We start from the raw sequence: 57,671 nt of genomic DNA on the forward strand, positions 1-57,671 counted from the left end.
TCGTGCAGGAAGACGAAAGCGTGGATGATGCAGCCAAACGAGTCCTGAATGAACTAACCGGACTGGAAGATGTATATATGGAACAAGTCCAAGCTTTCGGAGCCATAGATCGTGACCCAGGAGAACGCGTAGTCTCCATTGTTTACTATGCGCTCATCAACATCAACGAATACGACAAAGAATCCGTACAGCAACACAATGCTTTCTGGGTAAATATCAATGAACTGCCAGCGCTAATCTTTGATCATCCGCAAATGGTGGAGAAAGCTCGGAAGTTGATGCAACAAAAAGCGTCCACCGAACCAATCGGCTTTAATCTACTACCTAAACTGTTCACGCTGTCACAACTGCAAAGCTTATACGAAGCTATATACGGCGAGAGCATTGACAAACGGAACTTCCGAAAACGCATAGCAGAAATGGACTATATAGAAAAAACTGACAAAATAGACAAAACGGGGTCCAAACGTGGAGCTGCTTTATATCAGTTTAATGAGAAGGCATACCGCAAAGCTCCGAAATTTAAGCTCTGAGAACCTAATATTCAACAACTTGTAATTAGTAATTTAAATAATATGCTGGAAGCACTGAAAGACAAAGTATTCCATGCTAACCTTGAACTGGTGAAGCACGGATTGGTTATCTTCACATGGGGCAATGTATCGGGCATTGACCGCGAATCTGGTCTGGTAGTCATCAAGCCCAGTGGGGTGAGTTACGATGAAATGAAAGCAGAGGATATGGTGGTAGTGAATCTTGACGGCAAGGTCGTGGAAGGACGGTTAAAGCCCTCTTCAGACACGCCGACCCACCTGGTTCTCTATAAAGCATTCCCCGAAATCGGCGGTGTGGTGCACACGCACTCTACTTACGCCACAGCCTGGGCACAAGCCGGATGTGACATACCGAATATCGGGACAACACATGCCGATTACTTCCACGACGCCATACCCTGCACAGCAGACATGACGAAGGAGGAAGTGGAAGGAGCGTATGAACTGGAAACGGGAAATGTCATCGTAAAACGCTTTGAGGGGCTGAACCCGGTACATACTCCCGGAGTATTGGTAAAGAACCACGGTCCTTTCTCGTGGGGAAAAGACGCACACGAAGCGGTACATAATGCCGTAGTGATGGAGCAGGTGGCAAAAATGGCAAGTATAGCCTATGCCGTGAACCCCAATCTGACCATGAATCCGTTACTGATAGAAAAGCATTTCAGCCGCAAGCACGGTCCTAACGCTTATTATGGACAGAAATAACTATCATTCTTTAAATATAAACTATAAAAATAAATTGTATGAACGCATTTGAACAATATGAAGTATGGTTCGTAACCGGAGCACAGCTCTTGTACGGAGGTGACGCAGTTATCGCGGTAGACGCACATAGCAATGAAATGGTGAAAGGTCTGAATGATTCCGGGAAACTGCCCGTAAAGGTAGTATATAAAGGTACGGTCAATTCATCCAAAGAAGTAACTGCTGCCTTCAAGGCCGCCAACAACGACGAAAAGTGTATCGGGGTCATCACCTGGATGCACACCTTCTCTCCTGCCAAAATGTGGATTCACGGTTTGCAGGAACTGAAGAAGCCATTACTACACTTCCATACACAGTTCAACAAGGAAATTCCCTGGGAGACGATGGACATGGATTTTATGAACCTAAACCAATCGGCTCACGGCGACCGCGAGTTCGGACACATTGTGACACGTATGCGAAAGAACCGCAAAGTGGTAGTAGGCCACTGGCAGGACGAAAAAGCCCAAAACCAGATTGCCGCATGGATGCGCGTAGCTGCCGCATGGGCTGATGCGCAGGATATGCTCATCATCCGCTTCGGCGACCAGATGAACAACGTGGCTGTGACAGACGGTGACAAGGTCAGCGCCGAACAGGTATTGGGCTATCATGTGGACTACTATCCCATCAATGATGTGATGACATACTACAATGCTGTCAGCGACGAGGACGTGAAGGCACTCGTAGCAGAATACTTCAAGCTCTACGACCACGCTCCCGAACTGGAAGACGCACGTACGGAAGCCTACACCAAAGTATGGAACTCCGCCAAGGCCGAAATCGCCATTCGCCGCGTGCTGAAAGACACGGGTGCCAAAGGCTTCACCACCAACTTCAACGATTTGGGCGACTTTGACCAAATCCCCGGACTGGCCTCACAGCGACTGATGGCAGAAGGTTACGGCTTCGGTGCCGAAGGCGACTGGAAAACTGCAGCACTGTACCGTACCACTTGGGTGATGAGTCAAGGTATGCCGAAGGGGTGCTCCTTCCTTGAAGACTATACGCTGAACTTCGACGGAGAAAAGAGCGCCATCCTGCAAGCACATATGTTGGAAGTCTGTCCACTGATTGCCGAACAGAAGCCGAAACTGGAAGTGCACCGTCTGAGCATCGGTATCGACAGCGAAACAGCCCGCCTGGTATTTACCAGCAAGCAAGGTGAAGGTGTAGCCGCTACCATCGTAGACCTGGGCAACCGCTTCCGCCTCATTGTGAACAAAGTAGAATGCATCAAGAGCAAGCCTCTGCCCAAGTTGCCCGTTGCCAGTGCACTGTGGATTCCAATGCCCAACCTCGAGGTGGGCGCTGCAGCCTGGATTCTGGCCGGAGGTACACATCATACCAGCTTCTCCTACGACTTGACGGTGGAATATTGGGAAGACTTTGCCGAAATGGCCGGCATCGAAATGGTGGTTATCGATGAAAATACCACCATTAGCGAGTTCAAAAAAGAATTGCGTATGAATGAAGTCTACTATATGCTGAACAAGGCACTTTGCTGATAATCATTACAGATTACCGATTGCGGACTACTAATTACACGTACCACAAACGTAACTAGTAGTTTGCAATCAGTAATCCGTAGTTTATAATCGTACTATAAATCCGTAATTTATCATTAATACCATGAAATTAGATGCAAAATCAACCATTGAGGCAGGTAAGGCCATCCTTGGTATAGAACTCGGTTCCACACGAATCAAGGCGGTTTTGATTGACCAGGAAAACAAACCCATCGCCCAGGGAAGCCATACTTGGGAGAATCAGTTAGTCGACGGACTGTGGACATATAGCGTCGAGGCTGTCTGGTATGGGTTGCAGGATTGCTACGCAGACCTTCGTACCAATGTAAAGAGCCTCTACGATACAGAGATAGAAACCCTGGCAGCCATCGGTGTCAGTGCCATGATGCACGGCTATATGGCATTCAATGAAAAAGAAGAAATCCTTGTACCCTTCCGTACCTGGAGAAATACTAATACCAGCCAGGCTGCCGCAGCCCTATCCGAACTATTTGTCTACAACATCCCTCTGCGTTGGAGCATCTCCCACCTCTACCAAGCCATCCTGGATAATGAAGAGCACGTTCCATCCATCAATTACCTGACCACCCTTGCAGGTTTTGTCCACTGGCAAATAACCGGCCAAAAGGTACTGGGCATAGGAGATGCCTCCGGTATGCTCCCCATCGATCCCATCACCAAAAACTATTCTTCTGAAATGGTGGATAAGTTCGACAAACTTATTGCTCCGAAAGGATACGACTGGAAACTTCGGGATATTCTGCCGAAGGTATTGTCGGCCGGTGAAAACGCAGGCTTCCTTACTCCCGAAGGAGCCAGTCGCCTCGACGTATCGGGACATCTGAAAGCAGGAATTCCCGTCTGTCCACCCGAAGGTGACGCTGGAACCGGCATGGTTGCCACCAACGCCGTAAAGCAGCGCACTGGAAACGTATCGGCAGGCACCTCCTCTTTCTCAATGATTGTATTGGAAAAAGAATTGTCCAAGCCCTACGAAATGATTGACATGGTAACCACCCCCGACGGAAGCCTCGTAGCTATGGTGCATTGCAACAACTGCACTTCCGACCTCAATGCCTGGATCAATATTTTCAAAGAATACCAGGAACTGATGGGTATCCCCGTAGATATGGACGAAATCTACGGAAAACTCTATAACCACGCCCTGACAGGCAATGCAGATTGCGGAGGCCTCATCTCTTACAACTACATATCAGGCGAGCCTATAACGGGACTGGCAGCCGGACGTCCACTGTTTGTACGTTCGGCAAACGACAAGTTCAACCTTGCCAACTTCATGCGCACCCATCTGTATGCTTCAGTGGGAGTTCTCAAAATCGGCAACGACATCCTTTTCAATGAAGAGAAAATCAGAGTAGACAGAATCACCGGTCACGGAGGACTCTTCAAAACCAAAGGAGTAGGCCAGAGAATACTGGCAGCTGCCATCAATTCACCCATTTCCGTTATGGAAACAGCCGGCGAAGGTGGTGCCTGGGGTATTGCCCTCCTCGCTTCCTACCTTGCAAACAACGGAAACGACCAATCCCTTGCCGACTTCCTGGACAAGCATGTATTCACCGGAAATGCCGGTATTGAAATCTCACCGACAGCCGAAGATGTAAGCGGATTCAACACCTACATCGAAAGCTATAAAGCTGGTTTGCCCATCGAAGAAGCAGCAGTAAGATTCAAGAACTAAGTATTTAATAACACTAAAAAACTATGAACACAAAGTTATTTATCAGTAGCATATTTCTCTCCACCTCGTTGTCACTCTTCGCACAGAAAAGTGCCACTATCACTTTACACACAGACCAGAGCGGGCAAATCATTCCCAAAGAAATCTACGGCCAATTTGCAGAGCATTTGGGAACTTGTATCTATGGTGGACTTTGGGTAGGTGAAAACTCCGATATTCCCAACATCAACGGTTATCGCACCGACGTATTCAATGCACTGAAGGAGCTCCGTGTACCCGTCCTTCGCTGGCCGGGAGGCTGCTTTGCCGATGAATACCACTGGATGGACGGTATCGGCCCTAAAGAAAACCGCCCCAAAATGGTGAACAACAACTGGGGAGGCACTATCGAAGACAACAGTTTCGGAACCCATGAGTTCCTCAATCTCTGCGAAATGCTGGGATGTGAACCCTATATCAGTGGAAACGTAGGCAGTGGTACCGTAGAAGAACTTGCCAAATGGGTGGAATACATGACCTCCGAAGGAGACTCCCCCATGGCACGCCTGCGCCGCCAGAACGGTCGCGACAAAGCCTGGAAAGTAAAATACCTCGGCGTGGGTAACGAAAGCTGGGGTTGCGGTGGAAGCATGCGTCCCGAATATTATGCCGACCTCTACCGCCGCTATTCCACCTACTGCCGCAACTATGACGGCAATAGTCTTTTCAAGATAGCCAGCGGTGCCAGCGACTACGACTATAACTGGACCAAAGTGCTGATGGACCGCGTAGGCGGCCGTATGCACGGTCTTTCCTTGCACTACTATACCGTCAGCGGATGGAACGGCAGTAAAGGCGCCGCCACCCAATTCAGTAAAGACGACTATTACTGGACACTGGGCAAATGCCGCGAAATAGAAGATGTCATCAAGAAGCATTGCACCATTATGGATGAATACGACCCTCAAAAGAACGTGGCTCTTATGCTTGACGAATGGGGAACCTGGTGGGACACTGAACCGGGTACCAATCCCGGACATCTGTACCAACAGAATACATTGCGTGATGCTTTTGTCGCTTCCCTCAGCTTCGACATCTTCCATAAATATACCGACCGTCTGAAAATGGCAAACATTGCCCAAATCGTCAATGTATTGCAATCCATGATTCTGACCAGCGGAAAAAACATGGTACTCACCCCCACTTATTATGTATTCAAAATGTACAATGTACACCAGGATGCCACCTACATTCCTCTTGAGCTGAACTGCGACATGATGGATGTACGCGACAACCGCAGAATACCAATGGTCAGCGCTACCGCCTCCAAAGACCCAAACGGCAAGATACACATTTCCATGTCCAACGTAGATGCAGACAATGCACAGGAAGTGACCATCAATCTGTCTGGAACGAAAGCCAAGAAAGCAGTTGGTGAAATATTGACTTCCACCAATCTGACGGACTACAATTCATTTGAAAATCCCGACAATGTGAAACCCGTTCCGTTCAAAGAGGTAAAAATCAATAAAGATATTCTCAAGATTAAACTTCCGGCCAAATCAATCGTTACTATTGAGTTACAGTAAAACTACCGTGCACCGCACAAAATCAGCTAAATACGTTTAGTATCATTTTAGCAGCAAAAAGGCAGTAATACTGATAAAAAAGACACTCTTCGAGTGTTGTGAATTACGCATAAAGAGTTATCTTTGCCCTTGGAAAACCTACAAGGACCAAATAACCTATTGATAATATTCAAAATTAATTAGATTCAATATGAACGACAACAAACTTATGAACCGTGCGGCGGACAATATCCGTATCCTTGCTGCATCCATGGTTGAGAAAGCCAACTCCGGGCATCCGGGCGGTGCCATGGGTGGTGCTGACTTTGTAAATGTACTCTTCTCAGAGTTCCTGGTATATGACCCTGAAAATCCGGCTTGGGAAGGTCGTGACCGTTTCTTCCTCGACCCGGGACACATGTCACCGATGCTTTACTCTACATTGGCCCTGACCGGCAAGTTCACGCTGGACGAACTGAAAGAGTTCCGCCAATGGGGAAGCCCTACTCCGGGACATCCCGAACGTGACATCATGCGCGGCATCGAAAACACTTCCGGACCGCTCGGCCAGGGACACACATTTGCAGTCGGTGCAGCCATCGCAGCCAAGTTCATGAAGGCACGTTTCGAAGAAGTAATGCCACAGACCATCTACGCTTATATTTCTGACGGTGGCATCCAGGAAGAAATCTCCCAAGGCTCAGGCCGTATCGCCGGAGCATTAGGGTTGGATAATCTCATCATGTTCTATGATGCCAACGACATTCAGCTTTCTACCGAGACAAAGGATGTGACCATCGAAGATACCGGCAAGAAATACGAAGCTTGGGGCTGGAAAGTCATTAAAATCAATGGTAACGATCCCGATGCCATCCGCGGTGCACTGAACGAAGCCAAAGCTGAGAAAGAGTGTCCGACGCTGATTATCGGCCATACCGTAATGGGTAAAGGTGCCCGCAAGGCAGACGGCAGCAGCTACGAAGCTGATTGTGCCACGCACGGTGCTCCTCTGGGCGGCGACGCTTATATAAACACTATCAAGAATTTGGGTGGTGACCCGACAAATCCGTTTGTCATCTTCCCCGAAGTGGCCGAACTATATGCCAAGCGTGCAACTGAGCTGAAGAAAATCATGGCTGAAAAGTATGCAGCCAAAGCCGTATGGGCAAAAGCCAATCCGGAAAAGGCTGCCAAACTGGAAATGTTCTTCTCCGGCAAGGCTCCCGAAGTGAATTGGGCCGCCATCGAACAGAAAGCAGGCGTTGCCACCCGCGCAGCATCTGCCACTGTGCTCAGTGCTCTCGCCACTCAAGTAGAAAATATGATTGTTGCTTCTGCCGACCTTTCCAATTCCGACAAGACAGACGGATTCCTCAAGAAAACACATGCCTTCAAGAAAGGTGACTTCAGCGGTGCATTCTTCCAGGCCGGTGTTGCCGAGCTGACTATGGCATGTTGCTGTATCGGTATGGCACTGCATGGCGGTGTAATCCCCGCTTGCGGAACTTTCTTCGTATTCTCCGACTACATGAAACCTGCCGTACGTATGGCAGCCCTGATGGAAGTTCCCGTGAAGTTCATCTGGACACACGATGCCTTCCGTGTAGGTGAAGACGGTCCTACCCATGAACCGGTAGAGCAGGAAGCCCAAATCCGCCTGATGGAAAAACTGAAAAACCACAAGGGACATAATTCCATGTTGGTACTCCGCCCGGCAGATGCAGAAGAAACAACTGTGGCATGGAAACTGGCAATGGAAAATACCACAACCCCAACCGGTTTGATTTTCTCCCGCCAGAACATCGCCAACCTGCCCGAAGGCAACGATTACGAACAAGCTGCCAAAGGCGCTTATATTGTAGCCGGCTCCGATGAAAATCCAAATATAATCCTCGTTGCTTCAGGCTCGGAAGTTGCCACATTGGTAGCCGGTACTGAATTGCTGCGCAAGGATGGCATCAAGGTGCGTATCGTGTCCGTTCCTTCCGAAGGTCTGTTCCGTAGCCAAGCTCCGGGATATCAAGAAGGCATTATCCCGTGTGGTGCCAAGGTATTCGGCCTGACAGCCGGTCTGCCCGTCACACTGCAAGGGCTGGTAGGTCCCCGCGGTAAAGTATGGGGATTGGAATCATTCGGATTCTCGGCACCTTATAAAGTGCTGGACGAAAAGCTCGGTTTCACCGCAGAGAACGTTTACAAACAAGTAAAAGCAATGTTATAATCATTATCCAATGTGCTGATGTGCTGATTGCCCGCGCCCTACAAGCTGCAGGCATCAGCACATTGGCACATTGGTATATTAACTGACCATCATGAAAACAATAGGAATCTGTTCCGACCATGCAGGCTTCGAATTGAAGGAATATGTTCGCGGCTGGTTGGAAGCCAAAGGCTGGGCTTACAAGGACTTCGGGACCTACTCAACCGAGAGTTGCGACTATCCCGACTTTGCACATCCTTTGGCACTGGCCGTTGAAGCCGGAGAGTGCTATCCGGGAATTGCCATCTGCGGAAGCGGTGAAGGTATCAGCATAACGCTGAACAAGCATCAGGGTATCCGCGCAGCCCTCTGCTGGACGGCAGAAATAGCCCATTTGGCACGCCAGCACAATGATGCCAATGTGCTTGTCATGCCAGGGCGATTCATCAGTACCGAAGAAGCCGACATGATTATGAGGGAATTCTTCAGTACACCATTCGAAGGCGGACGCCACCAACGAAGAGTGGACAAGATACCGGTACACTTGTAAAGCAATAGAATCACCTTCTTTATGATATCCGCCCGAAGCTCTGACATTCTGATAGAATCGTGAGAAACTTCGGGCTTTTTATTTGCCCCTTTTTCTTATTTTTCACAGTGAAGATGCTCATTGTCTTCAAATAAAAACTATCTTTGTGGTTCGATAACCCGGATATTTTTTAGATATGGAACGACTGAATACCATAAAAGAGCTTATCAACCAGGGAAATGTAGAGCAAGCCATCCAGCAGCTTGACGAAATACTGCAAACAGACTTTCCCGGCAAAGACGAAGCTTACTACCTGCGGGGAAATGCCTATCGGAAACAAGGCAACTGGCAACAAGCACTGAACAACTATCAGTATGCCATCGACCTGAACCCCGAAAGCCCGGCACAACATGCCTATCAAATGGCTATGGACATCCTGAACTTCTACAACAAGGATATGTACAATCAATAAATAAAGAACGTAAATTATGGCAAAAATCAAAGGAGCAATCGTAGTAGACACCGAACGTTGCAAAGGCTGCAACTTGTGTGTGGTAGCGTGTCCGCTCAACGTAATAGCCCTCACCAAGGAGGTGAATGTGAAAGGGTATAACTATGCCCACCAAATATTGGAAGATACTTGTAACGGCTGCGCCTCGTGCGCCACAGTATGTCCGGACGGATGTATCTCAGTATATAAAATAAAAGTAGAATAAATCTGTAAATCAGTAGAATATGGCAGAAGAAGTTGTATTAATGAAAGGAAACGAAGCCATCGCCCACGCAGCCATCCGTTGCGGTGCAGACGGTTACTTCGGATATCCCATTACTCCGCAATCGGAGGTATTGGAAACTCTTGCCGAACTGAAACCCTGGGAGACGACCGGCATGGTGGTTCTTCAGGCAGAAAGTGAAGTGGCAGCTATCAATATGGTGTACGGCGGTGCCGGAAGTGGTAAAATGGTCATGACCTCCTCCTCCAGCCCCGGTGTCAGCCTAAAGCAGGAAGGTATCTCTTATCTGGCAGGTGCCGAGCTGCCTTGCTTGATTGTAAACGTTATGCGCGGCGGTCCCGGTCTGGGAACCATCCAACCGAGCCAGGCCGACTATTTCCAGACAGTAAAAGGAGGCGGCCACGGTGACTATCGTCTGATTGCCCTTGCTCCGGCTTCCGTACAAGAAATGGCAGATTTCGTAGGACTGGCATTCGAACTTGCCTTCAAATACCGTAATCCGGCAATCATCCTTGCCGACGGTGTCATCGGCCAGATGATGGAAAAAGTGGTGCTCCCGGTACAAAAGCCACGCCGCACCGATGCGGAAGTCATCGAACAATGCCCATGGGCCACTACCGGCAGAACCAATGGCCGCAAACCCAACGTCATCACCTCATTGGAACTGAAACCGGAAGAAATGGAAAAGAACAACATCCGTTTCCAGGCCAAATACAAGCAGATAGAAGAGAATGAGGTTCGCTTCGAGGAAATTCATTGCGATGATGCCGACTACCTGATTGTAGCCTTCGGCTCTATGGCACGCATCGGACAGAAAGCAATGGAGCTGGCACGCGAAGAAGGAATAAAGGTAGGTATGCTCCGCCCCATCACGTTGTGGCCGTTCCCGACCAAAGTCATTGCCGCGTATGCCGACAAGGTGAAAGGTATGCTCGTTACAGAATTGAATGCCGGACAGATGGTGGAAGATGTCCGCCTTGCCGTGAACGGTAAAGTGAAAGTGGAACATTTCGGACGCCTCGGCGGCATTGTTCCCGATCCGGATGAGATAGTAGATGCATTGAAAGAAAAACTGATTAAGAAATGAATCCTGATAAAATAAGAAACGTACTGAACATTCTCTTCATGGTACTTGCCCTGGCAGCTATCATTATATATTTTGCTGCAAAAGATGACTTCAAGCTGTTCATCTACGTCTGCGGCGCGGCGATATTCGTCAAGTTGATGGAGTTTTTCATACGGTTCACCAACAGATAGGAGAAGTGATTATGACAAAAGAAGATATTATAAAGCCCGAGAATCTGGTTGCCAAGAAACCGACTCTGATGAACGACAATCCCATGCACTACTGCCCGGGATGCAGTCACGGCGTAGTTCATAAACTCGTAGCCGAAGTTATCGAAGAAATGGGACTGGAAGACAAAGCAATAGGCATCTCCCCCGTGGGATGTGCCGTGTTCATCTATAATTATATAGACATCGACTGGCAGGAAGCCGCCCATGGACGTGCGCCCGCACTTGCCACTGCCATCAAGCGCCTTTGGCCAGACCGCCTGGTGTTCACTTACCAAGGAGACGGCGACCTGGCTTGTATCGGTACTGCCGAAACCATCCACGCCTTGAACCGCGGCGAAAACATCACCATCATCTTCATCAACAATGCCATCTATGGTATGACCGGGGGACAAATGGCTCCCACTACCCTTGTAGGCATGAAGACATCGACCAGCCCTTACGGACGTGACGTGCATCTGCACGGCTATCCGCTGAAGATGGCCGATATTGCTGCACAATTGGAAGGAACCGCTTACGTGACACGCCAAAGCGTACAGTCCGTTCCCGCCATCCGCAAAGCGAAAAAGGCTATCCGCAAAGCATTCGAGAACTCTATGGCAGGCAAAGGTTCCAACCTTGTGGAAATCGTTTCCACCTGTAACTCCGGCTGGAAGATGTCTCCTGCGAAATCCAATGAATGGATGGTAGAGAACATGTTCCCCTTCTATCCGCTGGGCGACCTGAAAGATAAATAATCATGCTAAAGACAGAAGAACAATGAAAGAAGAAATCATTATAGCAGGCTTCGGTGGACAAGGTGTATTGTCCATGGGAAAGATTTTGGCATATTCCGGATTGATGGAAGGCAAAGAGGTGACTTGGATGCCGGCTTACGGACCGGAACAACGTGGTGGTACAGCCAACGTAACAGTCATCGTAAGTGACGAGAAAATATCCTCACCCATCTTAAGCAAGTACGATGCCGCCATCATCCTGAACCAGCCGTCATTGGAGAAATTCGAAAGCAAGGTAAAACCCGGAGGCGTACTTATCTACGACGGTTACGGCATCATCAACTCGCCGACGCGTAAGGACATCCACGTTTACCGCATCAACGCCATGGATGCCGCCAATGAAATGAACAATGCCAAGGCGTTCAACATGATTGTATTGGGTGGATTATTGAAAATCAAGCCGATGGTTACACTGGACAGTGTACTCAGAGGATTGAAGAAGACACTGCCCGAACGCCACCATCACTTGATACCGATGAACGAAGAAGCTATCAAGAAAGGAATGGAACTTATTCAGGAAATGAAATGAAAGGCTGTGTAAAGCCACTCCCCCATAAGAGGAGAAACTTTACGCCAGAATAAGAGATAAAGGAAAGCGGATAAGCCCTTGTGATATTGATTTATTGCAAGGGCTTATTTCATTTCAAGCCCCCAAAGCATGGATTCAAGGGCAGAGAACCGGAAGCAGTATAGGGCAAAACAGAAAACAAGACATTTTAAAAGAAGCAAAAAAGGCTGAATTCAGTAAGCAAATAATTTTTTATTGTATCTTTGCGCCTAATTATGAGACGAATTGTACTGACATATATATTTCTGTCCGTTATAGGGATATGGGGGGCTATGGCGCAAAACACCTTAAACCCAATGAACAATCGCGACCGGTTCGGTAACCAGATTGACCCGAATACCCAGCCGGACAATCTGGAAGACAGTACCAATACTGAGATTCAAAGTCTTCCGCCAAAGCTTTACATGTGGAAACTAAGTGAGACACTAGGCAACCGTACCATCATACCTGCCGATACAGCCAGCCTCAACTTCCAGAGCACCAATCTGGTGGAAGGAATGTTCGGCCACTACAATTACTTGGGGAATTTAGGTTCTCCACGCCTCTCACGTCTGTTCTTCGAACGAGAGGAAAGCGAACCCACCATCTTCATGGCTCCCTTTTCGAGTTTTTTCATACGTCCCGACCAGGTGCTTTTCACTAACAGCAACGTGCCTTACACCAATCTTACCTACTACAAGGCCGGCAACAAAGTGAACGGTGAAGAACGCTTCAAGTCCTACTTCTCCGTCAACGTCAACAAACAGCTGGCATTTGGCTTTAACATCGACTATCTGTACGGGCGCGGTTATTACCAGAACCAGTCCACCTCGCACTTCAATGCAGGTCTGTTCGGTAGCTATATCGGTGAAAAATATCAGGTACAAGCAGTCTACAACAATTTCTTCCTGAAAATGAACGAAAACGGCGGTATTGCAGACGACCAATATATCACCCGTCCCGAAAACATGTCTGGAGGAAAGAAAGAGTATGAATCCACCACTATACCGGTCAAATTGGAACGGAGTTCCAACCGCAACAAGGATTTTTATATCTATCTGACACAGCGCTATCGTCTTGGTTTTACGCGGAAAGTACGGAGCACACAGGAAGGCAAACCGACGGAATCCGCACCCCAAGCTTCTTCCTCCCCGTCCTCCGAAGCCAAAATATCCGCTTCGAACAACGACATAGCATTGCCAAACGACAGCATAGCATCAAAATCGGTCGGCACACTTGCAGCCGTCAATGACAGCTTGCCGTCTGTTTCTACCGCAGACAACGACTCACTTTTCGAAGAAGAGTTCGTCCCCGTCACCAGCTTTATCCATACCCTGAAAGTAGAACGGTCGCGGCACCAATTCCGTTCGGGAAGCGAGCCCGAAGGATTCTTCCCGGAAGACTACAAACTTTACAAGAATTACAGTAACGACTCTACCACTGCATTCAGTGTAAAGAACGTGTTCGGAATAGCCTTGCTGGAGGGCTTCAACAAATATGCCAAAGCCGGACTTACGGCTTATATCTCCCACAAGTTTAGCCGGTACGACCTGATGAACACGGACACGCTTACCAACATGCGCCGCATCCGCTACACCGAGCAGGAAATCTTTCTGGGTGGCGAACTCGCCAAGCGCGAAGGCAAACTGCTACACTACAACGTAAACGGTGAAGTGGGCTTGGTAGACAAAGCCATCGGGCAGTTCCGTGTCAACGCCAATCTGGACCTGAACTTCCGTCTATGGAAAGATACGGTGAACTTCTACGCCCGCGGTTATGTGAGCAACACGCTTCCTTCCTTCTATATGCGCCATTATCACTCCAACCACTACAACTGGGACAATGACAACATGGACAAAGAATTCCGCACGCGTGTGGAAGGCGAACTGAACATTTCTCGTTGGGGAACCAATCTCCGTGCCGGTGTAGAGAATATCAAGAACTACACCTACTTCAACCAAAGCGCCCTGCCCGAACAGAACGGAGGCAACATACAAGTGCTGTCTGCCACGCTGAAACAAGACTTCCGCCTCGGTATCTTCCACCTGGACAACGAAGTGACCTGGCAGAAGACGAGCAATGAAACAGTACTTCCATTGCCCCAACTCTCGCTCTACCATAACTTCTACATACTGGCCAAACTCGCCAAGAAGGTGCTGACCGTTCAGTTGGGTGCCGATGTCCGTTACTTCACCAAGTACAACGCACCCGCCTATGCACCCGGCGTCCAGCAATTCCATCTGCAACCTACGGACGACTTGGTGGAAATAGGCGGTTACCCCATCGTAAACGTATATGCCAACCTGCACTTGAAGCGGACGCGTATCTTTGCCATGATGTATCATGTCAACGCAGGTATGGGAAGTGCCAATTCCTTCCTGGTGCCGCACTACCCCATCAATCCGCGCCTGTTCAAGATTGGTGTCTCATGGAACTTCTATGACTAACAGATGGGCGTATGACGAAAAGCAGACTGCTCAAATACGCATTTCTGGGGATTACAGCGGCTCTCATAGCCCACTATCTCATCAAGAAAGAAGAAAAGCCGAAAGGTCATCCGCGCGACTATGCTGAAATAGCTGCCGAAGGCATCATACATGCTTCGACGGAATACAACTCCATCAGCTTCTATGTGGATGATGACACCTTGTCCGGTTTCCACTACGAGCTGATAGAAGCTTTTGCACGCGACCACGGACTGCAGGCTGCCATATCACCGGAAATGAGCTTCAACAAGCGGCTAGAAGGCCTGGCCGATGGGAAATATGACGTGATTGCCTACGGCATCCTTGCCACCAGCGAGCTGAAAGACTCCTTACTGCTTACCACCCCCATCGTATTGAACAAGCAAGTGCTGGTGCAGCGCAAGCTCGAGAATGTTCCCGACTCATCACTGTTCATCAAAAGCCAACTGGACCTGGCGGGCAAGACACTGCACATAGTGAAAGGCTCCCCTTCCATACTACGCATCCGCAACCTGGGAAATGAGATAGGCGACACCATCTACGTTGAGGAGATAGAGAAGTACGGTCCCGAACAACTGATTGCCTTGGTAGCCCACGGAGACATCGACTATGCCGTATGCGACGAAAGCATTGCCCGTACCGCAGCCGACAGTATTCCTCAAATAGACATCAATACCGCCATCAGCTTCACGCAATTCTATTCCTGGGGGGTAAACAAACAGTCCCCTATCCTGCTGGACAGCCTCAACACATGGCTGGATAGTTTCAAAAAGGGAAAGGAATACAAGAAAATCTACAAACGATACTACGGGAAACGAAACTAAGCTGCACTTTTCCATACACGCAGCATACCCCTACTTTTACAACTACTTATTAATCAACAGCTTATTACTGCAAAATCCTGCATACATTTTGCAGTGCCACTGCAAAGCCGTTGCAGTGGCGCTGCACACCGATATGCAGTACGACTGCAACAGTTATGCAGTGATACTGCAACACGTTTGCAGTCGCACTGCAAAACACATGCAGCAAGAATGCAAACAAGATGCAGTCATCAAATACCCATATCGATATTACGGCATACCCGAAGTAAAGAATTAGAGTCCTTCCACCTCCCTTAGCCACATCTCCGACGAAGCATCGCTCGGCATTCTCCAATCGCCGCGCGGGCTCAGAGAGATACTGCCCACCTTCGGACCATCCGGCAAGCAGGAGCGCTTGAACTGCTGGTTGAAGAAACGACGGCAGAAAGTCTGCAACCATTTTTTGATGGTTTCTTCATCATACATCCCCTTGAATGTGCGTGCTGCCAGGAAAAATATCTTGGAAGGACGGAAACCGCAACGCAGGAAGTAATAAAGGAAGAAGTCGTGAAGCTCATACGGACCCACCAAGTCCTCGGTAATCTGCTGGATATTACCGTTCTCATCTGCCGGAATCAGTTCCGGGCTGATGGGAGTATCCACAATGTCGAGTAAGGTAGCACGTGAAGCATCGTCCATATCATGCTCCGCCACCCATTTCACCAAGTGCTTCACCAGAGTCTTGGGGACGCTGGCATTCACACCGTACATCGACATGTGATCGCCGTTGTAAGTGGCCCATCCTAAAGCAAGTTCCGAAAGGTCGCCCGTACCGACAACCATTCCCCAGGTCTGGTTGGCAATATCCATCAGGATTTGGGTACGCTCCCGTGCCTGCGCGTTCTCGTAAACCACGTCGTGCACATGGATGTCATGGTCTATATCCTTGAAATGCTGTACGCAGGCCTCCTTGATACTGACTTCGCGGACGGTCACACCGAGGGAATTCATCAAGTCAATGGCATTCGTATGAGTGCGGTCGGTCGTCCCGAAGCCCGGCATAGTGATGCCGATGATGCCCTGGCGGGACCATCCCAACTTATCGAAAGTCTTTACGCAAACCAGCAACGCCAGCGTAGAGTCCAGTCCGCCCGAGATGCCGATAACGGCACTCTTCGCCTTGGTATGCACCAGCCGCTGCGCCAGTCCGGACACCTGAATGGAAAATATCTCTTCACAACGCTCGTCCAGCGCCGCCCCCTGTGGGACAAACGGATGCGGTTCAAAAGTACGCGTCAGATTCAAATCCTTGCTGTTGACATACTCCGTAGAGATTCGTACCGGAAGCTCCGAAGCACAATTTGCATGGCAGGCGGCAAAAGTCGTATTCACCCGGCGCTCCATGCGCAAGTGTTCCACGTCAATTTCGCTGACAACCACCTGCCCGTCGAAAGAAAAACGTTCGTTTGCCGCCAGCAGAGTCCCGTTCTCATAAATCAACCCGTTACCGGCAAACACCACATCCGTAGTGGATTCTCCGAAACCGCATGAGCTGAACACATAACCGGCAATGCAACGTGCTGACTGCTGGCTGATGAGCGAGCGCAAATAATTGTGCTTGCCAATGCCTTCATTGTCAGCCGAAAGATTGAACAAGATTTCCGCACCTTGCAGCGCCAGCGTGGAGCTGGGCGGTATGGGTGCCCACAAGTCCTCGCATATCTCCACTCCGAAAGTGGTATCCGCCGTTTCGAACAGCAGGTCTCTCCCCATCGGAATAATCTGCCCGCAAAGGCGCACACTGTTTTCTGCCACATCACATGCGGAAGTAAACCAGCGCTTCTCATAAAACTCCTTATAATTGGGAAGATAAGTCTTCGGGACAACGCCCAGCACTCTCCCCTTCTGAATGACAACCGCCGCATTCAGCAACACGCCGTTCAGTGCGACGGGCATGCCCAATATCGAGATAATATCCATCTGGCGCGTATTGTTCAGAATCTGTATCAATCCCATTTCTGCCTCTTCGAGCAGAAGTTGTTGGGCAAAGAGGTCGCCACAGGTATATCCGGTAATGCACAACTCGGGGAAAGCAATGATTTGCACACCTTTCCCGTCGGCTATAATAATCTCTTTTTCAATCTCTGAGGCATTGAACTTACAGTCAGCCACCTTGACACGGGGCACAGCCGCCGCTACTTTTACATATCCGTAATTCATAAGGATGCTATATTATTTATTCGGTGCAAAGATACGGCAAAATTCTGATTAAGAGAGATAAGAGAAAAACGTTTTCTCTATATCGGCACGAGAAACCGACTGAAGCCGGGTGCATCCTGCCTTCGCTTTTATGGCAAAAATACGGCAACCTGCCTACAAGAAGAGGAACATATATAAACAATTTTAATGACCGCAACTAAAAATTTTCCAAAAATCTTTTGGAGAATTATAGGAACTTCCTATCTTTGCAAGTGAATTAAAAATGTAATAATTACAAGTTTGAAACTTTAGATTATATGGATGTAGTAAAACGATTGCAGAATCATAATATCAAGCCTTCAGTACAGCGCATAGCCATCATGAATTACTTGATAGAGCATCGTACGCATCCCACGGTGGATGAAATCTATACGGCACTGTCTCCCTCCATACCGACACTGTCTAAAACAACGGTATACAATACCTTGAAACTACTGAGCGAGCAAGGTGCCGCACAAACCCTGACTATCGACGAGCGTAACACATGTTATGATGCCGATACCAGCCCGCACGGCCATTTCTTGTGCAAGCGTTGCGGAAAGATTTATGACTTGATGTGCAATAACAACGTCAAGAAGGTGGTCGACATGGATATGGACGGGCACGATGTGCAGGAAATCCACTACTATTATAAAGGAATCTGTAAACATTGCATAGAAGAAGAACGTTTAAGAACAACAAAGAATAACTAATTCAACTAATTAAAATCTGAGAGAAAATGAAAAAATTTAGATGTACTGTATGCGGTTACGTATACGAAGGAGATGCAGCTCCCGAAAAGTGCCCATTGTGTAAAGCTCCCGCAAGCAAGTTCGTAGAAGTTGAAGAAGCAACAGCTGACGGCCCGCTGGTATTTGCCGACGAACACGTAATCGGCGTAGCCAAAGGTTGCGACGACGAAATGATTAAAGACCTGAACAACCACTTCATGGGCGAATGTACAGAAGTTGGTATGTACTTGGCAATGAGCCGCCAGGCAGACCGTGAAGGCTATCCTGAAGTTGCAGAAGCTTTCAAGCGTTACGCTTGGGAAGAAGCAGAACACGCTGCTAAATTCGCTGAACTGCTGGGTGACTGCGTATGGGACACCAAGACAAACCTCGAAAAGAGAATGAACGCAGAATCAGGTGCATGCGAAGACAAGAAGCGTATCGCTACCCGTGCCAAAGCATTGAACCTCGACGCTATCCATGATACCGTTCACGAAATGGCTAAGGACGAAGCCCGTCACGGTAAAGGTTTCGAAGGTCTGTACAACCGCTATTTCAAGAAATAATCCTATACTTTTATAGTAATGTGAAGAAAAGGGACTGCTAATGTTAGTAAGTCCCTTTTTTTATTCCAACTTTTTTCACTTTACAATGTCACGTTTGTATTTCCCATTCGTCTTATCTGTGTAAATGGAACTCAAAGAATTCAAAATAACCGTTCTTCCACTCCGTGCCAAGCTGTTGAACTATGCACGGAAGTTGACCGACGAACCGGAGGATGCAGAAGATGCCGTCCAGGAGGTACTGCTCAAGCTATGGAACAAAAGGCTTGAACTGGAGCAATACCGGAGCATCGAAGCATTTGCCATGACGTTGACGCACAACATCTGTATAGATATGTGGCGCTGCAAACGCAACGACACCCTATCTCTCGACATAGTGCAGGCGGCATCCCCCACCGGAACACCGGAACGGCTGTTGGAAATCAAAGATGAAATCCGTCTGATGCACGAAATCATCGACTCGCTGCCCAATCTTCAACGCACCATCATGCGGATGAAGGACATCGAAGGATACGAAACGGACGAAATCGCCGAAATCACGGGATGCGGACCGGAAGCCATCCGCAGCAATCTGTCAAGAGCCCGGAAGAAAGTGAGAGACGTTTACCTGCGAACCATACAAGAAAGAAAAGAAAGGAGAAATGAGCCATGAAGATAGATGAACTGCTGGATAAATATTTCGAAGGGGAAACTTCCTGCGAAGAAGAGCGTGAACTGCGCCGTTTCTTTACCGAAGAGGAAGTGCCGGAGCACCTGCAAACGTACCGCCCGCTATTCGCTTATCTGAACCGGGAAGCAACTTCAATGGCAGAACCGACAGAGGAAAAATCCGTAACAACAGAATCGGCAAAGGAAGTACCCACACAGCGAAAGCCTTCCCGCCTCTATCGCACATTCTATGCTGTCAGCGGCATTGCCGCCGGATTGCTCCTGCTTCTCGGGGTAGCTAAGATTATATTTCCGCTTTCCGGTGTTCCCGAAAATTATGTCGTCATCGACGGCCAGCGGTATACAGACGAGAAACTGGTGGAAGCCAAAGCACTAGAAGCCCTGCAGAACGCCAGCTTCACGGATGAAGATTTAAGCAACTTACTGTTTCAACACTAATATAACAAGGTTATGAAAACATCTATACTGATTTGCATACGTAGTCTGTGCCTCTTTTCCCTGCTGATTTGCCTGCCAGCCTTTGTACATGCACAAGAGAGACTGCAAATAGCCGACCTATTCAGCAAGTATGGCGAGCAAAAGGACGTGACCAGGGTAGAACTGAACGGCAGTATCCTGAAATCTTACCGCATGACTACCTACAAGAGCCTTGTGTTCAAGAATGTATCCCCCTATCGCCGGGAAATTCAGCAGGCCATTGTACACGACAAGCAAGATAACGCAAAGAAGGCGCAGGAGGTAATGGAAAGCGGTGTGCTGCGCAGCGCTTATTACCAACTGAAAGAGGTGGAACGCAATGGAAAGAAGCTGAACCGCTACATCATTTTCAAGATAGGAAAAGACTCCATGGGCACTTTGATTTACATAGAGGGTCTGCTCAGTGAAAAGGAAATGATGGATATGCTTTACAAATCGGAATAACACTAAAAACAATATACGATATGAAAACCAGAATTATGATTTTGGCCTGCCTGCTTGCTGTGCCGGCCGGCCGCATGGCAGCACAACAACAGACTGACCCTGAACAGAAAGCTACAGTACAGACACAAGGCGACTCCATCATCATCCGGAAAGGAAAAGGAGACATGCGCATCAAGGTGTACGAAGAGCAGTTGGAAGACGGAGAAAAGAAAGAAGTACAAATTTATGAAGGAGTCTATCTCGAGAAAGTGGATGCAGACAAGCGCACTTTCCTCGACGCCCTGCCATTCATCCCCAAAAAGAGAAGATACAATGCTTACGAACCGCACTGTTCCGGTCTGTATATTGGCTACAGCCGGCTGGCTAACGACTTCCTTTCCTTCGGAGCAAGCGACAAGATGGGACTCGACTTATCCAAGTCATGGGAATTCGGCTTCAACATCCTCTCCGTATATCACAACTTCAAGAAGAACCCGCATTGGGGAATCAACCTGGGAGTCAGCTGGGGATACCGTTCTTTCAATATCGACGGTAACTATGCCTTGCTGAAGGAAAACGGAACCAGCATCTTCACCGCAGGCAACGAAGACACCAGTTACAATAAAAGCCGTCTGCGCCATTTCTTCTTCCGTGTACCCGTATTGATGGAATGGCAGCAAAGAGTGGGAAGAAACAAAGTGTTCTTCAATGCCGGTCCCGAATTTGAGATACGTCACAGCGTGAAGTCATTCTCACACATCAACGGAGGCAAGAAGAAAACCGTAGGCAAAGGTATGTATGTGCAGCCCGTCGGCATAAACCTGCTGGCACAAGCCGGTTATGGTAATATCGGCATTTACCTGCGCTACTCCACATACGGATTATTCCAGAAAGACAAGGGACCGGAAGTATCTCCCTATTCATTTGGCGTGGCATGGTATCTGTAATCCCTCCCCTATAACACAAGACTCCCCGAAATGTATTTGTACATTCCGGGGAGTTCTTTTATACCCTAAGGTATTGACAATGAAAGGTTATCTGCAATGAAAATTGTTCTTCTAAAAACGCATGCCCAATGTAAATAGCACTTTACTGCGAGTGTTGGTAACTTCCGTTGTTGGCGGTGTTACCAAGCCATTTATATCATTATAAAACGGATAGAAATCAGATTTATAAGTATCGAATTTATAAGCCAAATCCGCATAAAACGAAGAAAAGCGATAACCGATACCTAAAGTGAAAGTATTCATCGATTTGCTATTGGCAAAATCCGTATCTGTATTTATAGAATTGGAAGGCAATGCCTTAATAGCATCCTTTTTATAGGCTGCAGTACTGTAATTGTAACCGGCACGCAGAGAGAAAGCAGGTATCGGCTTGTATTCTGCTCCTAAACGAAGCGTACTTACCCCCTTCATACAGAGGTCAGCCTCACCCGTTTCCCATGCCATCTCGTCACCTTCAGGATATTTGAACTTCATGCTTGAGTAGTCCTCATATTCATATTCAGCTCCCAAAGCCAGATTATTACCGACTGTATAGCCCAAACTTGCATTAAATACCCACGGGGTTTGCAGCTTAAAATCACGGTCCATATCTCTACCGCCTAATGCAGAATAAGTATCCACAGTGGTACGAGTAAGAGTTTCATCCCCAGCCTCATTCGGTAAAAACAAATCCGAAGTCAGCAACGCTCCCGTAGTATAAGTCAGTTTGTAATAAGTAGGAGTATGCACAGCCAAACCTATACGAAGCGGAGAATCCTCAATCGGCCGGAAGATGGCACCGAATTTGAAGTCGAAACCCGAACCGTGTATACGGTTAAAGCTCTCCAAAGAGTAGCCTTCCTCATAAATCTGCCCGTCGCCCTCCCATTTGTAGGCATACATTTCATCATAGAGAGAATATTTGTTGTAATCCACATCGTAAGCACCCAGAGTAACACCAAAGTAAAAACGGTCATTTATATTGAAGGAAATATTGAAATCATATTGGTCAATACCGCCACGCTCACGCGACAAGAAATAAGCATCCGCTTCGGAAGGAATATAAGGAAGATAAGTATTATAGTCCTCACTTTCTATATCCTCAAGAACAAGTGCACCTTGATACCCCATAGTCCCCAGCCATCCAGCATAATTATGTTGATAAATATCCTTGCGACCATAGTCCAAATAAGCTCCTTGATCCGGGTAATCATATTGAGGACGATGATAGAACGCATAAGCTGCATCCGTAGCCTGCTGCGCCATACTCCGCACTTGAGATACATATTGATTATCTATGCTTCCCATCAACCCCTGCATCGTCATATTCTTATAGAATGACTTTGATTTGTGGTAATTAAAACCAAAATTCACATACCGCAAAGGAGTATGATTGCCTATCTTCGAAGCTATCACAAAACCGGCATTATCAAAACTCCAGCGGTTCTTGTTCGTTTCAAATTTATTACCAACATAATTGCTTTCTGTGCCCGTCATTGAATAGCCAAAGGTAAGCATAGCATCATTGCTACGATAAATACCGATACCGGCAGGATTGGTTCCTATGGTAGAAATATCACCACCCAATGCTCCCATAGCTCCGCCCATTCCGACAAAACGGGCGGTTCCATTCAATTCCTTCTGTGCAATATTCGTTGCATCATATATTGTCTGTGCCCCTGCGCCTACAGCTGTAAACATAGCAAGGGCTATCATGGTTATCTTCTTCATAATTCTTAGTCTTGTTAGATTAAAACATACTTATACTTACCGTCTTCTGGAACCACCGCCGCCACTGGAACGACTGGCACCACCGCCACCACCACTGGAGTAACTGGAACGTGAGCTACTGCCTGAAGAGAAGCTGGAAGAAGAACGGGTGCTACTGGATGAACGTACTGGAGCAGAATATGAACGACTGCTACTACGATTGTTGTCATTGGAGTAGCTGCGTGCCGGTGCGGCGCTTGAACCTCTGTTATAAGTCGATGAAGTCCTGCTACGAGTGGAAGTTCCAACAGAAGAGCGTACACCGGAAGAACGACTGCTACGAACTCCTTCTACGCTACTATTATATGAGCTACTACGCGTACTGCTTGGACGGGTGTAAGTGGAACGGCGGGTAGAAGCCGCACTCGAACGGTTTACACTTGAGCGAGTTGCAGAAGAACTTGAACGAACTGTAGACGAACTTCTTGTACCTACCACCCGACGGGTTGACGTACCGGTACTGCTACGTCTCACTTGACCGGAAGTAGTACTGCTACGACGTACTGTCTGCCCTCCATTTACAGTAGAAGAACGGCGGGAAGTAGAGGACGATACTCTGTTTCCGGCATAAGAAGAACGGCTCGGACCATAAGAACGTCTATTGGTATATGCATTTCCCCAATGGCCACCTCCCCAATGACCACCGCCACCGGGATAATATCCGGGATGATAGTGATGGTGATGATGATGTCCCCACCAGCCACCGCCGTACCAGCCGCCCCAGCCAAAGCTCCAGCTCGGACCGTACCAGCTGTTCCATCCCCAGCCATAGTAAGGATAGCCGCCCCAACCATAAGAGTTATAGCGCCAATCCCACCACAAGCGGTTGGTGAATGTAGGGAAAGCATATGCATATAATCCGTCGGTATACACGTTCCAATCCCAGGAATTCAAGCCATAGACCACATCCCAATATAGCGGGCTGCTGATGCTGATGGCATAACGGGGATTACGGAAACGGATGATACGGGTAGCATACTCGTAATCATCCTGCGAACCTTCAAATTCACCGTTCACCCATTCGCCGTCCAGGCCGTCATCTTCTTTTTCATTGATGTAAAGGGTATCGTTCTCCATCACGAAATCATTGTCGCGGGAGTCATAACGGCGGTTATATTCGTCCACATCGCGGGTGTTTCCCTTACGGTCTTTTACTACAACAGTAGTGCTTCCCGGCGATGAATAGACAGTGGTCGGTACATTCGACTTTACTACAATCTCTTCTACGGGAGCAGCGACTTTCTTCTCCTGCTTCACCTCTTCTTTTTTCTCTTCCTTATTCTTGGAAGGAGTGTAGTAAAGGTCGTCATCTATACTTTGTGCCACCAGTGTCCATGGGAGGCACAAGGCAAAAAGCGATAAAAAAACAATCTTTTTCATATTAGTTTGGTTTATGGATTTTACGTTTATCTATTTCTTCACGTCACAAAGATAACGCCGGATTTTATCCCATGCAGCAGATTTTCCCCAAAGATTTATAGGGAATTCCCTAAATACCCCGCCTTTTGACGAGGCAAGCGGCACTTCCGCATAAAAAATGAACAAGTTCATTTTATTCTGCCCTCGGTTTACATTACCTTTGCAGTGTGAAAACAAAGATACGCAGAAATAGATTTGTTCTTTAAAATCTTCTTCTGCATTTAACAAACAATCATATTCCGATGAAATATTTAGAATTTACATTCCGCACTGTTCCGTGCACAGAAATAGTCAACGATGTACTTTCCGGAGTCTTGGGTGAAGCTGGCTTTGAAAGTTTTGTTGAGCAGACCGACGGTATCACTGCCTATATACAGAAAGAGCTGTATAACGAATCTCTACTCAAAGAAGCACTTGCAGACTTCCCTCTGCCCGATACACAGATAGAATATAATTTCGTAGAAGCCGAAGACAAAGACTGGAACGAGGAATGGGAGAAGAACTTCTTCCAGCCCATCGTTATCGGAGACCGTTGTGTCATTCACAGCACTTTTCACAACGATGTCCCACAAGCAGAATATGACATCGTCATCAATCCGCAAATGGCATTCGGCACAGGGCACCACGAGACAACAAGCCTCATCATAGGCGAACTGCTGGATAGTGACCTGCAAGGCAAAGCATTGCTCGATATGGGTTGTGGGACTTCCATCCTTGCCATACTGGCACGCATGCGTGGAGCCTCCCCTTGTACAGCTATCGACATAGATGAATGGTGTGTGCGCAACTCCCTCGAAAATATAGAATTGAATGGAGTGGACAATATTGCCGTATCCCAAGGCGATGCCTCCTCTCTGGAAAGCAAAGGTCCTTTTGATATGGTTATCGCCAACATCAACCGCAATATCCTCCTGGCAGATATGAAGCACTACATAGCCCGCATGAATCCCGGAGCGGAATTGTTGATGAGCGGTTTCTACATAGATGACATTCCCGTCATCCGCGAAGAAGCCGAACGCAACGGGCTGCACTTTGTCCACCATCGTGAGAAGAACCGGTGGGCGGCAGTGAAATTCCAAAAATAATAAAGGTCAATACTAAAAAGCTAAAGGTCAATATCAGGAAGCTAAAGTTGACCTTTAGCGTTCTATACAAGGAGTTTTCAACGTAAGCTCCAAAAGTTCCTCCATTGTACCATTAAAGACGTTCAAATCCACCTCTTCTTCAATACCGGGCACAGTGCCTACATCCGTGTGCTGCCAAAAGTGCCACTTGCCCTCATAACGCACGGAATCTACATAATAATGGGCTATCCAATAAGGATAAGCATTGAAAATGGAATCGCTGAGATAGCGTTTCTTGAATTTATAGGAAGTATAAAGAATAGGCTTTACGCCGTAATGCGCCTCTACCCTATCCAGCCAAGTCTTGACTGCCGTTTTAAGTTCCTGCGGTGACTGCTTGCCGGTAGTCTCCACATCAAGTACGGGAGGCAGGTCTCCCTTTGCCAGCTGCACGGTACGGATAAAGAAATCGGCTTGCTTGCGGGCATCGGTCTTAGGGATAAAATAATGATAGGCACCACGGATAAAACCGTATTTACGCGCCTGGCCGAAGTTCTGCGTAAACGTATCGTCACCATGATCGCCGCCTTCGGTAGCTTTCAGAAAAATAAAGTGAATGGGAAATTGGGCTTCTCTATTATGTGTCAGGAGTTCCCAATCTATCTTTCCCTGATAGTGGGATATGTCTATGCCATGCACCTCATAGTTGCAAGGCATACATACACCGTAACCTTTCTGACCATAACAAGGCTTCCAGCGATAAGCATAAGGACGAATGAAAAACCAGTAAAAGCCGGTAGAAAAAACAAGAATGATACAGACCGCCAAAAGATTGCGCAACCATACGGGCATGGTACGCGGCTGCATTTTCTTCTTGCTCCGCGGAGAGGAAGAACGACGGGCGGCAGTAGTTTTACGCCGGATATTTGTGGAGGTCTTGGTTGCCATGAGCAAAGGAAAAGAAAGGGCGGAATGAACCGCCCCTCCGTTTTATTGTCAACTTGTTGATGCATCAACTTATTTAGCCTGCTCCAGCTGCAAAGTCTTCGTAGCCTGGTCGCAAACTTCTGTCGGACCGAAGTACTGGATAGGGCCTGGATAAACGTAGTCTGTTTCCATAGCCCAACGGTCACGCTGAGCAGCGAATGCCTTGAACGGAGCACCGTCCAGCTTCACCAGAGCCTTCTGGATAACCGGCTTCATTTCACCGTGGCGACGTTCCATGTTCATCATCATAGTGATGGGCACACCGCCTGCAATCCATTCTTCGGCAGGAGCAGTAGTGTTGCGTACAGAAGACATGTAACCGGTCTTTCCGTTAGCAATCAATGCAGATGCTGCATAACCCAAAGAGTAGCAGTAGTCAGCGTCGAAGTTAGACGGAGCAGCGCAACGTCCTTCGTAACCGAAGAAGTGGTGCTGTGCAGCAAACTTGCCTACGAACTTGCCCTCTTCTTTCCACTGAGCCAGCTTAGTGCCAACCATTTCGGACAGCAACTTTTCTGTTTCAATCAGAGATACCTGTACGTTTCCGTGCGGGTCGCGGTCCAGAGACAACTGGCGAGCCACGCCTTCGGGCAAGCTTGCGTAGATGGCCGCATTCTCCGGAGAGAGTTTACGGATGATATAATCGCGTTGGTGAGATTTCTTAATTTGAGCAAACTCTTCTGCATTGGCAGCAAGGAAGTCGTTCAACTCAGCAATCAGACGCTTCATGGCCGGGATGAATTCAACCAATCCTTCGGGGATAAGAACCGTACCAAAGTTGTTACCCTGGGCTGCACGTTCAGCAACGACCTTGGCAATGCTGGTCACGATGTCGTCCAAAGACATATCCTTAGCTTCAACCTCTTCAGAGATGATACACATATTGGGTTGAACCTGCAATGCACATTCCAAAGCGATATGAGAAGCGGAACGTCCCATCAACTTGATGAAGTGCCAGTATTTACGAGCAGAGTTACAGTCACGTTGGATGTTGCCGATTACTTCAGAGTAAGTCTTGCAAGCAGTATCGAAACCGAAAGAAGTTTCAATCATATCATTCTTCAAGTCACCGTCGATGGTCTTGGGGCAACCTATTACCTGCACGCCATAATTCTTGGCAGCATAGTATTCAGCCAGTACGCAAGCATTAGTGTTGGAGTCATCGCCACCGATGATAACCAATGCCTTGATGCCGAGTTCTTTCAGGATTTCATAACCTTTCTCAAACTGTTCTTCCTTTTCCAGCTTGGTACGGCCCGAACCGATGATGTCAAAACCACCCGTATTGCGGTATTCATCAATGATGTCAGCAGTCAGTTCCATATAATTATGGTCAACCAAGCCGCCAGGACCCAGAATAAAGCCATACAATTTGCTGTCTTTGTTCAGCTTCTTGATACCGTCGAAAATACCGGAAATCACATTGTGACCGCCAGGAGCCTGTCCACCGGAAAGGATAACACCCACGTTCATTGCGGGGAAGTTAACCACCTCATCGGTAGTTTCAAACTTAATCAAAGGCATTCCGTACGTATTGGGGAACAATTTCTTGATTTCTTCCTGGTCAGCAACAGACTGAGTAGCTGCGCCTTCTGCAGCCTTAACAGTTCCTTTCAGCGCTTTCGGAAGTTTGGGCTGATAGGCAGCCCTTGCAATTTGCAATGCACTTTTAGTCATTTCTCTTAATTATTTAAAGGTGTTAGTAAAGTTCCGTTTAAAAGCGTCGCAAATTTCGCTTTTTTTCGTAAGATATGCAAACGAGAGGCCGAAATAATGTATAAAATGACATTTATCGTTTTTTATCCTAAAATAAAAAGGAGAAGAAAGCAATTAACTGATTTATTGTGTTATCTTTGCCGCAAAGTTTGAGTTACGAGTCGTTATCGCATTGTTCTTCTTTTAATATACAACTATTATTAGGCGGTCTCTTCCATAATTATTCTCCATACTCCAATTTAATAATTACAATTAATTAAAATTTCAAATGAACATTTACATTTCAGGTTTAAATTTCAGCACAACAGACGCTGACTTAAACGATTTATTTTCAGAGTACGGAGAAGTTTCTTCTGCAAGAATCATTACAGACAGAGAAACAAGAAGATCCAGAGGTTTCGGTTTCGTAGAAATGCCGGACGATGCAGCAGGCCAAAAAGCCATTGACGAATTGAACGGTGCTGAATTTGACCACAAACAAATCTCGGTAAACGTGGCACGCCCCCGCGAAGAAAGACCTTCCAATGGCGGCAATCGCGACAGAAGAGGCGGTTACAACTCTAGAAGATATTAATATTCTTAACTACTGACAAAAGCAGGAGGTGTTGTAGCAATACCCCCTGCTTTTTTTATAACTCAATAAATAAAAATACATGGCCAAATCCATCTCCGCAGACAAGCGTGAAAATGAAAAGAAAAGACTCGCCCGACGAGCTGAAAAACAAAAAAAGAAAGAAGAAAAAAAACTATCCAACAAAGCCAATAGCTTTGAAGATATGATTGCCTATGTTGACGAAAACGGCATGATAACCTCTACTCCTCCGGCAGAAAACACTCCCAAAGAAGAAATAAAGCTGGAAGAAATCGTCATATCAACTCCCAAAAAAGACAAGGAAGAACCGGTCATCCGCAGAGGACGTATCGAGTTTTTCAATGAATCGAAAGGCTTCGGCTTCATCAAGGACTTATCCGGGGTCGAAAAATACTTTTTCCACATTAACAATGTGCTGACAGATATAGCAGAAAACAATATTGTGACGTTCGACCTCGAACGTGGCCTTAAAGGCATGAATGCTGTAAACGTAGCTCTTGAAGTAGAAAAGGCAAAGGAAAAGAAAGAAAACAAGGAGACTCTAAATACAGAATCCTAGATGAAATAAGCCAATTATAGAACAAGGGCGTGTATATACCATCAAATATTTCGGTACATACACGCCCTTGCTGTCTTCTTTAATCACACGTCATTCGGTTTGCCAGCCACCCCCCAATGCCTTATAGACATTTACCATGGCAATAAGTTCGTCGCGGATGGCATTGCTCACCCCTATTTGGGCATCGAAATAACCACGCTGGGCATCGAGCACATCCATATAATTGATGACGCCGTTGATGTATTGCAACTGTGCCAAATCCACATATCCCTTGGCAGAACGTTCAAGTTTGGCACGCAGTTGGTAGACCTCCTTTATCTTATTGAAATCTACAATGGCATTCTTCGCTTCCTTAAAAGCATTCAGCACTGTCTTTTCATAGCTATGCACTTCGGCTTCAAAAGAAGCCTTCTGTGCATTCAATGCAGCACGGTTCTTTCCCCAACCGAAAAGTGGTGCCAAGACTGCCCCATTCAATAAGGAATAGGGAGATTCCAGGAAATTGGATAACACATCACTTTCCAATCCAAATTGTCCGGTCAGGGCCAAACGGGGGAACATATTGGTATAAGCAACTTTCACTCTGGCATGTTCAGCCCTCAACTGCTGCTCCGCCACACGGACATCGGGGCGACGTTCCAACAAATCGGAAGGCAGACCTACCGGTAAGGACTCCGGCACATCCAGTTCCTGCAGAAAATTGACACGCTTGATACGGGTAGGGAATTCCCCCACAAGGAAGGATATATCATTTTCTTTCAGAGAGATACGGCGTTCCAAATCCGGAACAAGAGTAGCCGTACGAGCCAACTCCACTTGAGCCTGTTGATAAGAGGTCTCCGAGGTCAGCCCTCCTTCAAAACGGATACGCGCCAAGCGCACTCCCTCTTCACGCGCCTTTTGTGTCTGGCGCACAATCTCCAGTTCCGTATCAAGGGCTACCAGCTCATAATAAGCCTGCGCCACTTCGGCAACGATGGTCATGCGCAACGCACGCTGCGCCTCCACACTTTGCAAATATTCGGCCACAGCAGCCACTTTTTTCCATCTCAAGTTTCCCCAAAGGTCCAGTTCCCAAGAGAGCAACGCCTTGGCTTCGTAAGTATTGCCTACATCACGGCTATGACCACCGTAATTCTCCACCTCGCGCTCAGCCTCCACCTTTCCGGTGAGCTGCGGCAGAAGGTTGGCAACACTGATACGTTTTTGGGCAGCCATCTCCTTGACACGGGAAGCTGCAATCAGCATGTCTTTGTTATATTCCAGAGCACGGTCTATCAAAGCACGCAGCGTGCTGTCCGTATAAACTGCCTGCCACTGTTCATCGGCTATGCTCATGCTATCCTGCTGCTGTGCCAGGCTATCCGGCAATGCCATCTCCGGACGCACATAGCTCTTGCCCACCTTGCATGAGGTAAGGGCAAACATACTCAGCAACAAAATAATATATATGTTCTTTCTTTTCATAAACGTTGTCTTTAAAATCAGTCTTTCTTAATCTTATGCTGCACTTTGGCTTTTGTCTTGTATACCAGGACAAAGAAGAACGGTACAAGCACAATACCGAATACAATGGCAAATATCATTCCGAAGAAAACACCCGTACCGATGGCCTGACGGCTCGCCGAGCCCGGTCCGCTTGCCAACACCATAGGAAGCATTCCCAATACAAAGGCGAGGGAAGTCATCAGGATAGGCCGGAAACGGAGTTGGGCAGCATGGATGGCAGACTGTATCAAGTCTCCTCCCTTGTCAACCTGCACCTTGGCAAACTCCACAATCAAAATGGCATTCTTTGCCGCAAGCCCCACCAGCATCACCAAGCCGATCTGGAAATAAATATCATTCTCCAATCCGCATATCACAACGCCCAGATAGGCACCCAAAGCGGCAACCGGCAGTGAAAGCAATACAGCGATAGGCACCGTCCAACTTTCATATTGCGCAGCCAAAAAGAGGAATACGAAAAGGAATACCAGCGTAAGCACAAGACCCGTCTGTCCTCCCGCCTTCTTTTCCTGATAGGAAAGGCCACTCCACTCCAGACCGATATTGTCCGGCAAGTGGTTACGTGCAATCTGCTCCATAATCTCCATTGCCTGGCCGGAACTGTAGCCTTGTGCCGCAGAACCGCGGATGACGGCAGTGGTAAACATATTGAAACGCTTGATACTGCCCGGACCGGTGGTATAAGAGGCATTTCCCAAGGAAGTAAGCGGCACCATCACTCCGTCTTTTGCCTTTACAAAGAACAAGTTGATATTGTCCTTATGCTCACGATAAGGAGCCTCGGCCTGGATATACACCTTATATATACGGTTGAACATATTGAAGTCATTCACATATACTGAACCGGTATAGGCCTTCATGGTAGAGAATACATCCGCCAGGGGCACACCCAGCATTTTCACCTTATCACGGTCCACATCAAAATAAAGTTGCGGTATTTCAGACTGCAAGGATGATGAAAGCCCCGTCAGCTCCTTATGCTTCTGGGCATAATACATCAGCGTATCTGCCGCCTGCACCAAGTTGTCAAACGTCGCCTCTCCACGCGCCTCAAGCTGCATTTCGAAACCTCCCGAGGTACCCAATCCCGGAATGACCGGAGGCGTGGAAAGATAGACCTTGCATTCGGGATATTCCTTCAAATCCTTCTCCACATTCTCCATTATCTTATCGATGGAAATCCCCTTACGCTCTTCCCACGGTTTCAGAATAACCGTCAGCTCACTGCGTGCCTGGTTGCTACCCACACGGGGGCTGCTACCCGTCACGTTCTGCACATAGGCCACATAGGGATTCTTCTCCAAGTATTGCACGGCACGGTCGGTCACCACACGGGTTCGCTCCAAAGTAGCACCTTCCGGCAACTCCAACTCTATCTTAAAATAGCCCTGGTCTTCTACCGGCAGGAAGCTGGTAGGCACCAACCGGTGGATAATGAAAATGGCAACCAGTACCAGGCCGAACGCACTCATCAAGCGGCGGGGATTCCTGATGACCCGGTTAATGACAGCCACGTATTTGTGATTGCCCAAGTTCAGCCATTCATTGATTTTGCGGAAAACTATGTTCTTTTTCTTTCCACTGTCGGGCTTCAATATGAGCGAACACATGACGGGACTAAGCGTCAGGGCCACTACCGTAGAAAGCAATACGGAAACGGCGATAGTAATGGTAAACTGACGGTATAACTGTCCGGTGATTCCGCTCAAGAAACTTACCGGCACAAACACGGCACAGAGCACCAACGATGTGGCAATCAAGGCACTTGCCAATCCGTTCATCGCCTTTTTGGTAGCTTCATACGGGCTCAATTTCTCCGTCTCCATAAGATGTTCTACATTCTCCACCACCACAATGGCATCATCCACCACAATACCGATGGCGAGAATCAATCCAAGCAAAGTCAGTATGTTCAGAGAGAAACCGAAAATAAGCATGAAACCGAAGGTACCAATCAGGGAAATAGGTACCGCAACAATCGGTATCACCGTCGCACGCCAACTTTGCAAGGATAGAAATACAACCAGCACCACCAGAATCAGCGCTTCGAACAACGTCTTGTACACTTCGTGAATGGATTCGGAAATATAAGTCGTCATGTCGAAGGGAATCTCATAACTCATCCCCTCAGGGAAATTTGCACTGATTTCCTCCATAGCAGCCTTTACGCTCTTTGCAACTTCCATTGCATTGGCCCCGGGAAGCATATAGATACCGAGAACGGCAGCATTCTCACCGTTGATGCCACTCTCCGTGCTATATGAAGATGCTTCCAATGAAACACGCGCCACATCGCGCAGACGGATAATGGAACCGTTGGCATTGGCACGGACCACAATGTCCTCAAACTGCTTTGCCGAACTTAAGCGTCCCTGGGTAGTGATAGGGATAGTAATGTCGAGTCCCTTCACCGGCTGTTGTCCCAAAACACCCGCAGCAGACTCACGGTTCTGGTCCTTCAGGGCATTCTGCAAATCCTGCACCGTCAGTCCGAAGTTGGCAAGTTTGTCGGGCAACGCCCATATCTGCATGGCATAGTAGCGGCTACCGATGTTGGAAACACGTCCCACACCGGGGATACGGCGCAACAAGTCGAGTACATTGATAGTAGCAAAGTTACTCAAATAAATTTCGTCGAACTTCGGGTCACTGGAAGTCAGACAGATAGTCATCAATTGGCTGGGAGCCTGCTTTTCCACAGAAATACCGTTCTGAATCACTTCGGCTGGCAAACGGCTCTCCGCCAGTTTCACACGGTTCTGTATTTCTACGGCAGCCAAATCCGGGTCGGCAGACACGTCGAAAGTGACCGTAGCTGAAAATCCTCCGGAATTAGAACTGTTGGACTCCATGTACAGCATACCGGGAGTACCGTTTATCTCTTGCTCGATAGGGGTTGCCACCGCCTGCGAAACAGTCAATGCACTGGCTCCCGGATAGGAAGCACTGATTTTCACTACGGGAGGCGTTATCTGCGGATATTGGTCTACCGGCAGCATGGTCAGGCCAATGATACCGACAATTACAATCACAATCGATATCACCGCCGAGAATACCGGGCGGTCTATAAAGAAACTTACTTTCATAACATCATTACTTTGAAGGGTTGTTGTCCTTTGATTTATTCTCAGCCGGAGTAGTCTGCTTCGTTTCGGAAACAACCTGCTTGTTCAGAGAATCACTCGTCTGCTCTTCCTCCTTTTTAGGAACGGCAGCCTGGGCACGTACTTTCATACCCGGAGTCAGCTTGTGGAAACCTTCAGTCACAATTTGTTCTCCGGCAACCAGACCACGCTCAACCACCCAATTGTTGCCAAATTCAGGTCCCAGTTCAATGAAACGCTTTTCAACCGTAGAGTCCCGGCGCATCACAAAAATATATGCACCACCTTTCTCAATGGTAACCGCCTTTTGAGGAACGGCGACAGCACCCTCACGTACATCCAGCAATAGCTTAACCTTTGTAAACTGCCCCGGTAACAACACTTTGTTAGGGTTCGGCATTTCGGCACGCACGGAGAATGTTCCGGTCTGAGGGTCCACCTGAGGTTCGGCAAAATCCACATAGCCCTTATAAGGATAGACGGTATTATCCGCCAAAGTAATCGTAATGTTCGGCTGCCAGGAACGTGTAGAGTCCTGACGCCCTATATCGATATTCCGTTCCTTGCTTTTCAGGTAATCCAATGCCGTCATGCTGAAATCTACCAGAACCGTATCACTTTTCACAACCGTAGCCAGCAAGGACTTGCCTCCCGGTCCGACCAATGTTCCCAAATCCACATTTCTTTCACTGATATGTCCCGATAGCGGAGAACGGACCAACGTATATCCCAATTCCAATTCAGCCTGGTCCAAATCGGCCTGGCTCATCGCTACTGAGGCTTCTGCAGTCTCGTAAGCAGCCTGGGCATTGTCCAAATCCAGCTGGCTGGCAGCGTTCTGCGCATAGAGGGGGCGGATACGCTCCAAATCGCGCTTTGCCTTCAATGCCTGCGCTTCATCCTTCTTTAACTGTGCACGAGCTTTGTCAGCCTTTGCCCTATACTGGTCCTGGTTTATCACAAAAAGTACCTGGTTCTTGGTGACATATGTTCCTTCTGCGAAAAGCATATTCTCCAAATACCCTTCCACACGCGCACGTACCTCTACAAACTGCTGAGCGCGAATACGTCCCACGTACTCGCCATATATCTCCACATCTCCTTTTTCCGCAGATTCCACAATCACGGTAGGAGCTTCCGATTCCACCTTCTTAGGCCAAGTCAGAATAACGTAACCTGCCAACAATACCGCCATGCAGGCAACCATCATCAGCAACCTCTTCTTCTTTAGTTTCAATTCTTTTTTCGTAAAAAACTGTCTCATGCTTGTTTGTATATTAAATTTAACCCTGTTTCTTTCTATTAAAGCAAATCCGATGCCAATCTATCACCATCTCATCCATTACGTCTAACAAACTATATATCAAGCAGAAAAGCAGACGGCAGTTCTTTATTCATGGTGGCATCCTCCATTTTTCCCTGTGGAATGTGTCCACAGTTTGTGGAATAATTCCACAAAACTACTAAATTAAAAACACATAAAAACCCTTTTTTGCTCTACACTAACAAAGAAAAACATTATCTTTACCGAAAATAATTCAGATTATTCATTTTAAACGTAAAGATTATGGCAAGTAGAAAAGAACTAAAGAAGAATATAAACTATATTGCAGGTGAATTGTTCACAGAGTGTCTTGTAAACAGCTTATATGTGCCTGGAACAGACAAACAAAAAGCCGATGAACTGATGGCTGAAATTCTGAAAATGCAAGATGAATTCATAAGCCGCATCAGCCACACCGAGCCAGGAAATGTAAAAGGTTTCTACAAAAAACTTCGTGCTGACTTCAATGCAAAAGTAGACGAAATTATTGACGCAATGGGCAAACTGAAATAAGATGAAGAAAGCCTTTTATAGCTTCATTTATTATCGCCTGCTGGGCTGGAAGACAAACGTGACGGTGCCCGACTACGACAAATGTGTAATTTGTGCGGCACCCCATACTTCCAATTGGGACTTATTTATCGGTAAATTGTTTTATGGTGCCATCGGCCGCAAGACCAGTTTCATGATGAAAAAGGAATGGTTCTTTTTTCCTCTGGGACTGATATTCAAAGCCGTTGGCGGCATTCCGGTGAACCGGGGACGTAAATCTTCCTTAGTGGACCAAATGACCGAAAAGTTTGCAAACAGCAAGCATTTCCACCTGGCTATTACACCGGAAGGAACCCGTAAAGCCAATCCCAACTGGAAGAAAGGTTTTTATTACATAGCACTTAAAGCACAAGTGCCCATCATGCTTATCGGGATTGATTATCCTTCCAAGACCATCTCCTCTACCAAGGCTGTCATGCCTACCGGAGACATCGAAAAGGATATGCGCGAGATAAAACTGTACTTCAAGAACTTTAAAGGAAAAAATCCCGAAAATTTTGATTTAGGAAATATCTAATCAGGTATTAAGCATTAATGCCATGCGAATAAGCATCTTGCAAACAGACATCGTCTGGGAAAATAAACAAGAAAATCTCCGTCGTCTCCGCGAGAAGTTAGAAACTCTTCGTGGAACAACGGAGATTGTTGTTTTACCGGAAACATTCTCCACCGGCTTTAGTATGGACACCGCCAGCTTGGCCGAACCCACAACGGGAGAAACCATCGCAACACTGCGCCAATGGTCCGAAGAGTACCGGCTTGCTCTTGCCGGCAGCTATATTGCCTGCGAAACAGCCTCGGAAGGCGGAAAGCCATCCTACTACAACCGCGCATTCTTCCTTACGCCCGAAGGCAATGCTTACTATTACGACAAACGCCACCTCTTCCGGATGGGGCACGAGACAGAACATTTCACCCCCGGCAACCGGCGTCCCATCATCCGATATCGCGGCTGGAATATACTGCTGCTTGTATGCTATGACCTTCGTTTCCCGGTCTGGAGCCGCAATACGAGCAATGAATACGACCTCCTGATTTACGTCGCCAACTGGCCCATTCCCCGCCGGAAAGTCTGGGACATCCTGCTGCAAGCGCGCGCGCTGGAAAACATCAGTTATGTCTGCGGTGTCAACCGTATCGGCAAGGACGGCAGAGACATTCCACACAGCGGCGGCAGTGTGGTCTACTCTCCGAAGGGGGAAGTGCTTGCCACTGTGCCCGACAACGAAGAGGCGATTGCCACCGCCTCCCTCAACCTTTCCTCCCTGCAGGAGTTCAGGCTAAAGTTTCCCGCTTGGAAAGATGCGGACGAGTTCGTTATTTCTTCAAATAATAGTTCACAGTAGTCACTACACGTACGCTTTTTATATAAGGAGTATAGGCATCGCGGTCACTTATGGAGAACTGCCCTTGCGAGGCATTGCGGATTTTCCCCAGTTCACTGTCCGAATCCTTGGCAAACTTCTCGGCTGCAGCACGAGCGTTCTTCGTGGCCTCCTCTATCATTCTGGGCTTCACTTCGTTGAGACCGGTGAATTCATAAGACACATTATATTTATAATCCCCTCCCGTGATGGCAATACCCTGCTTCAAGAGTTCAGCCTGCCCCGACATGAGCTTACGCACCCTATCCACATTCTTGGAAGTGACAGTGATGACAGACGTGGCATTATAACGATAGGCCACGTTGCGGTCAACGTAACGTTCGGCCTGCATGTCAATCACTTCGGGCGGTGCAATACTGATTTCCTCCTTCTCAATACCGTTGTTTTCAAGGAAACTCACGACGGCAGCGTTTTTCTTCTCCATATTGGCATAAAGCAGTGCAGGGTCATTACCTATGTCTTTGTAGACAAGAGGCCAGACTACCTTGTCGGCAGGCACTTCCATTTCGGCCAGCCCTTTCACACTGACCACACGGTCCTTATTCACAAAATTGTTGATACCGCCTTTTACCATGATTCCCAACAAAAGCAGCCCCACGGCTATGATGGCTGCTTCTACTTTCCAGCTTTTCATACATTGATATTTTAGAGTTTATAAACACACACAAATATAACAAACCCAAACGACAAAAAGTGCGATGAATGGTCTATTTTTATATGATTATCCTCACTTATACCCCAAACGAACGAGACATTATACAAAATGCACCAAATCCTCTTTTTTAGAGTATTTAATGAAAATACCCAAAAGAAGGAGTACATCTTCTCCAAAAAGTACCTATTTTTGTCCTTCGAAACAATGTCAAAGCGACAACATGATTAATTTAATAATTCTAACCCCTAAATCCTATGTTGACCCAACGTAAAATCCATACTCACGGTGGCGGTTGGCCGTGACTTTATGGAATGACCGAAGACACTTTCCGTACAACCGTCAAAACCCATATGAGATATGGGACGACCAGTATTTCTTAATTAATCTTCAGCAATATGCGGATGAACATTGTTTTTCGTATATTTGTTGATTGAAAGAACAGTTCAATACTTAATCATTTATTAATAATAAATTTTATGAAAACCAATCTAAGCTCTCAAATCACTCTCAACAGAGTCTCCCCCAGGTACTATAGACCTGAGAATGCATTTGAACGGTCGGTATTGACCCGACTGGAAAAAATCCCGACAGATATTTATGAGTCTGCGGAAGAAGGCGCCAACCAGATTGCCCTTGACATTGCACAGTTAATCCGTGACAAGCAAAAGGCGGGACGTTTCTGTGTCTTGGCACTGGCAGGCGGTAACTCTCCGCGCAATGTATATGCAGACTTGGTACGTATGCACCAGGAAGAGGGATTAAGTTTCCGCAACGTAGTCATATTCAACCTCTACGAATATTATCCATTAGCTCCCAATGCCATCAACAGCAACTTCAACGCATTGAAGGAAATGCTGATAGACCATGTGGACATTGACAAACAGAATGTTTTCACCCCCGACAGCACCATCGCCAAAGACGCCATCTTTGAATATTGCCGTCTTTACGAGCAGCGCATTGAAAGTTTCGGTGGCTTAGATATCGCTTTGCTGGGCATTGGTCGTGTAGGTAACATCGGTTTCAACGAACCGGGTTCACGCCAGAACTCTACCACCCGTCTGATATTGCTGGACAGCGATTCCCGCAATGAAGCTTCCAAAATGTTCGGTAGCATTGAAAATACCCCCATCAGCTCCATCACCATGGGAGTAGCCACCATCCTCTCGGCAAAGAAAATATATCTACTGGCATGGGGTGAGGAGAAAGCACAAAAGGTGAAAGAATGCGTTGAAGGTCCGGTAACAGATACTATCCCTGCATCTTATCTACAGACCCACAACAATGCACATGTAGCTATCGACTTGTCTGCCGCCGCCAACTTGACACGTATCCAACGCCCCTGGCTGGTAACTTCCTGCGAATGGAACGACAAGCTCATCCGCAGCGCCATCGTCTGGCTATGCCAACTCACCGGAAAACCCATTCTGAAGCTGACCAACAAGGACTACAATGAAAACGGTTTGAGTGAACTGCTGGCATTGTTCGGCTCAGCCTATAACGTGAACATCAAGATATTCAATGACCTGCAGCATACCATCACCGGATGGCCGGGCGGCAAGCCGAACGCAGACGACACCTATCGCCCTGAACGTGCAAAGCCCTATCCCAAACGCGTGGTCGTATTCTCTCCGCATCCCGATGATGACGTTATCTCCATGGGAGGCACCATCCGTCGTCTGGTAGAGCAGAAACATGACGTGCATGTGGCTTACGAAACTTCCGGTAACATTGCCGTAGGCGATGAAGAAGTTATCCGCTTCCTGCACTTCATCAACGGGTTCAACCAAATCTTCAACAACAGCGAAGACCAGGTCATCAATGACAAATATACTGAAATCCGTAAATACTTGAAGGAGAAGAAAGACGGTGACATGGATACACGCGACATCTTGACCATCAAGGGACTGATTCGCCGTGGCGAGGCACGCACTGCATGTACATACAATAATATCCCTCTGGATCACTGTCATTTCCTTGACCTGCCATTCTACGAAACGGGCAAGATACAGAAGAATCCTATCAGCGAAGCAGACGTGGAAATTGTACGCAACCTATTGCGTGAAGTGAAACCCCATCAGATTTTCGTTGCCGGCGACCTGGCCGACCCGCACGGCACACACCGTGTTTGTACGGACGCCGTATTTGCCGCCATTGACTTGGAAAAAGAAGAAGGTGCCAAATGGTTGAAGGAATGCCGCATCTGGATGTACCGCGGTGCATGGGCCGAATGGGAAATCGAAAACATCGAGATGGCTGTGCCCATCAGCCCGGAAGAACTGCGTGCCAAGCGTAACTCTATCCTGAAGCATCAATCGCAGATGGAAAGCGCACCGTTCCTGGGCAATGACGAACGTCTGTTCTGGCAACGCAGCGAGGACCGTAACCGCGGAACAGCTGCCTTGTATGACAGCCTCGGACTTGCTTCCTATGAGGCGATGGAAGCCTTTGTGGAATACATTCCGCTATAAACGGATAAAATATTAACAATAGGATGAGATGTATTGCTCCGGCAATGCATCTCATTTTTTCATGTCTCAGCCTTCTTATATTCCCAAGGAATATTTGCAGATATAAAAACAATCAAATAATTTTGTTACTTATTTATCGAAACGACAAAACTTAAAAACAAACACCATTATGAAAAAGTATGCTATCAACATCCTTGTCATTTTATTCCTACTCACGCCATTTACATTGTTTGCAAATGGATGCCATGCCAATAACGACACCATCAAAGTATTGGCAATAGGCAACAGCTTTTCACAAGATGCAGTAGAGCAATATTTGCACGAACTGGGAGAAGCTGAAGGTATCACCATGATTATCGGCAATATGTTTATCGGAGGATGTTCACTGGAACGGCACGTGCAAAACATACGCAACAACGCTCCGGCCTATGCCTATCGCAAAGTAGAGAAAGACGGGGAAAAAACAGAAACCCGGTCAATGACTATTGAGAAAGCACTGGCCGATGAGAAATGGGACTATATCAGTGTTCAGCAGGCCAGCCCTTTGTCTGGTATCTATGACAGCTACAAAGCTTCCCTACCTGAATTGGTTAACTATATCAGGGAACGAATTGGAAAGGAAACCGTATTAATGATGCACCAGACATGGGCTTATGCTACCAATGCCAACCACACCGGATTCAAAAACTATGACCAGAACCAAATGAAAATGTACACCAGCATTGTGGATGCAGTAAAGAAAGCCGCCAACCTGGTGGGTATCAAGAAAATTATCCCTTCGGGAACCGCCATACAAAATGCACGTACCTCCTTTATCGGCGACCATATGAATAGGGACGGATACCACCTTGACTTAACCATAGGCAGATATACAGCTGCCTGCACATGGTTTGAGGCATTGACCCATCAGAATGTAACAGAAAACCCATATTCTCCCGAAGGAATGGACCCAATCCATAAGAAAGCAGCTCAAATGGCTGCGCACAACGCCATCCTCTATCCGGACAAAGTTACGGAACTGACAGAACTGAAAAAGATTGCCGATTAATGCTTTTTAATTCTTAAGACTTACTTATATGTCTGCAAAATAATAAAAAGAAAGTAACCCGCTCATCAGTGAAGCTTTCTTTTATGTACTTTTGCACGCACCACCGTCTGGTAAAAGCAGATATTGGCAACTTCAATATTTCATCAGTATGAAAAAACTTATCCTAACCGGCATATGGCTCTTGTGTGGATTCCTCCTTCCGGCACAAGAACTAGAGCAGAATGTGGAAGAACGCCTCCAGACATTCTTTAGGGAATACACCACCCATACGGCCAACATCGGTACCTGCAAGCTGGATAGTTTCCGCATTGACTTCCGGAAGAAGAAATTGCTTGTCTATACAAACGAGCGCTTTGCCTACCAGCCTCTACGGCCTGAAACCGTTGATGCCATTTACCGCCATCTGGGACAAATCCTGCCAGGACCGGTGAACTATTTCGACCTCACCGTCTTTGCTGACGGGAAGAGCATCGAAGAGCTTATCCCCAACCTCTACCGGAAAGGGAAGAAAGACAAGGCACGTCTGTTCAGCCACCTGGAATACAAAGGTACCCCCTGGGTAACCCGTACCTCGCGCCCCTACGACATCACCCGCGGACTGGAAGGACGCCACATCGCCCTTTGGCAAAGCCACGGGAAATATTATATCAATGACAAGGACAAATGGGGATGGCAACGCCCGAGGCTGTTCTGCACTACAGAAGACCAGTTCACCCAATCCTTCATCCTGCCCTACCTCCTGCCCATGCTAGAGAATGCAGGAGCCAATGTATTCACTCCCCGCGAAAGGGACACGCAGAAGCAGGAAGTCATCGTAGACAATGACGGTAGCCTGAGCGGACATGGAGGACAAGGTTCCCTTTATCTGGACGTGAAAAGCCGGAAAGCACGTTGGGAACAGACCTTCCGACCCGGATTTGCCCAACGGAAACGAATCTATCAGGACAATGAAAATCCTTTCCTCTCCGGCACGGCACGCTTTGCCAAAACTGAAAAGAAGAAAGACAAGGCTTTTGCCGAATGGGTACCCGATATTCCGGAAACGGGAGAATATGCTGTATACGTATCTTACCAAACACTGCCGGGCAGCGTAAGCGATGCCAAATATCTTGTATTTCACAATGGAGGCGTCACGGAGTTCAAGGTGAACCAGCAAATAGGAGGCGGCACATGGGTGTACCTCGGCACATTCACTTTCGACAAAGGCCGGAATGACTATGGCATGGTGGTATTGAGCAACGAAAGCAAAGAGAAAGGCGTGGTCTGTGCCGATGCCGTCCGCTTTGGAGGAGGCATGGGCAACATTGCCCGCGGAGGACAAACCAGCGGCTTGCCCAGATACCTGGAAGGCGCACGCTACTTTGCCCAATGGGCAGGCATGCCCTATCCCGTCTATGGAGGCTATGAGGGAAAGAATGATATGAACGACGACATCAACGTACGTTCCCGTACAGTGAATTACCTTGCAGGAAAATCACTATTCAACCCGACGGAAGAAGGTTTGGGCATCCCCTTTGAAATGAGTATGGCCCTGCATAGCGATGCCGGTTTCAGTAAGGAAGATGAGATTATAGGCACTCTCGGCATTTATACCACCAACTTCAACAACGGCCGACTGCATGCCGGTACAGACCGCCATGCCTCCCGTGACCTTTCGGACATTCTGCTAACGCAGTTGCAGCGTGATATCCGCTCTACCTTCAACGTAGACTGGACACGCCGCAGCCTATGGAACCGCAACTACAGTGAAACACGCCTGCCCGCCGTCCCTTCCACCATCGTAGAACTGTTGTCGCACCAGAACTTCGCAGATATGCGCTTGGGACATGACCCTAACTTCAAGTTCACCGTCGGGCGTGCGCTCTATAAAGCCATTCTGCAATACATATGCAGCCAGCACGGCAGAGACTACGTTGTCCAACCCCTTCCCGTCAGCCACTTTGCCATCCGCTTCGGTCAAAAGAAGAATACTTTAGAGCTTTCCTGGCAAGGAGAGGAAGACCCGTTGGAGCCGACTGCCAAACCACGTGAATACATTGTATATACACGTATCGGTCGTGGAGGATTTGACAATGGCGTACGCGTCAGCTCCTCATCCCACACCGTAAAAATAGAACCGGGCATCGTCTATTCCTTTAAAGTAACCGCCGTAAACCGGGGTGGCGAAAGCTTCCCTTCGGAAATTCTTGCCGCCTACAAGGCAAAGCGTGAAAAAGGACAGATACTTATCGTCAACGGATTCGACCGCATCAGCGGGCCTGCCGTTATAGACACCCCCGATGCGGCAGGCTTCGACTTGTCACAAGATCCCGGCGTACCCTATCTCTATGACATCTCCCTCTGCGGCGCCCAGCAGAATTTTAGCCGGAAGGAAGCAGGACGACGTCTGGGAGAGAGCAGTGACGAATACGAAGGCATGAAAATCATCGGAAACACTTTCGATTACCCCTTCGTACATGGCAAAGCCATCCAGGCAGCCGGAAATTACAGCTTCGTCTCATGCAGCGACGAGGCTGTGGAAAAGGGCATCCTCTCATTAGAGGATTATCCGATAGTGGACTATATCCTCGGACTTGAGAAAGAAGACAATTCCAGCAATCCGGCACGCAATACCTACTACAAAACATTCTCCTCGCCCATGCAGCGCATACTGACTTCCTATTGCCAGTCGGGAGGTCATCTCCTGGTCAGCGGTGCCTATGTAGGCAGCGATATGGACAGCTCGCAGGGCAATAAAGAATTTATTCAGAATATCTTGAAGTACCGGCATGGCAACTCTCTGAAAACAGACGGGGACAAAATCGCTGTCCGGGGACTGGGGCATACCTTCACCCTTCCCCGCCTGCCGAATGAGCAAAGCTATCCGGTCACTTCCCCTGATTGCATCCTGCCCATGTCTCCCGCTTTTCCAGTCATGACCTATGCCATCGGCAACACACCCGCCGCCGTAGCCTATCAAGGCAGTGATTATCGCACTTTTGTCATGGGATTCCCTTTTGAAAGCATCCGGGAAGAAACATCCAGAAATGTAATTATGGCATCCATACTCCGCTTTCTCACCACAGATTACACAGATTAACACAGACAAAATAGCAATCCCTATAAATAATCTGTGAAAATCTGTGTAATCTGTAGTGAAAAAACTATCTTTGCTTCCATTAATCATTAAACATCAACCACTAAACATTAAACATCATGTACACTATACAAGCCAACCCCAGCGGAACCCGTAGTTTAGAAGTTTCTGAAGAGAATCTTGCCACCATCGAGAAATACGGCCTCTTCCGCCATCTCATCGACAGCAACGGTATTGTGGACGAAACCGTGCTCGACAAGTTGAAACTGAACATCCGCTCCCTCATCGCCGCGCAAGAGGAAGACAGCAAAGACCTGCTCGACCTCTGTATCGACGTTATCTATCACAACAACATGAAGGCCTTCGGACTACAACAGCTCATCAAGCTCTATCTGCAATGGCTTTCCCAACAAGACACCATAGAAGAAGAATAAATGAAAACCATCGACACCTGCGGACAACAGCATTACAGCCCTTTAATCCCTGCCATCAAAGCCATGTGCGAGGCCGGAAAAGGCGAGAAGCTGGAAATCATCATGGACGACGCTGCTGCCTTCAATGACATGAAAGAGTATCTTTCCGAGCAGCAGATAGGCTTCCGTGAGATTTACGACGGAGAACGGATGACATTACAGTTTTTAATGTGCAAATGAAAGAATATCGCCTTACAGACTGGCTTCCTACTACCAAGAAAGAAGTGGAACTGCGTGGTTGGGACGAATTGGATGTAATACTTTTCAGCGGTGACGCCTACGTGGATCACCCTTCTTTTGGAGCCGCCGTCATAGGCCGCATCCTCGAAGCAGAAGGATTGCGCGTAGCCATCATCCCCCAACCCAACTGGCGCGACGACTTGCGCGACTTCAAAAAACTGGGACGTCCCCGTCTGTTCTTCGGCATCAGTCCCGGCTGTATGGATTCGATGGTCAACAAATATACTGCCAACAAACGCTTGCGCAGTGATGACGCCTATACCCCGGATGCACGTCCGGATATGCGTCCGGAGTACCCTTCCATTGTATATACCCAGATATTAAAGAAGCTATTCCCCGATGTCCCCGTCGTACTGGGCGGCATCGAGGCAAGCATGCGCCGCCTGACGCACTATGACTATTGGCAGGACCGTGTACGCCCCAGCATCCTCCTCGACAGCGGAGCCGACTCACTCATCTACGGTATGGGAGAGAAACCGGTGGTGGAACTTGCGGAAAGGCTGAAACGCCAACAGACACAGATGGACGCCCCAAGCTTCAAAAAGCTCATCGCCGATATTCCCCAAATGGTTTACCTTGACAAGGAAGTAGTGGTACAAGAAGGGGATATCACCCTCTTTTCCCATGAAGAATGTCTGAAAGATAAAAAGAAAGAAGCTGCCAACTTCCGTCATATCGAGGAGGAAAGCAACAAATATACAGCATCCCGCATCTTGCAAAAGAGCGGCAAGCTGACGGTAGTAGTCAATCCTCCCTATCCCCCTTTGACGGAAGCTGAACTCGACCGTTCTTTCGACTTGCCATACACGCGCCTGCCCCATCCCAAATACAAGGGAAAACGTATTCCGGCATACGACATGATAAAGTTCTCCGTCAACCTGCATCGCGGATGTTTCGGAGGATGTGCCTTCTGCACCATCTCCGCACACCAGGGCAAATTCATCGTAAGCCGCAGCAAGGAGAGCATTCTGAAAGAGGTGAAAGCCATCACGGAGCTGCCAGACTTCAAGGGTTATTTGAGCGATTTGGGAGGCCCGTCGGCCAATATGTACCGCATGAAGGGACGGGATGAGGCCGTCTGCAGGAAATGCAAACGCCCGTCGTGCATCTACCCCAAGGTATGCCCCAACCTGAATACGGACCACCGTCCGCTGCTCGACATCTATCATGCCGTAGATGCCCTGCCCGGCATCAAGAAGTCCTTCATTGGCAGCGGTGTACGCTATGACCTGCTGCTGCACCAGAGCAAGGACCCGAACACTAACAAAAGTACGCAGGAATATACCCGCGAGCTCATTGCCCGCCATGTCAGCGGTCGCCTGAAGGTAGCACCGGAGCATACGTCAGACCGCGTGCTCAACATCATGCGCAAGCCTCCGTTCAGCCAGTTCGGTGAGTTCAAGAAGATATTCGACAGGATTAACCATGAAGAAGGACTACGCCAGCAGCTTATTCCTTATTTCATCAGCAGCCATCCCGGATGCAAGGAGGAAGATATGGCAGAACTTGCCGTCATCACCAAGCGACTGGACTTCCATCTGGAACAAGTGCAAGACTTTACCCCTACTCCCATGACCGTTGCCACCGAAGCATGGTACACGGGCTTCCATCCTTATACGCTGGAACCGGTATTCAGTGCCAAAACGCAGCGCGAGAAACTGGCTCAACGCCAATTCTTCTTCTGGTACAAACCCGAAGAGCGCAGGAACATCATAAACGAACTGCGCCGGATAGGACGGACGGATTTGATAGACAAGCTATACGGGAAACGATAAAAATACGATATTTCCAAGAAACTCACAGCAACTGCATGAAACGATTCCTCCTCCTCTGCCTATCCCTACTCCCCATTGGAGCGACAGGTCTGCTGGCACAAAGCGAATGCCTGCCGCAAAATTACAGTATCATCTTCGGTGGCGGTGTATCCTTACCTCATGTAGAGGGAAACCGTAACGACTTCTTCAGCAAGAATGGCAACCGGGTGGGATATGACCTGATGACAGAAGGCCGCTACTACATCACGCCCCTATTTGCCGCAGGACTTCAATATGACTATCTACGCATGGCACGCCTGCCGGATAAGGCACATCTGCACTGCATACGCCCCAACATCACATACCGGCCCTTGTGGAGCAACGGGAATCAAGGACTGTTCCTCTCGTTCGGCATCGGGTATATGAACTATCAGGAACGGACATATAAACGCGGTGAACGGAACGGACACCTTTTCCATAAAGGATATTGTGGAATAACTTTCGCAGCAGGCTATGAGTTCCGCATCAGCCGTAAACTCTCGGGCATGATTCGCTGTGATTTCCTGACAGCAGACTGGTTTGCCAACCCCGATGCACGACTTTATAACACAGACGGGTATGATGACGGAGTAGACCATAGCTGGTTCAAAAACAACATCACTTTCTTCAATTTGGGATTCGCCTTGCAGTTCGGACGTTAGTGGCAGGAGTGGCAACAGTTTACTCTTCCACCTGCATTGCCACTACCTCCTGCAACACACAGACAGCTTCTTCTACCGTCTTGACATCCTTCACCAACATACTCCGTTTGTTGTTCTGTTCGCGCAGGTCACAACGCCGGGTGTACTTCATCATGTAGGCAATGACCTTACCGAAAGCCTGGCTCTGATAGTACGGGCTGTCCGGATTGGAGACGAAGAACAGGGACATGCGCCCACCTTTCAGAAAGACTTTCTCCACGCCGAGGCGGGCAGCCAGGCGTCGCAAGGGAACGATGCGCAGCAGTTCTTCCGTTTCGGGAGGAATCGGGCCGAAGCGGTCTTCGAGGCGGGAACGGAAAGCATCCACATCCTTGTCGAGTGTCAATCCGTCCAACTCGCGATAGAGCAACATACGCTCGCTGCTGCCAGTCACGTAATCGGCAGGCAACAGAAGTTCGAGGTCGCTTTCCACCTGGCATTCGTCCACAAACTGCTCGCCACTGATGACGCCTCCGTCTGCTTTCAGTTCTTCGGCATAAAGGTCGGCAAACTCGTCGGTCTTCAGTTCGTGCACAGCTTCGGAGAGAATCTTTTGATACGTCTCGTAGCCTAGGTCGGCAATGAAACCACTCTGTTCGGCACCGAGCATATTGCCTGCGCCACGGATGTCAAGGTCCTGCATGGCAATGTGGATGCCACTGCCCAGGTCGGAGAAGTTCTCGATGGCTTGCAGGCGTCGTTTTGCTTCGGGAGTAAGGGAGGACAAAGGCGGTGCCAGCAGGTAACAGAAAGCTTTTTTATTGCTCCGCCCCACACGTCCGCGCATCTGGTGCAAGTCACTGAGGCCGAAGTTCTGCGCCTGGTTGATGATAATGGTATTGGCATTGGGTATGTCGATGCCACTTTCGATGATGGTAGTGGCAAGCAGCACGTCGTAATCGTAATTGACGAAATCAAAGATTATCTTCTCCAGTTCGGCAGGCTCCATCTGTCCGTGTCCGATACAGACACGGCAGTCGGGAATGTGCCGCTCTATCATGGCCTTCAACTCAAACAGATTGGAAATACGGTTATTCACGAAGAATACCTGCCCGTTACGGCTCATCTCAAAATTGACGGCGTCGGCAATGATTTCCTCGTTGAAGGTGTGCACTTCCGTCTGGATGGGATAGCGGTTAGGCGGCGGTGTCTGGATGACGCTCAAGTCGCGCGCACCCATCAGCGAAAACTGCAAGGTACGGGGAATGGGTGTAGCCGTCATGGTCAGCGTATCCACATTCACCTTCAATTGGCGGAGTTTCTCCTTGACGGAGACGCCGAACTTCTGCTCCTCATCAATAATCAACAAACCAAGGTCTTTGAACTTAACGTCTTTTCCCAGGATACGGTGGGTACCGATAAGAATATTCACTTCCCCTTCGGCAAGCCCTTTCACTACAGCCTTTGCCTGAGCAGCGGTGCGGGCACGACTCAGATACTCCACCCGGCAAGGCAAGCCTTTCAAGCGCTCCTTGAAGGTCTGGAAATGCTGATAGGCAAGTACGGTAGTGGGCACCAGTACAGCCACCTGCTTATTGTCCGCCACAGCCTTGAAAGCGGCACGAACAGCCACCTCCGTCTTGCCGAAGCCCACGTCACCGCACACCAGGCGGTCCATCGGACGGGCACTCTCCATGTCGGCCTTCACGTCGGAAGTAGCCTTGCTTTGGTCGGGGGTATCCTCATAAATGAAGGAGGCTTCCAACTCCCGTTGCAGGAAGCTGTCGGAACTGTATTGGAACCCTTTCTCCTCGCGGCGTTGCGAGTAGAGTTTTATCAAGTCGCGGGCAATATCCTTTATCTTCGTCTTGGTGCGGTCTTTCAGCTTCTCCCAGGCTCCGGTGCCGAGCTTGTTGAGGCGGGGCGCTTCACCCTCCTTTCCCTTGTACTTGGAAACCTTGTGCAGAGAGTGGATGGAGACAAACACCACATCTTCGTTCTGATAGACAATCTTCATCACCTCCTGCGTGGTGTCACCGTTGGGGATACGTACCAGTCCGGCAAAACGCCCCACACCGTGGTCGGTATGCACCACATAGTCGCCGGGGGTGAATTGGTTCAGCTCCTTCAGGCTCAAGGCCACCTTGCCGCTGCGTGCCTTGTCGCTCTTCAAGTTATACTTGTGAAAGCGGTCGAACAGCTGATGGTCGGTAAAAATACAGATACGTAAAGTGTCGTCGGCAAAGCCTTCGTGCAGTGTCCGTTCCACGGCGGTAAAGGATATGTTGTCTCCACGGTCCTCAAAGATGGCACGGATGCGGTCGGTCTGTTTCAGGCTGTCGCTGCATATGTAGATGGTGTAGTGACGGGAGAGGTATTCGCGGAAACTCTCCGCCACCATGTCGAAGTTTTTATGGAAGATAGGCTGTACCGTAGTATGGAACGAGATGGTAGCATCCGGCGTTCCGGTGGGCTTGTTGCCGAACTCCATCCGGCGGAAATCGAGGGCGCGCAGGGTGAACTCGCCACCATCAATCAGCTTGCCTTCCAGCGTGATGGCTCCATTCTCCTCCGACTCACGGGCGGCGATGGCCTGTGGGGTAAGCGATTCGTCGTGCACGGTCTGGATGCGTTCGCGTAGCCAGAGAAAATCGCGCATGGCAAGCAAGCTGTCCGACGGAAGGAAATCGAGGAACGACACCATGCCGCCGCTTCCCTTTTTTTCCAGGCTATGGCTCAAGTCGGGAACTATCACGATGCTTTCTTTCTTCTCTTTCGAGAGTTGTGTTTCCACCTCGAAGGTACGGACGCTTTCCACCTCATCGCCGAAAAAGTCTATACGGAAGGGATATTCGGAAGAGAAGGAAAAGACGTCGATAATACTGCCACGAACGGCATACTGCCCCGGCTCGTAGACGTAGTCCACATATTCGAAACCGTAGCTGCGCAATACGTCCGTCACGAAGTTCATATCCACCCTCTCGCCTGCATGCAGTTTCAGTGTATTGTCTCCAAGTTCTTTACGCGAGACAACCTTTTCGGCCAGCGCATCCGGATAGGTTACCACGCAAAGCCCCTCTTCTCCTTTTTGCAGGCGACTCAGCACTTCTGTACGGAGAATTTCGTTTGCCGCATCCTTCTGCCCGTACTTGATGGCGCGGCGGAATGAAGAAGGAAAAAACAATACCTGCTCCGTCCCCAATATCTGCGTCAAATCATGATAGAAATAACCGGCTTCCTCCATATCACCCAGAATGAAAACGAGCGGACAAGTAGCCCGCTGAACCAATACAGACGAAAACAAAGAAGCGGCAGAGGCATATAAACCTCCGCAATATAGGTGACGGACAGAGTTATCTTTCAGAAGCCTGCACACCCCCTCTACATTGGGATGGGAAGCATAAGATTGTTGCAGTTCAGTTATATTCATTGCTTTGCGCTTTTTCCCCCGGTATTGCCCCTCATAAGGTATCCTACCGAAATAAATTCGGTACAAAAATACACAAATAATCTTTAGCTTTGACCTGTCGGCAACTATGTTCTCTGAAATAATCTTTCTGCTGTCAGCCTGCACATCCTTCACCTTTTTTCTGTATCGCCCTATTTATCGGGGAAGGCAATGAAACTTCTTTTCCTCCAATTATGAATAACACAGCCTGCACAATCCCTATTCAGGAGTTATATTACACAAAGTTTATCCCCAGCCTGCGGACATGTATCCCAGGGTTTGGTCTGTCTATCCCAAGGCTTGGGATAGACAGACCAAGACTGAAGAGCACTTTTTTCTCCCTATATCTACCCACTTTATCCTTTATACTTCGAAAGTTTTTCTTTAATAGTTTGAATGTTTTCTGTTAATGATTGAAACGGGAATAGCTAAAGATTGAGGCTAAAGTTCAAAGTCAAGCATACGGTTCTTTGATTTAACCTGCATTCCTTATAGTCAGGAGTTAGAAGGAGCTACATAAATGAAAGAGTCGTGGTGCCAGAACTTTGCAAAATCAAGATTTGTGTGAAAATGCTGCCAGATAAAAAAGAAATGTATTACATTTGTTCCCAGTTATAACCCCCATTACCTATAAGTATGCAAACATCAGACAGCATTGTCATCATCCCCACCTACAATGAACGGGAGAATATAGAAAATATCATCCGTGCCGTTTTTGCTCTGAAACATGGTTTTCACATCCTTGTCATTGAAGACGGTTCGCCCGACGGAACGGCTGCCATTGTAAAGACCTTGCAGCAGGAGTTTCCTGAACGCCTCTTCATGGTGGAGCGCAAAGGAAAGCTGGGATTGGGAACAGCCTATATAGCCGGCTTTAAGTGGGCATTGCAACGAGGTTATGAGTATATCTTCGAAATGGATGCCGACTTCAGCCACAATCCCCAAGACCTGCCGCGACTCTACCGCGCCTGCTCCGAAGAGGGTGCCGATGTAGCCATCGGTTCACGTTATGTGAGTGGTGTGAACGTAGTGAACTGGCCCATGGGACGTGTACTGATGTCTTATTTTGCCTCCAAGTATGTGCGCTTCATCACCGGGCTGCCCATCCACGACACTACAGCCGGATTTGTATGTTACCGCCGCCGGGTATTGGAGACCATCAATCTGGACGGTATCCGCTTCAAAGGATACGCCTTCCAGATAGAAATGAAATTCACCGCCTACAAATGTGGCTTCAAGGTAAAGGAAGTGCCTGTCATCTTCATTAATCGCGAACTGGGCACCTCCAAAATGAACAGCAGTATTTTTGGTGAAGCCGTATTCGGAGTGATTCGGTTGAAATGGAACAGTTGGTTCCATAAATATCCTACCGTAGATAAGGAGATGAAGTGATGGGTGATAGAGTGATAGGGGTTTACTACAAATATTAGGAAGATATGAAAAGAACATTGATACATAACGCTACGATTGTCAACGAAGGACAATCCGTGAAAGGTTCCATAGTGATAGAAGACGGGCGCATTGCAGAGGTACTGACCAACTGGAAACCGCTCTCCGCCCCTTGTGACGAGACCATAGATGCCACCGGATGCTATCTGTTGCCTGGCATCATCGACGACCATGTACATTTTCGCGATCCCGGGCTGACCCACAAAGCGGACATCCTCACCGAAAGCCGTGCGGCTGCCGCAGGTGGTGTGACCTCCATCATGGATATGCCCAATACAAATCCGGTGACCACTACGCTGGATGCCTTGAACGCCAAACTTGATTTGCTGAACGAGAAGTGTATCGTAAACCATTCCTGCTACTTCGGCGCAACAAACGACAATTACAGCGAATTCGGCAAGCTGGACAAGCACCGCGTCTGCGGCATCAAGCTATTCATGGGCTCCAGTACCGGAAACATGCTGGTAGACAAGATGAACAGCCTGCTGAACATCTTCAACGGTACAGACATGCTGATTGCCGCCCACTGCGAAGACCAGGAAACCATCAAGAACAATATTGCCAAGTATAAGGAAATGTTTGCCGGAGAGAATGATATTCCCATAGGCAAGCATCCCTACATCCGCTCTTCGGCAGCATGCTATGCATCCTCTGAACTGGCAGTACGGCTGGCAAGGATTGCCGGTGCACGGCTGCATATTCTGCATGTGTCCACAGCCAAGGAACTGCAACTGTTCAATGACTATTCACTTTCCGAGAAGCATATCACCGCCGAAGCATGCGTTGCCCATCTCCTCTTCACGCTCAGTGACTATCGCACGTTGGGCACACGTATCAAGTGCAATCCTGCCATTAAGAAGCAAGCCGACCGCGATGCCCTGCGTGCAGCCGTCAACTCCGGCCTGATAGACGTTATAGCCACCGACCATGCGCCCCATCTGCTCTCCGAAAAAGAAGGAGGTGCCTTGAAGGCCATGTCCGGCATGCCGATGATACAGTTCTCACTTGTCAGCATGCTGCAACTGGTGGATGAGGGAGTATTCACACTCGAAACCATCGTTGAAAAAATGTGCCATGCTCCCGCACAAATTTACCGCATCAACGAGCGCGGCTATATCCGTGAAGGTTACCGGGCAGACCTTGTGCTGGTACGCCCCGATACCCCGTGGGAAGTGACAGCCGACAAAGTTTTGAGCAAATGCGGCTGGAGCCCATTGGAAGGACATACCTTCAACTGGAAAGTGGAAAGGACTTTTGCCAACGGACATCCCGTTTATAGCGACGGCATGGTGGACGATGCTTATCGTGGCGAGGAACTGAGATTTGGGGAGTGAAGGCTAGGAATTAAGGATTAGGGATTAAGGATTAAATGGGATGAAAAGGACAATACTGGCACCGGGGCATGAATTGCTTTCGTATCGGATTCATGAAGTAACCCCTTACATCAACTGGATTTATTTCTTCCATGCCTGGGGCTTCCAGCCTCGCTTTGCGGCTATTGCCAACATCCATGGCTGCGATTCCTGCCGTGCACTTTGGCTGACGACCTTTCCCGAGGAGGAACGTACCAAAGCTTCCGAAGCCATGCAGCTCTTCAAGGAAGCCAATAGAATGCTCGACCGACTGGACGAAACAATCTCCATCCATTGCATCTTCAGGCTTTGCCAGGCAAATGCAGACGGAGATAACCTCTTGATAGAAGGAACAACCTTCCCTCTGCTCCGACAGCAGACACCACAACCCGATGGCGGTCCATTTCTCTGTCTGAGTGATTTTGTACGTCCCCTCTCTTCAGGCACGCCCGACATCGTAGGGCTTTTCGCCTCTACCATCAGTGAAGAGGCCGAAGAGACTTACAAGAACGACCCTTACAAACATCTCCTTGTACAAACCTTGAACGACCGCCTCGCCGAAGCCGCCACAGAAAAGATGCACGAATATGTCCGCAAGGAGGCTTGGGGCTATGCCCCCGACGAATCCTTGTCCATTCCGGATTTGCTGGTCGAGAAGTACCAAGGCATCCGCCCCGCTGTGGGATACCCCTCCCTACCCGACCAATCCGTGAATTTCCTGCTGGACGAACTGCTCGGCATGAAACAGATAGGCATCACGCTGACTGAACATGGAGCCATGCATCCTCACTCCTCCGTCTGCGGCATGATGCTGGCACATCCCGCATCCCGATACTTTTCAGTGGGCAAGATTGGAGAAGACCAGCTGGACGACTACGCCCGCCGCCGGGGAATGCCAATAGGGGATATGCGGAAGTTTTTAGCCACTACAATATGAATAATGTGCTAATGTGCCTATATGCTAATGTGCCAATTGGCTGCGCTATATGTATATTGTGCTACCATGCCGCAGGTCATTGGCACATTAGCATATAGGCACATTAACACATTAAAATAATCCTTTTTGAACTGTGATTTATCGCCACACAATGCGACTAACAGTGCAAAAGCAATTCGAAAGAAGCTAAAAGATGGAAAATGCAGAACAAGAGTTTGTATCCGTGGTACGGGAGTATGAGCGCGTGATATATAAGGTGTGCTATCTGTACACCACGCCCAATGCTACCCTCAACGACCTGTATCAGGAAGTGGTGCTCAACTTATGGAAAGCATTTCCCAAGTTCCGGCGGGAGTGTAAGATTTCCACATGGATTTACCGCATCGCACTGAACACGTGCATCAGCTTTATCCGCAAAGAAAAGAACATCCCCGAAATCGTCACCCTCACCCAAGAAGCCGACCGGACTGAAGAAACCGACGAGACACAAGCCATGCTACGGCAACTCTACCGGATGATAAACCGGCTGGGACAATTGGAAAAATCCATCATCCTGCTCTATCTGGAAGAGAAAAGCTACGAAGAGATTGCCGAAATCACCGGGCTGACCCTGACTAATGTTGCCACCAAGCTCAGCCGCATCAAGGACAAATTGAAAAAAATGAATAAGGAGGAATAAATATATGGAACTGGATGAACTGAAGAAATCATGGAACGCACTGAATGAACAGTTGCAGAAAGAACCGATTGCTGACGAACAGCAGATTACCGAACTGATTGCCGGCTACAAGGCCAATACCCGCAAAAGTCTGGGACGACTCGTAGTCATACAGCGTTTCTCTATCGGAATGGGAGCGGTAGGTCTGGCAGCCCTTCTGCTTATATGGCTGTTGCTGCCCACCTTCGGCTTCAATGAGCAGCTGCAAGGCAAGATTGTCGCTTTACTGGGATTCATCGCTATAAGCATCCTCATAGGCATGTGGTGGGACTGGAAAACATACCGCTGGAACAAGGACACGCGTATTGATGAAATGGGGGTTGCCGAAGTCAGTCGCCGTATGACCACCTTCCGCCAATGGACCAGATATGAAGTGATGGGCATCTCCATTTGGATTATCCTTTTCAATATCCTCAACTATTGGGTGATGGAATATCATCTGGCACCAGCCAGCGTACAAGCCCTACTGATTACCCTTTTCGTAGTATTTGACGCGCTAATTATCTATATTCTCTACAAAAAAGTGATTTACAAACATCTGGACAATATTAAAAAGAACATTGAAGAATTGAAAGATATATGCACCGAGTAACTCTTGTTTTCATCCTTTTCCTTCTCATCCCCGACCTTTACATTTACTTGGTTTATGTAGTAAGAAAAACCAGAAAGGCAGTTCTTCACTGCCTTTATTGGCTTCCCACCTTGCTATTAGCGGCAGGCTATGTTTACTTCATATTCCTTACGGGCGACAATGCGATGTCAAACCATACGCAGACCATAGGCAGACTGGCAATTACCATCATGCTGTTTGTCTTTCCAAAAACCATATTCATGCTTTGCTCGCTGGTGGGAGTACTGGCACACTTCATCATCCGTCGTTGTCCCCGCAGCCCGTTCACCGCTATAGGACTGGTTTTGGCTGTCGTCAGCTTCTTCAATATCCTTTACGGTACCCTGGCAGGCATCACCCGTTTCGATACAAAAGAAGTGGAATACCGTTCTGCCAATATTCCGGAAGGTTTCGACGGCTACCGCATCGTGCAAATATCGGACATACACATCGGCAGTTGGCAAGGCAATCCGGAACCCATCAAACAGTTGGTCGATTTAGTCAACGGACAGAAGCCGGACCTGATTGTCTTCACCGGTGACCTCGTGAACCAGCAGAGCCACGAACTGGATGGTTTCCAAGAAATACTCTCCCAACTGTACGCACCGGACGGAGTATACTCCATCCTCGGTAACCATGACTATGGCTCATACTATCACTGGCAAAGCCCGAAAGCAGAAATCGCCAATCTGGACTATTTAATCCGGCAGCAGAAAGCAATGGGATGGAAACTGCTGAACAATGAGCATGACATCCTTTATCACAAAGGTGACAGCATAGCCCTCATCGGTGTGGAAAACGATGGCGAGCCTCCTTTCTCCCAATTTGCAGACTTACCGCAAGCCATGCAGGGTACGGAAGGGATGTTCCAAATATTGCTCAGCCATAACCCTACCCACTGGAGGCGCGAGGTACTGCCCCAATCGGATATTTCACTGATGCTTGCAGGACATACCCACGCCATGCAAGGCATCTTGTTCGGACACTCCCTTGCCGAACTTATCTATCCGGAATGGAGAGGAATGTACTACGAAGGCAAAAGGGCTTTGTACGTAAATATTGGCATCGGCTATGTGGGACTGCCGTTCCGGTTCGGGGCATGGCCGGAAATTACAGTACTAAAATTAGTAAGAGAGAAAGAGTGACGAAATAAGAAAAAGGTATATCTTTGTAGCAATAAAAAATCCGACACCTATGAAGATACTTTATATCACTTATCAGGTTTGCTTTGCGTTGCCTATTTTATTGGTACTGACTATCCTTACAGCA

51 protein-coding genes (2 of these 51 cut by a window edge) are annotated in these 57,671 nt (G+C 48.2%); 41 read left to right on the forward strand and 10 right to left on the reverse strand.

Going from position 1 to position 57,671, the window contains the following annotated elements; genetic code table 11:
• The 15 genes from DWX62_RS16465 to DWX62_RS16535 all read left to right on the forward strand — a co-directional run.
• Positions 1-533 carry the 3' portion of an NUDIX domain-containing protein gene (locus DWX62_RS16465; protein ID WP_005826583.1) on the forward strand. The gene continues 145 nt to the left of window position 1, outside the view, so 533 of the gene's 678 nt are visible here — the last part of the coding sequence; its start codon lies off the left edge, out of view; the stop codon is at positions 531-533.
• A 42-nt stretch (positions 534-575) separates the two neighbouring features.
• Complete coding sequence (locus tag DWX62_RS16470) at positions 576-1,262, forward strand: L-ribulose-5-phosphate 4-epimerase (RefSeq protein ID WP_005826585.1); 687 nt, start codon at positions 576-578, stop codon at positions 1,260-1,262.
• A 38-nt stretch (positions 1,263-1,300) separates the two neighbouring features.
• On the forward strand, positions 1,301-2,809 hold the full coding sequence (gene araA, locus DWX62_RS16475) for an L-arabinose isomerase (RefSeq protein ID WP_005826587.1): 1,509 nt from the start codon (positions 1,301-1,303) through the stop codon (positions 2,807-2,809).
• Positions 2,810-2,933: 124 nt separating this feature from the next.
• A complete protein-coding gene (locus DWX62_RS16480) occupies positions 2,934-4,532 on the forward strand; it encodes an FGGY-family carbohydrate kinase (RefSeq protein WP_005826589.1) in 1,599 nt (532 codons plus the stop codon).
• 23 nt (positions 4,533-4,555) lie between these two features.
• Positions 4,556-6,100, forward strand: a complete 1,545-nt coding sequence (locus tag DWX62_RS16485) for an alpha-N-arabinofuranosidase (RefSeq protein ID WP_034525510.1) — start codon at positions 4,556-4,558, stop codon at positions 6,098-6,100.
• Between the two features lie 190 nt (positions 6,101-6,290).
• A complete protein-coding gene (locus DWX62_RS16490) occupies positions 6,291-8,300 on the forward strand; it encodes a transketolase (protein WP_005826595.1) in 2,010 nt (669 codons plus the stop codon).
• A gap of 91 nt (positions 8,301-8,391) precedes the next feature.
• On the forward strand, positions 8,392-8,829 hold the full coding sequence (rpiB, locus tag DWX62_RS16495) for a ribose 5-phosphate isomerase B (protein ID WP_005826596.1): 438 nt from the start codon (positions 8,392-8,394) through the stop codon (positions 8,827-8,829).
• 175 nt (positions 8,830-9,004) lie between these two features.
• Positions 9,005-9,280 carry a tetratricopeptide repeat protein gene (locus tag DWX62_RS16500; protein WP_005826598.1) on the forward strand — a complete coding sequence of 92 codons (276 nt, stop codon included), beginning with the start codon at positions 9,005-9,007 and terminating at the stop codon, positions 9,278-9,280.
• A 16-nt stretch (positions 9,281-9,296) separates the two neighbouring features.
• The gene (locus DWX62_RS16505) at positions 9,297-9,524 is read left to right on the forward strand and encodes a 4Fe-4S binding protein (protein WP_005826600.1); all 228 of its coding nucleotides are present in this window, start codon (positions 9,297-9,299) and stop codon (positions 9,522-9,524) included.
• A 19-nt stretch (positions 9,525-9,543) separates the two neighbouring features.
• Positions 9,544-10,629: a 3-methyl-2-oxobutanoate dehydrogenase subunit VorB gene (locus DWX62_RS16510; RefSeq protein WP_005826601.1), complete on the forward strand. Its 1,086-nt coding sequence runs from the start codon at positions 9,544-9,546 to the stop codon at positions 10,627-10,629.
• On the forward strand, positions 10,626-10,799 hold the full coding sequence (locus DWX62_RS16515; protein ID WP_005826603.1) for a hypothetical protein: 174 nt from the start codon (positions 10,626-10,628) through the stop codon (positions 10,797-10,799). The genes DWX62_RS16510 and DWX62_RS16515 overlap by 4 nt, the downstream gene beginning before the upstream one ends.
• 11 nt (positions 10,800-10,810) lie before the next feature.
• Positions 10,811-11,572 (forward strand): thiamine pyrophosphate-dependent enzyme, encoded by a 762-nt coding sequence (locus tag DWX62_RS16520; protein WP_005826605.1) that lies wholly within the window; start codon positions 10,811-10,813, stop codon positions 11,570-11,572.
• A 22-nt stretch (positions 11,573-11,594) separates the two neighbouring features.
• Positions 11,595-12,140, forward strand: coding sequence for a 2-oxoacid:acceptor oxidoreductase family protein (locus DWX62_RS16525; RefSeq protein ID WP_057097701.1), 546 nt, complete (start codon positions 11,595-11,597; stop codon positions 12,138-12,140).
• Between the two features lie 254 nt (positions 12,141-12,394).
• Positions 12,395-14,605, forward strand: a complete 2,211-nt coding sequence (locus DWX62_RS16530; protein ID WP_034523131.1) for a putative porin — start codon at positions 12,395-12,397, stop codon at positions 14,603-14,605.
• Positions 14,606-14,616: 11 nt separating this feature from the next.
• Positions 14,617-15,447, forward strand: a complete 831-nt coding sequence (locus DWX62_RS16535; RefSeq protein ID WP_120173022.1) for a transporter substrate-binding domain-containing protein — start codon at positions 14,617-14,619, stop codon at positions 15,445-15,447.
• A 273-nt stretch (positions 15,448-15,720) separates the two neighbouring features.
• On the opposite strand, the gene DWX62_RS16545 is transcribed toward DWX62_RS16535, so the two are convergent.
• Entirely contained in the window at positions 15,721-17,646 is a 1,926-nt protein-coding gene (locus DWX62_RS16545; protein ID WP_005836027.1) for an NAD(+) synthase, read from the reverse strand.
• A 296-nt stretch (positions 17,647-17,942) separates the two neighbouring features.
• On the opposite strand from DWX62_RS16545, the gene DWX62_RS16550 reads away from it, so the two are divergent.
• From DWX62_RS16550 to DWX62_RS16575, 6 genes are all read left to right on the forward strand, one after another.
• Positions 17,943-18,377 carry a transcriptional repressor gene (locus DWX62_RS16550; protein WP_008663677.1) on the forward strand — a complete coding sequence of 145 codons (435 nt, stop codon included), beginning with the start codon at positions 17,943-17,945 and terminating at the stop codon, positions 18,375-18,377.
• A 26-nt stretch (positions 18,378-18,403) separates the two neighbouring features.
• The gene (locus DWX62_RS16555; RefSeq protein WP_005836026.1) at positions 18,404-18,961 is read left to right on the forward strand and encodes an NADH peroxidase; all 558 of its coding nucleotides are present in this window, start codon (positions 18,404-18,406) and stop codon (positions 18,959-18,961) included.
• A gap of 124 nt (positions 18,962-19,085) precedes the next feature.
• Positions 19,086-19,610, forward strand: coding sequence for a sigma-70 family RNA polymerase sigma factor (locus DWX62_RS16560; protein WP_005836025.1), 525 nt, complete (start codon positions 19,086-19,088; stop codon positions 19,608-19,610).
• A complete protein-coding gene (locus DWX62_RS16565) occupies positions 19,607-20,065 on the forward strand; it encodes a hypothetical protein (protein ID WP_009036822.1) in 459 nt (152 codons plus the stop codon). Before DWX62_RS16560 ends, DWX62_RS16565 begins: the two co-directional genes overlap by 4 nt.
• 12 nt (positions 20,066-20,077) lie before the next feature.
• Positions 20,078-20,548, forward strand: coding sequence for a DUF4252 domain-containing protein (locus DWX62_RS16570; protein ID WP_005826627.1), 471 nt, complete (start codon positions 20,078-20,080; stop codon positions 20,546-20,548).
• A gap of 20 nt (positions 20,549-20,568) precedes the next feature.
• Positions 20,569-21,474 (forward strand): outer membrane beta-barrel protein, encoded by a 906-nt coding sequence (locus DWX62_RS16575; protein WP_005826629.1) that lies wholly within the window; start codon positions 20,569-20,571, stop codon positions 21,472-21,474.
• 111 nt (positions 21,475-21,585) lie between these two features.
• Here the strand turns inward: DWX62_RS16575 and DWX62_RS16580 are convergent, their stop codons facing one another.
• Positions 21,586-23,244 carry an outer membrane protein transport protein gene (locus DWX62_RS16580; RefSeq protein ID WP_005826631.1) on the reverse strand — a complete coding sequence of 553 codons (1,659 nt, stop codon included), beginning with the start codon at positions 23,242-23,244 and terminating at the stop codon, positions 21,586-21,588.
• A gap of 36 nt (positions 23,245-23,280) precedes the next feature.
• Positions 23,281-24,663, reverse strand: coding sequence for a hypothetical protein (locus tag DWX62_RS16585; protein ID WP_005826635.1), 1,383 nt, complete (start codon positions 24,661-24,663; stop codon positions 23,281-23,283).
• A 281-nt stretch (positions 24,664-24,944) separates the two neighbouring features.
• Here DWX62_RS16585 and prmA point away from each other — a divergent pair, with 281 nt between their 5' ends.
• Positions 24,945-25,787: a 50S ribosomal protein L11 methyltransferase gene (gene prmA / locus DWX62_RS16595; RefSeq protein WP_005836023.1), complete on the forward strand. Its 843-nt coding sequence runs from the start codon at positions 24,945-24,947 to the stop codon at positions 25,785-25,787.
• 54 nt (positions 25,788-25,841) lie between these two features.
• Here prmA and DWX62_RS16600 read toward each other — a convergent pair whose 3' ends face one another.
• Positions 25,842-26,714 (reverse strand): glycoside hydrolase family 25 protein, encoded by an 873-nt coding sequence (locus DWX62_RS16600; RefSeq protein WP_005836022.1) that lies wholly within the window; start codon positions 26,712-26,714, stop codon positions 25,842-25,844.
• A gap of 69 nt (positions 26,715-26,783) precedes the next feature.
• Positions 26,784-28,430, reverse strand: coding sequence for a diphosphate--fructose-6-phosphate 1-phosphotransferase (locus DWX62_RS16605; RefSeq protein WP_005826644.1), 1,647 nt, complete (start codon positions 28,428-28,430; stop codon positions 26,784-26,786).
• A gap of 307 nt (positions 28,431-28,737) precedes the next feature.
• On the opposite strand from DWX62_RS16605, the gene DWX62_RS16610 reads away from it, so the two are divergent.
• Both DWX62_RS16610 and DWX62_RS16615 read left to right on the forward strand, forming a co-directional pair.
• Positions 28,738-29,043, forward strand: coding sequence for an RNA-binding protein (locus DWX62_RS16610; protein WP_005826648.1), 306 nt, complete (start codon positions 28,738-28,740; stop codon positions 29,041-29,043).
• Positions 29,044-29,122: 79 nt separating this feature from the next.
• The gene (locus tag DWX62_RS16615) at positions 29,123-29,620 is read left to right on the forward strand and encodes a cold shock domain-containing protein (protein WP_005826650.1); all 498 of its coding nucleotides are present in this window, start codon (positions 29,123-29,125) and stop codon (positions 29,618-29,620) included.
• A gap of 90 nt (positions 29,621-29,710) precedes the next feature.
• Here the strand turns inward: DWX62_RS16615 and DWX62_RS16620 are convergent, their stop codons facing one another.
• Genes DWX62_RS16620 through DWX62_RS16630 form a run of 3 tightly spaced genes read right to left on the reverse strand, consistent with a single transcriptional unit; the run spans position 29,711 to position 35,497 of the window.
• Positions 29,711-31,087, reverse strand: coding sequence for an efflux transporter outer membrane subunit (locus DWX62_RS16620; RefSeq protein WP_005826651.1), 1,377 nt, complete (start codon positions 31,085-31,087; stop codon positions 29,711-29,713).
• 17 nt (positions 31,088-31,104) lie between these two features.
• Complete coding sequence (locus DWX62_RS16625) at positions 31,105-34,215, reverse strand: multidrug efflux RND transporter permease subunit (RefSeq protein WP_005826654.1); 3,111 nt, start codon at positions 34,213-34,215, stop codon at positions 31,105-31,107.
• Positions 34,216-34,222: 7 nt separating this feature from the next.
• Positions 34,223-35,497 (reverse strand): efflux RND transporter periplasmic adaptor subunit, encoded by a 1,275-nt coding sequence (locus DWX62_RS16630; RefSeq protein WP_005826657.1) that lies wholly within the window; start codon positions 35,495-35,497, stop codon positions 34,223-34,225.
• A gap of 303 nt (positions 35,498-35,800) precedes the next feature.
• Between DWX62_RS16630 and DWX62_RS16635 the strand changes: the two genes are divergently transcribed.
• From DWX62_RS16635 to DWX62_RS16645, 3 genes are read left to right on the forward strand one after another with little or no spacing between them, the layout of a single operon-like run.
• Positions 35,801-36,070 (forward strand): hypothetical protein, encoded by a 270-nt coding sequence (locus tag DWX62_RS16635; protein ID WP_005826660.1) that lies wholly within the window; start codon positions 35,801-35,803, stop codon positions 36,068-36,070.
• 1 nt (position 36,071) lies between these two features.
• On the forward strand, positions 36,072-36,626 hold the full coding sequence (locus DWX62_RS16640) for a 1-acyl-sn-glycerol-3-phosphate acyltransferase (protein ID WP_005826663.1): 555 nt from the start codon (positions 36,072-36,074) through the stop codon (positions 36,624-36,626).
• A 22-nt stretch (positions 36,627-36,648) separates the two neighbouring features.
• Positions 36,649-37,455: an amidohydrolase gene (locus tag DWX62_RS16645; protein WP_009036814.1), complete on the forward strand. Its 807-nt coding sequence runs from the start codon at positions 36,649-36,651 to the stop codon at positions 37,453-37,455.
• Here the strand turns inward: DWX62_RS16645 and DWX62_RS16650 are convergent.
• The gene (locus DWX62_RS16650; RefSeq protein WP_005826670.1) at positions 37,427-38,128 is read right to left on the reverse strand and encodes an SIMPL domain-containing protein; all 702 of its coding nucleotides are present in this window, start codon (positions 38,126-38,128) and stop codon (positions 37,427-37,429) included. The two genes, DWX62_RS16645 and DWX62_RS16650, sit on opposite strands and share 29 nt — an antisense overlap.
• Before the next feature lie 497 nt (positions 38,129-38,625).
• Between DWX62_RS16650 and DWX62_RS16655 the strand changes: the two genes are divergently transcribed.
• The 7 genes from DWX62_RS16655 to DWX62_RS16685 all read left to right on the forward strand — a co-directional run bounded on the left by DWX62_RS16655 (position 38,626) and on the right by DWX62_RS16685 (position 47,909).
• Entirely contained in the window at positions 38,626-40,617 is a 1,992-nt protein-coding gene (locus DWX62_RS16655; protein WP_022402087.1) for a glucosamine-6-phosphate deaminase, read from the forward strand.
• Between the two features lie 169 nt (positions 40,618-40,786).
• A complete protein-coding gene (locus DWX62_RS16660) occupies positions 40,787-41,665 on the forward strand; it encodes a DUF4886 domain-containing protein (protein ID WP_057256390.1) in 879 nt (292 codons plus the stop codon).
• Positions 41,666-41,813: 148 nt separating this feature from the next.
• Complete coding sequence (locus DWX62_RS16665) at positions 41,814-44,744, forward strand: hypothetical protein (protein WP_005826679.1); 2,931 nt, start codon at positions 41,814-41,816, stop codon at positions 44,742-44,744.
• Positions 44,745-44,860: 116 nt separating this feature from the next.
• Positions 44,861-45,175, forward strand: a complete 315-nt coding sequence (locus DWX62_RS16670; protein WP_005826681.1) for a hypothetical protein — start codon at positions 44,861-44,863, stop codon at positions 45,173-45,175.
• A complete protein-coding gene (locus DWX62_RS16675) occupies positions 45,176-45,394 on the forward strand; it encodes a sulfurtransferase TusA family protein (RefSeq protein ID WP_005826683.1) in 219 nt (72 codons plus the stop codon).
• Positions 45,391-47,229: a YgiQ family radical SAM protein gene (locus tag DWX62_RS16680; protein ID WP_005826685.1), complete on the forward strand. Its 1,839-nt coding sequence runs from the start codon at positions 45,391-45,393 to the stop codon at positions 47,227-47,229. The genes DWX62_RS16675 and DWX62_RS16680 overlap by 4 nt, the downstream gene beginning before the upstream one ends.
• Before the next feature lie 35 nt (positions 47,230-47,264).
• The gene (locus DWX62_RS16685) at positions 47,265-47,909 is read left to right on the forward strand and encodes a hypothetical protein (RefSeq protein WP_005826687.1); all 645 of its coding nucleotides are present in this window, start codon (positions 47,265-47,267) and stop codon (positions 47,907-47,909) included.
• A 19-nt stretch (positions 47,910-47,928) separates the two neighbouring features.
• On the opposite strand, the gene mfd is transcribed toward DWX62_RS16685, so the two are convergent.
• Positions 47,929-51,318 (reverse strand): transcription-repair coupling factor, encoded by a 3,390-nt coding sequence (gene mfd / locus DWX62_RS16690; RefSeq protein WP_117588910.1) that lies wholly within the window; start codon positions 51,316-51,318, stop codon positions 47,929-47,931.
• A 654-nt stretch (positions 51,319-51,972) separates the two neighbouring features.
• Between mfd and DWX62_RS16695 the strand changes: the two genes are divergently transcribed.
• The 7 genes from DWX62_RS16695 to DWX62_RS16725 all read left to right on the forward strand — a co-directional run.
• Entirely contained in the window at positions 51,973-52,728 is a 756-nt protein-coding gene (locus DWX62_RS16695; RefSeq protein ID WP_005826694.1) for a polyprenol monophosphomannose synthase, read from the forward strand.
• Between the two features lie 44 nt (positions 52,729-52,772).
• Positions 52,773-54,119, forward strand: coding sequence for a dihydroorotase (locus tag DWX62_RS16700; RefSeq protein WP_117588892.1), 1,347 nt, complete (start codon positions 52,773-52,775; stop codon positions 54,117-54,119).
• Between the two features lie 40 nt (positions 54,120-54,159).
• Positions 54,160-55,074: a vitamin B12 dependent-methionine synthase activation domain-containing protein gene (locus DWX62_RS16705; protein WP_120173023.1), complete on the forward strand. Its 915-nt coding sequence runs from the start codon at positions 54,160-54,162 to the stop codon at positions 55,072-55,074.
• Positions 55,075-55,267: 193 nt separating this feature from the next.
• Complete coding sequence (locus DWX62_RS16710) at positions 55,268-55,753, forward strand: sigma-70 family RNA polymerase sigma factor (protein WP_005826701.1); 486 nt, start codon at positions 55,268-55,270, stop codon at positions 55,751-55,753.
• A gap of 4 nt (positions 55,754-55,757) precedes the next feature.
• Positions 55,758-56,384, forward strand: a complete 627-nt coding sequence (locus DWX62_RS16715) for a hypothetical protein (RefSeq protein ID WP_005826703.1) — start codon at positions 55,758-55,760, stop codon at positions 56,382-56,384.
• Positions 56,372-57,547, forward strand: coding sequence for a metallophosphoesterase (locus DWX62_RS16720; protein WP_120173024.1), 1,176 nt, complete (start codon positions 56,372-56,374; stop codon positions 57,545-57,547). The genes DWX62_RS16715 and DWX62_RS16720 overlap by 13 nt, the downstream gene beginning before the upstream one ends.
• Positions 57,548-57,596: 49 nt before the next feature.
• Positions 57,597-57,671, forward strand: partial view of a lysophospholipid acyltransferase family protein gene (locus DWX62_RS16725; RefSeq protein ID WP_009036804.1) — the 5' portion only. It continues 684 nt past the right edge of the window; only the first 75 of its 759 coding nucleotides appear in the window; its start codon is at positions 57,597-57,599; its stop codon lies beyond the right edge, outside the window.

It is taken from the genome of Bacteroides sp. AF20-13LB (assembly GCF_003603065.1).
GTDB lineage: Bacteria > Bacteroidota > Bacteroidia > Bacteroidales > Bacteroidaceae > Bacteroides > Bacteroides uniformis.

Bases quoted from the DNA above. Each gene is read 5' to 3' on its own strand.
- DWX62_RS16635 (WP_005826660.1), top strand. From the start codon at position 35,801: ATGGCAAGTAGAAAAGAACTAAAGAAGAATATAAACTATATTGCAGGT.
- DWX62_RS16515 (WP_005826603.1), top strand. From the start codon at position 10,626: ATGAATCCTGATAAAATAAGAAACGTACTGAACATTCTCTTCATGGTA.
- rpiB (WP_005826596.1), top strand. From the start codon at position 8,392: ATGAAAACAATAGGAATCTGTTCCGACCATGCAGGCTTCGAATTGAAG.
- DWX62_RS16550 (WP_008663677.1), top strand. From the start codon at position 17,943: ATGGATGTAGTAAAACGATTGCAGAATCATAATATCAAGCCTTCAGTA.
- DWX62_RS16605 (WP_005826644.1), bottom strand. From the start codon at position 28,430: ATGACTAAAAGTGCATTGCAAATTGCAAGGGCTGCCTATCAGCCCAAA.
- DWX62_RS16710 (WP_005826701.1), top strand. From the start codon at position 55,268: ATGGAAAATGCAGAACAAGAGTTTGTATCCGTGGTACGGGAGTATGAG.
- DWX62_RS16530 (WP_034523131.1), top strand. From the start codon at position 12,395: ATGAGACGAATTGTACTGACATATATATTTCTGTCCGTTATAGGGATA.
- DWX62_RS16640 (WP_005826663.1), top strand. From the start codon at position 36,072: ATGAAGAAAGCCTTTTATAGCTTCATTTATTATCGCCTGCTGGGCTGG.
- DWX62_RS16695 (WP_005826694.1), top strand. From the start codon at position 51,973: ATGCAAACATCAGACAGCATTGTCATCATCCCCACCTACAATGAACGG.
- DWX62_RS16630 (WP_005826657.1), bottom strand. From the start codon at position 35,497: ATGAGACAGTTTTTTACGAAAAAAGAATTGAAACTAAAGAAGAAGAGG.
- DWX62_RS16680 (WP_005826685.1), top strand. From the start codon at position 45,391: ATGAAAGAATATCGCCTTACAGACTGGCTTCCTACTACCAAGAAAGAA.
- DWX62_RS16665 (WP_005826679.1), top strand. From the start codon at position 41,814: ATGAAAAAACTTATCCTAACCGGCATATGGCTCTTGTGTGGATTCCTC.
- araA (WP_005826587.1), top strand. From the start codon at position 1,301: ATGAACGCATTTGAACAATATGAAGTATGGTTCGTAACCGGAGCACAG.
- DWX62_RS16650 (WP_005826670.1), bottom strand. From the start codon at position 38,128: ATGAAAAGCTGGAAAGTAGAAGCAGCCATCATAGCCGTGGGGCTGCTT.
- DWX62_RS16720 (WP_120173024.1), top strand. From the start codon at position 56,372: ATGCACCGAGTAACTCTTGTTTTCATCCTTTTCCTTCTCATCCCCGAC.
- DWX62_RS16625 (WP_005826654.1), bottom strand. From the start codon at position 34,215: ATGAAAGTAAGTTTCTTTATAGACCGCCCGGTATTCTCGGCGGTGATA.
- DWX62_RS16570 (WP_005826627.1), top strand. From the start codon at position 20,078: ATGAAAACATCTATACTGATTTGCATACGTAGTCTGTGCCTCTTTTCC.
- DWX62_RS16600 (WP_005836022.1), bottom strand. From the start codon at position 26,714: ATGGCAACCAAGACCTCCACAAATATCCGGCGTAAAACTACTGCCGCC.
- DWX62_RS16675 (WP_005826683.1), top strand. From the start codon at position 45,176: ATGAAAACCATCGACACCTGCGGACAACAGCATTACAGCCCTTTAATC.
- DWX62_RS16470 (WP_005826585.1), top strand. From the start codon at position 576: ATGCTGGAAGCACTGAAAGACAAAGTATTCCATGCTAACCTTGAACTG.
- DWX62_RS16580 (WP_005826631.1), bottom strand. From the start codon at position 23,244: ATGAAGAAGATAACCATGATAGCCCTTGCTATGTTTACAGCTGTAGGC.
- DWX62_RS16500 (WP_005826598.1), top strand. From the start codon at position 9,005: ATGGAACGACTGAATACCATAAAAGAGCTTATCAACCAGGGAAATGTA.
- DWX62_RS16700 (WP_117588892.1), top strand. From the start codon at position 52,773: ATGAAAAGAACATTGATACATAACGCTACGATTGTCAACGAAGGACAA.
- DWX62_RS16575 (WP_005826629.1), top strand. From the start codon at position 20,569: ATGAAAACCAGAATTATGATTTTGGCCTGCCTGCTTGCTGTGCCGGCC.
- DWX62_RS16510 (WP_005826601.1), top strand. From the start codon at position 9,544: ATGGCAGAAGAAGTTGTATTAATGAAAGGAAACGAAGCCATCGCCCAC.
- DWX62_RS16520 (WP_005826605.1), top strand. From the start codon at position 10,811: ATGACAAAAGAAGATATTATAAAGCCCGAGAATCTGGTTGCCAAGAAA.
- DWX62_RS16620 (WP_005826651.1), bottom strand. From the start codon at position 31,087: ATGAAAAGAAAGAACATATATATTATTTTGTTGCTGAGTATGTTTGCC.
- DWX62_RS16480 (WP_005826589.1), top strand. From the start codon at position 2,934: ATGAAATTAGATGCAAAATCAACCATTGAGGCAGGTAAGGCCATCCTT.
- prmA (WP_005836023.1), top strand. From the start codon at position 24,945: ATGAAATATTTAGAATTTACATTCCGCACTGTTCCGTGCACAGAAATA.
- DWX62_RS16655 (WP_022402087.1), top strand. From the start codon at position 38,626: ATGAAAACCAATCTAAGCTCTCAAATCACTCTCAACAGAGTCTCCCCC.
- DWX62_RS16545 (WP_005836027.1), bottom strand. From the start codon at position 17,646: ATGAATTACGGATATGTAAAAGTAGCGGCGGCTGTGCCCCGTGTCAAG.
- DWX62_RS16535 (WP_120173022.1), top strand. From the start codon at position 14,617: ATGACGAAAAGCAGACTGCTCAAATACGCATTTCTGGGGATTACAGCG.
- DWX62_RS16485 (WP_034525510.1), top strand. From the start codon at position 4,556: ATGAACACAAAGTTATTTATCAGTAGCATATTTCTCTCCACCTCGTTG.
- DWX62_RS16670 (WP_005826681.1), top strand. From the start codon at position 44,861: ATGTACACTATACAAGCCAACCCCAGCGGAACCCGTAGTTTAGAAGTT.
- DWX62_RS16555 (WP_005836026.1), top strand. From the start codon at position 18,404: ATGAAAAAATTTAGATGTACTGTATGCGGTTACGTATACGAAGGAGAT.
- DWX62_RS16645 (WP_009036814.1), top strand. From the start codon at position 36,649: ATGCGAATAAGCATCTTGCAAACAGACATCGTCTGGGAAAATAAACAA.
- DWX62_RS16505 (WP_005826600.1), top strand. From the start codon at position 9,297: ATGGCAAAAATCAAAGGAGCAATCGTAGTAGACACCGAACGTTGCAAA.
- DWX62_RS16660 (WP_057256390.1), top strand. From the start codon at position 40,787: ATGAAAAAGTATGCTATCAACATCCTTGTCATTTTATTCCTACTCACG.
- DWX62_RS16490 (WP_005826595.1), top strand. From the start codon at position 6,291: ATGAACGACAACAAACTTATGAACCGTGCGGCGGACAATATCCGTATC.
- DWX62_RS16560 (WP_005836025.1), top strand. From the start codon at position 19,086: ATGGAACTCAAAGAATTCAAAATAACCGTTCTTCCACTCCGTGCCAAG.
- DWX62_RS16685 (WP_005826687.1), top strand. From the start codon at position 47,265: ATGAAACGATTCCTCCTCCTCTGCCTATCCCTACTCCCCATTGGAGCG.
- DWX62_RS16585 (WP_005826635.1), bottom strand. From the start codon at position 24,663: ATGAAAAAGATTGTTTTTTTATCGCTTTTTGCCTTGTGCCTCCCATGG.
- DWX62_RS16525 (WP_057097701.1), top strand. From the start codon at position 11,595: ATGAAAGAAGAAATCATTATAGCAGGCTTCGGTGGACAAGGTGTATTG.
- mfd (WP_117588910.1), bottom strand. From the start codon at position 51,318: ATGAATATAACTGAACTGCAACAATCTTATGCTTCCCATCCCAATGTA.
- DWX62_RS16615 (WP_005826650.1), top strand. From the start codon at position 29,123: ATGGCCAAATCCATCTCCGCAGACAAGCGTGAAAATGAAAAGAAAAGA.
- DWX62_RS16715 (WP_005826703.1), top strand. From the start codon at position 55,758: ATGGAACTGGATGAACTGAAGAAATCATGGAACGCACTGAATGAACAG.
- DWX62_RS16610 (WP_005826648.1), top strand. From the start codon at position 28,738: ATGAACATTTACATTTCAGGTTTAAATTTCAGCACAACAGACGCTGAC.
- DWX62_RS16565 (WP_009036822.1), top strand. From the start codon at position 19,607: ATGAAGATAGATGAACTGCTGGATAAATATTTCGAAGGGGAAACTTCC.
- DWX62_RS16705 (WP_120173023.1), top strand. From the start codon at position 54,160: ATGAAAAGGACAATACTGGCACCGGGGCATGAATTGCTTTCGTATCGG.